The sequence below is a fragment of the Isoptericola chiayiensis genome, assembly GCF_013149805.1.
GTDB lineage: Bacteria > Actinomycetota > Actinomycetes > Actinomycetales > Cellulomonadaceae > Isoptericola > Isoptericola chiayiensis.
In genome coordinates, this window is the sequence record NZ_JABEZT010000004.1 from 226,209 (window position 1) to 274,671 (window position 48,463).

At 73.7% G+C, this 48,463-nt stretch carries 44 protein-coding genes and 2 tRNA genes (1 of these 46 running past the window's edge); 25 read left to right on the forward strand and 21 right to left on the reverse strand.

Features of this window, described 5'->3' with window-relative positions; genetic code table 11:
- The 9 genes from HDG68_RS10360 to HDG68_RS10400 form a co-directional block, all read left to right on the forward strand.
- On the forward strand, window positions 1–280 hold the 3' portion of the coding sequence (locus HDG68_RS10360) for a DUF3467 domain-containing protein (protein ID WP_172151770.1). It extends 41 nt beyond the left edge of the window; only the last 280 of its 321 coding nucleotides appear in the window; the start codon falls outside the window, past its left edge; it ends in the stop codon at window positions 278–280.
- An 87-nt stretch (window positions 281–367) separates the two neighbouring features.
- Complete coding sequence (locus HDG68_RS10365; protein ID WP_172151772.1) at window positions 368–2,020, forward strand: GTPase; 1,653 nt, start codon at window positions 368–370, stop codon at window positions 2,018–2,020.
- On the forward strand, window positions 2,017–3,600 hold the full coding sequence (locus HDG68_RS10370; RefSeq protein WP_172151774.1) for a GTPase: 1,584 nt from the start codon (window positions 2,017–2,019) through the stop codon (window positions 3,598–3,600). Before HDG68_RS10365 ends, HDG68_RS10370 begins: the two co-directional genes overlap by 4 nt.
- Before the next feature lie 53 nt (window positions 3,601–3,653).
- The gene (locus tag HDG68_RS10375; protein WP_172151776.1) at window positions 3,654–4,235 is read left to right on the forward strand and encodes a single-stranded DNA-binding protein; all 582 of its coding nucleotides are present in this window, start codon (window positions 3,654–3,656) and stop codon (window positions 4,233–4,235) included.
- Window positions 4,236–4,337: 102 nt separating this feature from the next.
- On the forward strand, window positions 4,338–6,020 hold the full coding sequence (gene ettA, locus HDG68_RS10380) for an energy-dependent translational throttle protein EttA (protein ID WP_172151778.1): 1,683 nt from the start codon (window positions 4,338–4,340) through the stop codon (window positions 6,018–6,020).
- A gap of 159 nt (window positions 6,021–6,179) precedes the next feature.
- Window positions 6,180–7,130, forward strand: a complete 951-nt coding sequence (locus tag HDG68_RS10385; RefSeq protein WP_172151780.1) for a phosphotransferase family protein — start codon at window positions 6,180–6,182, stop codon at window positions 7,128–7,130.
- 152 nt (window positions 7,131–7,282) lie between these two features.
- A complete protein-coding gene (locus HDG68_RS10390) occupies window positions 7,283–9,373 on the forward strand; it encodes a dynamin family protein (protein ID WP_172151782.1) in 2,091 nt (696 codons plus the stop codon).
- On the forward strand, window positions 9,370–11,052 hold the full coding sequence (locus HDG68_RS10395) for a P-loop NTPase family protein (protein ID WP_172151784.1): 1,683 nt from the start codon (window positions 9,370–9,372) through the stop codon (window positions 11,050–11,052). The genes HDG68_RS10390 and HDG68_RS10395 overlap by 4 nt, the downstream gene beginning before the upstream one ends.
- A gap of 43 nt (window positions 11,053–11,095) precedes the next feature.
- A complete protein-coding gene (locus tag HDG68_RS10400; RefSeq protein ID WP_172151786.1) occupies window positions 11,096–11,593 on the forward strand; it encodes an acyl-CoA thioesterase in 498 nt (165 codons plus the stop codon).
- A 6-nt stretch (window positions 11,594–11,599) separates the two neighbouring features.
- Here HDG68_RS10400 and HDG68_RS10405 read toward each other — a convergent pair whose 3' ends face one another.
- The 3 genes from HDG68_RS10405 to HDG68_RS10415 all read right to left on the reverse strand — a co-directional run bounded on the left by HDG68_RS10405 (window position 11,600) and on the right by HDG68_RS10415 (window position 14,669).
- The gene (locus HDG68_RS10405) at window positions 11,600–13,138 is read right to left on the reverse strand and encodes a DUF2867 domain-containing protein (RefSeq protein ID WP_172151788.1); all 1,539 of its coding nucleotides are present in this window, start codon (window positions 13,136–13,138) and stop codon (window positions 11,600–11,602) included.
- 48 nt (window positions 13,139–13,186) lie between these two features.
- A complete protein-coding gene (locus tag HDG68_RS10410) occupies window positions 13,187–14,083 on the reverse strand; it encodes an acyl-CoA thioesterase domain-containing protein (RefSeq protein WP_172151790.1) in 897 nt (298 codons plus the stop codon).
- Between the two features lie 202 nt (window positions 14,084–14,285).
- Window positions 14,286–14,669, reverse strand: a complete 384-nt coding sequence (locus HDG68_RS10415) for a globin (RefSeq protein WP_172151792.1) — start codon at window positions 14,667–14,669, stop codon at window positions 14,286–14,288.
- A 158-nt stretch (window positions 14,670–14,827) separates the two neighbouring features.
- On the opposite strand from HDG68_RS10415, the gene HDG68_RS10420 reads away from it, so the two are divergent.
- Window positions 14,828–15,067: a PTS sugar transporter subunit IIB gene (locus HDG68_RS10420; RefSeq protein ID WP_172151794.1), complete on the forward strand. Its 240-nt coding sequence runs from the start codon at window positions 14,828–14,830 to the stop codon at window positions 15,065–15,067.
- 67 nt (window positions 15,068–15,134) lie between these two features.
- Here the strand turns inward: HDG68_RS10420 and HDG68_RS10425 are convergent, their stop codons facing one another.
- On the reverse strand, window positions 15,135–16,151 hold the full coding sequence (locus HDG68_RS10425; protein ID WP_343037530.1) for a mechanosensitive ion channel family protein: 1,017 nt from the start codon (window positions 16,149–16,151) through the stop codon (window positions 15,135–15,137).
- 105 nt (window positions 16,152–16,256) lie between these two features.
- Here HDG68_RS10425 and malQ point away from each other — a divergent pair, with 105 nt between their 5' ends.
- Window positions 16,257–18,431, forward strand: coding sequence for a 4-alpha-glucanotransferase (malQ, locus tag HDG68_RS10430; protein ID WP_343037531.1), 2,175 nt, complete (start codon window positions 16,257–16,259; stop codon window positions 18,429–18,431).
- A 244-nt stretch (window positions 18,432–18,675) separates the two neighbouring features.
- Here the strand turns inward: malQ and pepN are convergent, their stop codons facing one another.
- Window positions 18,676–21,243 carry an aminopeptidase N gene (gene pepN, locus HDG68_RS10435; protein WP_172151800.1) on the reverse strand — a complete coding sequence of 856 codons (2,568 nt, stop codon included), beginning with the start codon at window positions 21,241–21,243 and terminating at the stop codon, window positions 18,676–18,678.
- A 230-nt stretch (window positions 21,244–21,473) separates the two neighbouring features.
- Here pepN and HDG68_RS10440 point away from each other — a divergent pair, with 230 nt between their 5' ends.
- Window positions 21,474–22,406, forward strand: a complete 933-nt coding sequence (locus HDG68_RS10440) for a hypothetical protein (RefSeq protein ID WP_172151802.1) — start codon at window positions 21,474–21,476, stop codon at window positions 22,404–22,406.
- A gap of 61 nt (window positions 22,407–22,467) precedes the next feature.
- Here HDG68_RS10440 and HDG68_RS10445 read toward each other — a convergent pair whose 3' ends face one another.
- The gene (locus tag HDG68_RS10445; RefSeq protein WP_172151804.1) at window positions 22,468–24,480 is read right to left on the reverse strand and encodes a M13 family metallopeptidase; all 2,013 of its coding nucleotides are present in this window, start codon (window positions 24,478–24,480) and stop codon (window positions 22,468–22,470) included.
- A 76-nt stretch (window positions 24,481–24,556) separates the two neighbouring features.
- Between HDG68_RS10445 and HDG68_RS10450 the strand changes: the two genes are divergently transcribed.
- Both HDG68_RS10450 and HDG68_RS10455 read left to right on the forward strand, forming a co-directional pair.
- Window positions 24,557–25,018: a ribose-5-phosphate isomerase gene (locus HDG68_RS10450; RefSeq protein WP_172151806.1), complete on the forward strand. Its 462-nt coding sequence runs from the start codon at window positions 24,557–24,559 to the stop codon at window positions 25,016–25,018.
- Between the two features lies 1 nt (window position 25,019).
- Window positions 25,020–26,057, forward strand: a complete 1,038-nt coding sequence (locus HDG68_RS10455) for a DNA-formamidopyrimidine glycosylase family protein (RefSeq protein WP_172151808.1) — start codon at window positions 25,020–25,022, stop codon at window positions 26,055–26,057.
- A 6-nt stretch (window positions 26,058–26,063) separates the two neighbouring features.
- Here the strand turns inward: HDG68_RS10455 and HDG68_RS10460 are convergent, their stop codons facing one another.
- The gene (locus HDG68_RS10460; protein ID WP_172151810.1) at window positions 26,064–27,368 is read right to left on the reverse strand and encodes a GNAT family N-acetyltransferase; all 1,305 of its coding nucleotides are present in this window, start codon (window positions 27,366–27,368) and stop codon (window positions 26,064–26,066) included.
- Between the two features lie 141 nt (window positions 27,369–27,509).
- On the opposite strand from HDG68_RS10460, the gene HDG68_RS10465 reads away from it, so the two are divergent.
- Complete coding sequence (locus tag HDG68_RS10465) at window positions 27,510–27,839, forward strand: MGMT family protein (protein WP_172151812.1); 330 nt, start codon at window positions 27,510–27,512, stop codon at window positions 27,837–27,839.
- Window positions 27,840–27,915: 76 nt separating this feature from the next.
- Here the strand turns inward: HDG68_RS10465 and HDG68_RS10470 are convergent, their stop codons facing one another.
- From HDG68_RS10470 to HDG68_RS10495, 6 genes are all read right to left on the reverse strand, one after another.
- Window positions 27,916–28,947: an LLM class F420-dependent oxidoreductase gene (locus tag HDG68_RS10470; RefSeq protein ID WP_172151880.1), complete on the reverse strand. Its 1,032-nt coding sequence runs from the start codon at window positions 28,945–28,947 to the stop codon at window positions 27,916–27,918.
- 98 nt (window positions 28,948–29,045) lie between these two features.
- Window positions 29,046–30,056: a DUF1648 domain-containing protein gene (locus tag HDG68_RS10475; RefSeq protein WP_172151814.1), complete on the reverse strand. Its 1,011-nt coding sequence runs from the start codon at window positions 30,054–30,056 to the stop codon at window positions 29,046–29,048.
- Window positions 30,053–30,406: a GntR family transcriptional regulator gene (locus HDG68_RS10480; RefSeq protein ID WP_172151816.1), complete on the reverse strand. Its 354-nt coding sequence runs from the start codon at window positions 30,404–30,406 to the stop codon at window positions 30,053–30,055. The genes HDG68_RS10475 and HDG68_RS10480 overlap by 4 nt, the downstream gene beginning before the upstream one ends.
- Before the next feature lie 172 nt (window positions 30,407–30,578).
- Window positions 30,579–31,181: a serine O-acetyltransferase gene (cysE, locus tag HDG68_RS10485; RefSeq protein WP_172151818.1), complete on the reverse strand. Its 603-nt coding sequence runs from the start codon at window positions 31,179–31,181 to the stop codon at window positions 30,579–30,581.
- Window positions 31,181–32,116, reverse strand: coding sequence for a cysteine synthase A (gene cysK / locus HDG68_RS10490; protein WP_172151820.1), 936 nt, complete (start codon window positions 32,114–32,116; stop codon window positions 31,181–31,183). The genes cysE and cysK overlap by 1 nt, the downstream gene beginning before the upstream one ends.
- Window positions 32,117–32,597: 481 nt before the next feature.
- Window positions 32,598–32,668, reverse strand: a tRNA-Gly gene (locus tag HDG68_RS10495).
- Between the two features lie 137 nt (window positions 32,669–32,805).
- Here HDG68_RS10495 and HDG68_RS10500 point away from each other — a divergent pair.
- Window positions 32,806–32,879 (forward strand) — tRNA-Pro (locus HDG68_RS10500).
- A 128-nt stretch (window positions 32,880–33,007) separates the two neighbouring features.
- On the opposite strand, the gene HDG68_RS10505 is transcribed toward HDG68_RS10500, so the two are convergent.
- Together HDG68_RS10505 and HDG68_RS10510 are read right to left on the reverse strand one after the other, a co-directional pair.
- Complete coding sequence (locus tag HDG68_RS10505; RefSeq protein ID WP_172151822.1) at window positions 33,008–33,538, reverse strand: hypothetical protein; 531 nt, start codon at window positions 33,536–33,538, stop codon at window positions 33,008–33,010.
- A 159-nt stretch (window positions 33,539–33,697) separates the two neighbouring features.
- Window positions 33,698–34,825: a lycopene cyclase family protein gene (locus tag HDG68_RS10510; RefSeq protein WP_172151824.1), complete on the reverse strand. Its 1,128-nt coding sequence runs from the start codon at window positions 34,823–34,825 to the stop codon at window positions 33,698–33,700.
- A gap of 40 nt (window positions 34,826–34,865) precedes the next feature.
- Between HDG68_RS10510 and HDG68_RS10515 the strand changes: the two genes are divergently transcribed.
- Window positions 34,866–35,309 (forward strand): hypothetical protein, encoded by a 444-nt coding sequence (locus HDG68_RS10515; protein ID WP_172151826.1) that lies wholly within the window; start codon window positions 34,866–34,868, stop codon window positions 35,307–35,309.
- Here HDG68_RS10515 and HDG68_RS10520 read toward each other — a convergent pair.
- The 5 genes from HDG68_RS10520 to HDG68_RS10540 all read right to left on the reverse strand — a co-directional run bounded on the left by HDG68_RS10520 (window position 35,264) and on the right by HDG68_RS10540 (window position 39,766).
- Window positions 35,264–36,481 (reverse strand): cytochrome P450, encoded by a 1,218-nt coding sequence (locus tag HDG68_RS10520; protein ID WP_172151828.1) that lies wholly within the window; start codon window positions 36,479–36,481, stop codon window positions 35,264–35,266. The genes HDG68_RS10515 and HDG68_RS10520 overlap by 46 nt on opposite strands.
- The gene (locus tag HDG68_RS10525; protein ID WP_172151830.1) at window positions 36,478–38,148 is read right to left on the reverse strand and encodes an FAD-dependent oxidoreductase; all 1,671 of its coding nucleotides are present in this window, start codon (window positions 38,146–38,148) and stop codon (window positions 36,478–36,480) included. The genes HDG68_RS10520 and HDG68_RS10525 overlap by 4 nt, the downstream gene beginning before the upstream one ends.
- Window positions 38,145–38,930 (reverse strand): methyltransferase domain-containing protein, encoded by a 786-nt coding sequence (locus HDG68_RS10530; RefSeq protein ID WP_216648260.1) that lies wholly within the window; start codon window positions 38,928–38,930, stop codon window positions 38,145–38,147. The genes HDG68_RS10525 and HDG68_RS10530 overlap by 4 nt, the downstream gene beginning before the upstream one ends.
- Before the next feature lie 87 nt (window positions 38,931–39,017).
- The gene (locus HDG68_RS10535; RefSeq protein ID WP_172151832.1) at window positions 39,018–39,377 is read right to left on the reverse strand and encodes a DUF202 domain-containing protein; all 360 of its coding nucleotides are present in this window, start codon (window positions 39,375–39,377) and stop codon (window positions 39,018–39,020) included.
- Entirely contained in the window at window positions 39,374–39,766 is a 393-nt protein-coding gene (locus HDG68_RS10540; protein WP_172151834.1) for a YidH family protein, read from the reverse strand. Before HDG68_RS10540 ends, HDG68_RS10535 begins: the two co-directional genes overlap by 4 nt.
- A 154-nt stretch (window positions 39,767–39,920) precedes the next feature.
- Between HDG68_RS10540 and HDG68_RS10545 the strand changes: the two genes are divergently transcribed.
- Both HDG68_RS10545 and HDG68_RS10550 read left to right on the forward strand, forming a co-directional pair.
- Window positions 39,921–40,901 (forward strand): cation diffusion facilitator family transporter, encoded by a 981-nt coding sequence (locus tag HDG68_RS10545; RefSeq protein WP_172151836.1) that lies wholly within the window; start codon window positions 39,921–39,923, stop codon window positions 40,899–40,901.
- A 40-nt stretch (window positions 40,902–40,941) separates the two neighbouring features.
- Window positions 40,942–41,541: a DUF4190 domain-containing protein gene (locus tag HDG68_RS10550; RefSeq protein WP_172151838.1), complete on the forward strand. Its 600-nt coding sequence runs from the start codon at window positions 40,942–40,944 to the stop codon at window positions 41,539–41,541.
- A 9-nt stretch (window positions 41,542–41,550) separates the two neighbouring features.
- Here HDG68_RS10550 and HDG68_RS10555 read toward each other — a convergent pair whose 3' ends face one another.
- Window positions 41,551–42,516: an NAD(P)/FAD-dependent oxidoreductase gene (locus HDG68_RS10555; RefSeq protein ID WP_172151840.1), complete on the reverse strand. Its 966-nt coding sequence runs from the start codon at window positions 42,514–42,516 to the stop codon at window positions 41,551–41,553.
- A 66-nt stretch (window positions 42,517–42,582) separates the two neighbouring features.
- On the opposite strand from HDG68_RS10555, the gene HDG68_RS10560 reads away from it, so the two are divergent.
- From HDG68_RS10560 to HDG68_RS10585, 6 genes are all read left to right on the forward strand, one after another.
- Complete coding sequence (locus tag HDG68_RS10560; RefSeq protein ID WP_172151842.1) at window positions 42,583–43,197, forward strand: helix-turn-helix domain-containing protein; 615 nt, start codon at window positions 42,583–42,585, stop codon at window positions 43,195–43,197.
- Window positions 43,198–43,403: 206 nt separating this feature from the next.
- The gene (gene tig, locus HDG68_RS10565) at window positions 43,404–44,828 is read left to right on the forward strand and encodes a trigger factor (protein WP_172151884.1); all 1,425 of its coding nucleotides are present in this window, start codon (window positions 43,404–43,406) and stop codon (window positions 44,826–44,828) included.
- 204 nt (window positions 44,829–45,032) lie between these two features.
- Window positions 45,033–45,653 carry an ATP-dependent Clp protease proteolytic subunit gene (locus HDG68_RS10570; RefSeq protein WP_172151886.1) on the forward strand — a complete coding sequence of 207 codons (621 nt, stop codon included), beginning with the start codon at window positions 45,033–45,035 and terminating at the stop codon, window positions 45,651–45,653.
- A 47-nt stretch (window positions 45,654–45,700) separates the two neighbouring features.
- Complete coding sequence (locus HDG68_RS10575; protein WP_246253800.1) at window positions 45,701–46,414, forward strand: ATP-dependent Clp protease proteolytic subunit; 714 nt, start codon at window positions 45,701–45,703, stop codon at window positions 46,412–46,414.
- Between the two features lie 144 nt (window positions 46,415–46,558).
- Window positions 46,559–47,824, forward strand: coding sequence for an ATP-dependent Clp protease ATP-binding subunit ClpX (clpX, locus tag HDG68_RS10580; RefSeq protein ID WP_172151844.1), 1,266 nt, complete (start codon window positions 46,559–46,561; stop codon window positions 47,822–47,824).
- Window positions 47,825–47,914: 90 nt separating this feature from the next.
- A complete protein-coding gene (locus HDG68_RS10585) occupies window positions 47,915–48,292 on the forward strand; it encodes a chorismate mutase (protein ID WP_172151846.1) in 378 nt (125 codons plus the stop codon).
- Window positions 48,293–48,463: the final 171 nt, after the last annotated feature.

Below are 48,463 nucleotides of genomic sequence, written 5' to 3' on the forward strand. Positions count from 1 at the left end.
GGAGCACGAGACGGGGGTGCCGGCGGACTTCGCCTCGGTCTGGCACACCTCCACGTCGTTCGTGCTCGACTTCGTGGCGGCCAAGTCGCCGGCCAAGCCCGCCGTCGACCAGGCGACCGGCGCCCAGACCGGGGGGCGGGTCATGCCGGCCCGGGTGGTCTCCCGGGTGCGGATCCCCCCGCAGCAGGTGTTCGAGCTCGCCCGCGCCCTGACGCAGCAGCTGGACGCCTGGGAGCGGGAGACCGGGCACAAGGCCGACGGGTCGGGGCCGAAGGACTGACCTGGCGCGTCGTCGCGGGGCCACGAGGTGCGAGGTCGCCCGGCGCGCGCGTTTGGCACCGACCGCCGGGCACGCCAGGATGAGCCCGTGACTTCTCCCACGCGCGCCAACCGCTTCCTGAGCGGGCGGCCGGACGCCGAGGCGGCCGAGGAGCTCGGCCTGACCGTGCACGACGTCGCCCGGGACCTGCGCCGGGACGTCGCCGCGGTCGAGCTGCCGCTGCCCGTCGACGGCGCCGAGGAGGCCCGCGGGTCGCGCGACCGGCTCGTCGCCCAGCTCGACGAGCACCTGCTGCCGCGGCTCGCCGAGCTCAGCTCGCCCGCCGTCGTCGTCGTCGCCGGGTCCACCGGGGCCGGGAAGTCCACCCTGTACAACTCGCTGCTCGGCGAGGAGGTCTCCCTGGCCGGGGTGCTGCGCCCCACGACCCGGGAGCCCGTGCTCGCCTTCAACCCCGCGGACGCCGACGTCATCGCCGACGGACCCGCGACCGAGCTCTCCCGCGTCATCCACCATCCCGGCGTGCCGCGCGGCACGGCGCTCCTCGACGCCCCGGACCTCGACTCGTTCGTCCAGGAGAACCGCACCACCGCCCAGCAGCTCCTCGAGGGCGCCGACCTGTGGCTGTTCGTCACCACCGCGTCGCGGTACGGCGACGCGCTGCCCTGGCAGGCGCTGGCCCGCGCCACCGAGCGGGGGGCGTCGGTGGCGATGGTGCTCAACCGGGTCCCGCAGGAGGACCTGGCCACCATCCGCGGCGACCTCATGGCCCGCCTGCGCGCCCACGGCATGACCGACACGCCCCTGTTCGTGGTACCCGACGTCGGCCCGCACGAGGGCCTGCTCGCCGAGAAGGTGGTCCAGCCGGTCAAGCGGTGGCTGCACCTGCTGGCCGGGCCGGAACGCTCGCGCGCCGTCGTCGTGCGGACCCTCAAGGGTTCCCTCGGCGCGCTGCCCGGCTGGGTCACCTCCCTGGCCGACGCTGTCGAGAACCAGGCCGCCGCGGCCACCACGCTGCGCCGCGCCGTCGAGGCCGAGGTCCCGGCGGCGCGGCAGCTCGCCCGCGAGGCCGTCGCCGCGGGCGTCGTGGCCGGGGCGTCCGTCGACGCCCGCTGGCGCGAGCTGTCCGGCACCGCCGGCATCGACCGCGTCAAGGTCAAGGACGGCCGGGCCCGCAGCACCCGGCGGTCCGGGCGGGCCCGCTCCCGGGCGCTCGAGAGCCTGCGCGACGACGTCGACGGCGCCGCCGTGCGCACCCTCACCGCCGCCGGCGCCCGGGTCGCCGACCGGCTGCAGGCCGTGCTCGCCGGCCCGGCCGCACCGCCGGGCGGCGCCCACGTCGCGCCCGACCCGGACGAGCGGGTCGCCGCCCGGGAGGCGGCCGTGCCCGGGACGGTGGCCGAGTGGGCCGAGACGGCCGATCGTCGCGTCGCCGAGCTGCTCGCCGGCGGCGACGACCGGGCGACGGCGGCGGGCAAGGCGTTCGGCGACCGCGGCGTCGCCACGCTCCTCCTCGCCGGCGCGGCCGGCAGCGGCGACGCGAACCGGCTGCTCGACCGCGTGCTCGGCGCGAGCGCCGCCGAGGAGGTCGACGCGCTGCGCACCGACCTCGCCGACCGGGCCGCCGCCGTCGTCGACGCCGAGGTCGACGCGGTCCTCGCCCGGCTGGACTCACCCGACCTGGCGGACGACGCGGCCACCGCCCTGCGCCTGCGTCTCGCCGAGCTCAGGAGGCTCACGTGACCACCTCGCACGACGCGACCGTCCGGTCCCGCACCGACGACCTCGCCGAGGCGCTGAGCCTCGCCGGCACCCGCCTCGACGGCGCCACCGCGCAGCGGGTCGGCACCGCCGTCGAGGGCGTCCGGCAGCGCATCGCGCTGGGCGTGGACCACACCGTCGTGGCGCTCGCGGGCGGCACGGGGTCCGGCAAGTCCAGCCTGTTCAACAAGATCTCCCGTCTCACTTTCGCGGACGTGGGCGTCAAGCGTCCGACGACGGCCCGCGTCACGGCGTGCTCGTGGTCCGACGTCGCGGACCCGCTGCTGGACTGGATCGGCGTCGACCGCGAGCGCAGGATCGCCCACAGCGAGGACCTGGAGGGCGACGGCGCGGGGGCGCTGCAGGGACTGGTGCTCCTGGACCTGCCGGACCACGACTCGGTGGAGCCGGCGCACCGTGAGGTCGTGGACCGGGTGCTGCCGCTGGTGGACCTGCTGGTGTGGGTCGTGGACCCGCAGAAGTACGCCGACGACGCGCTGCACTCGGGCTACCTGCGCGAGCAGGTGGGGTCGGAGTCGTCGATGGTGGTGCTGCTCAACCAGGTCGACGCGGTGCCGGACTCGCAGCGGGACAACCTCATCGAGGACCTGGGTCGACTGCTGGCCGACGACGGCCTGACGGGCGTGCACGTGCAGCCGGTCTCGGCGCGGACGGGCGAGGGCGTCGCGGCGGTGCGCGAGATCCTCGAGGAGGCCTGCGGTCGCCGGTCGGTGGCGGCGGGCCGCGCGGCCGCCGAGCTGGACTCGGCGGCGCGGGCCCTGCTGGCGCAGACGCCGGGTGACGTGCCGTGGCAGATGGACGCGGCGGTGGACCGCGAGCTGGAGCCGATGGTGCAGGCCACCGGCCTGGACGCGGTGGCCAGCCAGGTGGGTGCGGCGGTGCGCAACGGTTACGGCATGCCGGAGGTGCCGGCCCCGGACCGGGACGCGATCGCGTTGTCCCGGGCGCGCTGGCTCACGCGGGCGGGTGCGGTGCTGCGTCCGGGCTGGCAGCGGTCGTTGGCGGAGTCGGCGGCCGGGGCAGACCAGCTGCGGGCGGCGGTGACGGCGGCGTTGCGGGACCTGGACCTGGACGTGCGGGGGCCGCGGTCCTCACGGGCGCTGTGGCGCGCGGCGTGGGGGTGCCTGGGTCTGGGCGTGGTCCTGGTCGTCCTGGGGGTGCTGGCGCTGACGGGCGTGCTGCCGGTCGCGGCGCCGTGGGACGTGACGCTGGCGGCGGGCGGTGGCGTGCTGCTGGTGGTCGCCGCGGTGCTCGCGGTCGTGCGGTCCGTGGCGCGGCGGCGCCAGGCGGCGAGGCGGCGGGCGGAGGTCGCCTCGCAGGGGCGTGCCGCGGTGCGCGGGGTGCTCGTCGAGCTGCTGGGCGAGCCGACCGGAAAGGTGCTGGGGGAGCACCGACGGGTGCGCGAGCTGGCGACGGGGGCGCGGGACCTGCCGTCGTCGGCACCGGTGACGGGGGCCGTCCGGCTACCCACCGACGGTGATCTGGAGGCGGCGTCCACAGGCTCGGCGGGCGGGGCGGACAGGGCCACGGCCGGCGCGTGAACCTGGGTCCGAGCGGCCGGCACGGTGCCGGCCACCGGACCTCAGGAGGACGCATGAGCCAGGCCACCGTGACCTTGACGGGATACGTGGGGACCATGCCGCCGCTGCACCTGTCGGCGAACCAGGTGCCGTGGACCAGCTTCCGGGTGGCGAGCACCCGGCGGGTGCGGGACGGCGTCACCGGCGAGTGGCAGGACGGGCGGACCACCTGGTTCACCGTCAAGGCGTTCGGGCGGGCGGCCCGCACCGTGACGGCGTCGCTGGTGCAGGGCCAGCCGGTGGTGGTCACCGGGCGGCTGTCGAGCGAGGAGTGGGTCGACAAGGAGGGCAGGGAGCGGTACGCGCTGATCGTCGAGGCGGACGCCGTCGGCCCGGACGCGACCCGCGGCCTGACGAGCTACACGAAGGTGGTGCTCGACGAGCTGCCCGGGCAGCCCGGTCCGGGTGGCGGCCAGGGGCAGCGTCCGGACCCGTGGCAGACGGGTCTGGCCACGCAGTCGTCCGGCGGGGCGGGCGAGGTGCCCCCGGGCGCGGTGCCCTCGGCGTCGGACGACGGCTCGGCGGACGAGGACGACGTCGAGGAGTCCCTGACGGGCGCGGCGCGGCCGGCGGACGTCGAGCCCGTCGGCGCCTGACCGGACGGCGTCGCGTAGGCTGGGGGACCGGTCGCACGCCGGTCCGCCGGCCTGCCTGCCGCAATCCCTGACGAAGCGCGATCGAACGGTGGAAACGAGCCCGTGGCTGAGTTCATCTACTCCATGTACAAGGCGCGCAAGGCGCACGGCGACAAGGTCATCCTCGACGACGTGTCGCTGAACTTCCTTCCCGGCGCGAAGATCGGCGTCGTCGGTCCGAACGGGGCCGGGAAGTCGACGATCCTGAAGATCATGGCCGGTCTGGACGAGCCGTCCAACGGCGAGGCCCGCCTGTCGCCGGGCTACACGGTGGGCATCCTGCAGCAGGAGCCTCCGCTGAACGACGAGAAGACGGTCCTCGGCAACGTCGAGGAGGCGGTGGGCCCGATCAAGGCGAAGGTCGACCGGTTCAACGAGATCTCGGCGCTGATGGCCGAGCCCGACGCCGACTTCGACGCGCTGATGGCCGAGATGGGCGAGCTGCAGGAGGCCATCGACGCCGCCGACGCCTGGGACCTCGACAACCAGCTCGAGCAGGCGATGGACGCCCTGCGGTGCCCGCCGCCGGACGCCGACGTCAACGTGCTCTCCGGTGGTGAGCGCCGCCGCGTGGCGCTGTGCAAGCTGCTGCTGGAGAAGCCGGACCTGCTGCTGCTCGACGAGCCCACCAACCACCTGGACGCCGAGTCGGTGCTGTGGCTCGAGCAGCACCTGGCGACCTACCCGGGCGCCGTCCTGGCCGTGACCCACGACCGGTACTTCCTCGACCACGTCGCCGAGTGGATCTGCGAGGTGGACCGCGGTCGCCTCTACCCCTACGAGGGCAACTATTCGACGTACCTGGAGAAGAAGCAGGCCCGCCTCGAGGTGCAGGGCAAGAAGGACGCCAAGCTGTCCAAGCGCCTCAAGGACGAGCTCGAGTGGGTGCGCCAGAACGCCAAGGGACGCCAGACCAAGTCCAAGGCGCGTCTGGCCCGCTACGAGGAGATGGCGGCCGAGGCCGAGCGCACCAAGAAGCTCGACTTCGAGGAGATCCAGATCCCGGCTGGCCCCCGTCTGGGCAGCCTGGTGCTGGAGGCCGACAAGCTGCAGAAGGGCTTCGGCGACCGCCAGCTCATCGACGGGCTCAGCTTCACGCTGCCGCGCAACGGCATCGTGGGCGTCATCGGCCCGAACGGCGTCGGCAAGACCACGCTGTTCAAGACGATCGTCGGCATGGAGCCGCTCGACGGCGGTGACCTCAAGGTCGGCGACTCGGTGAAGATCTCCTACGTGGACCAGTCCCGTGGGGGGATCGACCCGGACAAGTCGCTGTGGGAGGTCGTCTCGGACGGTCTGGACTTCATTCAGGTCGGCAACGTCGAGATCCCCTCGCGCGCCTACGTCGCCTCGTTCGGCTTCAAGGGTGCCGACCAGCAGAAGAAGGCCGGTGTGCTCTCCGGTGGTGAGCGCAACCGCCTCAACCTGGCGCTGACGCTTAAGCAGGGCGGCAACCTGCTCCTGCTCGACGAGCCCACCAACGACCTCGACGTCGAGACCCTGGGCTCGCTGGAGAACGCGCTGCTGGAGTTCCCGGGCTGTGCCGTCGTGGTCTCCCACGACCGCTGGTTCCTCGACCGCGTGGCCACGCACATCCTGGCCTACGAGGGCACCGAGGAGGACCCGGCGAACTGGTACTGGTTCGAGGGCAACTTCGCCTCGTACGAGGAGAACAAGGTCGAGCGCCTCGGCGCCGAGGCCGCGCGCCCGCACCGCGTGACCTACCGCCGCCTGACCCGCGGCTGACCCCGCGCACCCTGCGCACCCTGCGCACCCCGCGCTGTGGGCGTGATTTCTGGCCCGACATGTCCGGATTGCCGGTCTCTCGTCTGCAGGAATCACGCCCACAGCACGTCCCGGTGAAAACGAGTTGAGTCGCCGAGCGTCGCGCGACAGGGTCGGCGCATGGCATCGGTGACCACGCGACGTCGTCCCACCTGGGACCAGATCCCCCCGGAGGTGCGCGCCGCCGTCGAGCAGCGACTCGGTGCGCGCGTGACCGGATGGACCAGCCACGACGGCGGACACTCGCCCGGCCTGGCGTCCACGCTGCGCACGGACGACGGCACCGTGTTCGTCAAGGCCGTGCCGGTGTCCCACGGGTACTCGGCGCGAGCGAACCGGCAGGAGGCGGCGCGGATGAGCGCGCTGCCGACGGGGGTGCCCGCGCCGCGTGCCCACTGGCTCCAGGAGATCGACGCCGACGGCGGCTGGGTCGCGGTCGCCTTCGAGGCGATCGACGGCCGTGCGCCGACGACGCCCCTGGCCGGGGACGACCTCGACGCGCTGGCCCGGCTGGCTCGCGAGATCGGGTCGTACCAGATCGCCTCCGGAGAGCTGCCGGAGCTCGCCGACCAGCTGCCCTTCACCGAGACCTCCGGCCTCGCCGCAGACCGACCTGCCGGCCTCGCGACCTACGACCCGTGGTTCGTGCAGAACGTGGAGCGGGTGGCCGACCTCGAGGAGCAGGCTCCCGAAGCCGTCCGCGGGAACGCCGTGGTGCACGGCGACCTGCGCGGCGACAACGCCGTGCTCGTCGGCGACGGGGGCAGCGTGCGGGCCCTGGCAGTCGACTGGGCGCAGGCCGGCCGCGGCTGCGCGTTCCACGACCTGTGCGGGCTGCTCCCCTCCGTCCACGCTGGGGGAGGCCCGCCGCCCGAGGACGTCCTGGCCCGCCACCCGCTGCCGCCCGGCACCGACGACGACGCCGTCGACGCGTGGCTGGCCGCGCTCACCGGCTACTTCGTCTCCCAGTCCCTGGAACCGGCGCCGCCCGGGGTACCGCACCTGCGCGGCAACCAGCGCGCGAACGCCGAGGTCTGCATCGCCTGGCTGCGCCGCCGCCTGCGCTCCTGACCCCGACCCCCTCCCGGCGCCCGCTGTGGGCATGAAACCTGCAGGTCGCGAGCGATGATCGCCGGCAGATCTCATGCCCACAGCGGTGACCGGGCGACACGACGACGGCCGAGGTGACCGGACCCGACGTCCGATGTGTGCAGACTGGGCACATGACCGAGACCGGCGCTCCCGAGGACCCGCCCGCGTCGTCGAGCGACCACGCGGGTGGCCCTGCCGACGACCGCGACGGCGCCGCCCCCGCCGAGGCGGTCACGGCCAGCTCCGCCCTGACCCCGGACTCCGGCACGGCGGCGCTGCTCGACGCCCTCGACACGCTGCGCGCCCGGCTGGGTGCCCTGCGGCTCCCGCTCGAGGCGCCCGGGGTCCACCACGCCCGCACCGACCTGGCGCGTGCGACCGACCAGCTCGACGACTACCTGCTGCCCCGGCTGCGCGCCGAGCGGGCGCCGCTGCTCGTCGTCGTCGGCGGGTCCACGGGGGCCGGCAAGTCCACGCTGGTCAACTCGCTGCTCGGCGAGCAGGCCACCACCCCAGGGGTGCTGCGGCCGACCACCCGGTCACCCGTGCTGATCCACCACCCGATGGACGGGCGCTGGTTCTCCTCCGACCGTGTGCTGCCCGGGCTCGCGCGCACCACCGAGCACGGGTCGGCGGGCACACCCGCGTCCGCGGAGTCGGGTGCCGCCGCAGGGGCCCGTGTCCTGCGGCTGGTGGCCTCCAGCAGCCTGCCCCAGGGGCTCGCGCTGCTGGACGCCCCGGACGTCGACTCCGTGGAGGAGGCGAACCGCGAGCTCGCCACCCAGCTCCTGGGTGCCGCCGACCTGTGGCTGTTCGTCACGACGGCGGCCCGCTACGCGGACGCGGTGCCGTGGGAGCTGCTCGCCACGGCGGCCGGCCGGCGGGCGCAGGTGGCGCTGGTGCTGGACCGCGTCGACCCGGGGACCGAGGAGGTCGCGACCGACCTGCGCAGGCTCATGCGCGAGCACGGCCTGGCGGACGCGGCGCTGTTCGTCGTGCCCGAGGCCACGGGTGCGGACACGATGGTCGACGGGCTGCTGCCGGAGTCGGCCGTCGGCGAGCTCGCCACGTGGCTGTCCGGGCTCGGCGGCGACCCGGACTCGCGCGCGCGCGTCATCGCGGCCACCCGCGACGGCGTCGTCGAGGACCTGGTGCGGCGCAGCAACGACCTCGCTGCGGCCGCAGACGACCAGCACGCCGCCGACGCCCGTCTGCGGGAGGCCGTCGAGCGTCATCACGCCGAGGCGCTGCGCCAGGTGGAGGTGGCCACGTCCGACGGCGCGCTGCTGCGCGGCGAGGTGCTGGCCCGCTGGCAGGACTTCGTCGGCACGGGGGAGTTCTTCCGGGCGGTCGAGGCCGGTGTCGGCAAGGTCCGGGACGCCGTCGGCCGGTTCTTCCGCGGGCGTCCCAAGGAGGCGCCGCAGGTGGAGCAGGCGATCGCGCACGGCCTGGAGTCGGTGGTGCTCGACGCCGCCGAGCAGGCGGCCGAGCAGACCTACGCGGACTGGCGGGGCGACGCCGCCGGTGCGGGGCTGCTCGACGGGCTGGAGCTGTCCCGCACGGCCTCGGGCCTGCGCCCGGAGGTCGCCGAGTCCATCCGCGCGTGGCAGGGCGACGTGCTCGCCCTCGTGCGCGAGCAGGGCGAGTCGCGTCGCGGGACCGCCCGCGCCCTGTCCTTCGGCGTCAACGCGCTCGGCGTCAGCCTGATGGTCGTCGTGTTCGCCTCGACGGCGGGTCTGTCGGGCCTCGAGGTCGGGATCGCGGGCGGTACCGCGGTCGCCGCGCAGAAGCTCCTGGAGGCCGTGTTCGGGGACGACGCCGTGCGCCGGCTGGCCGCGCAGGCCAAGGACCGGCTGAGCGCCCGCGTCGACGCGGTGCTGCGCGGCCAGGCCGCCCGGTACACCTCCCAGCTCGACGCGCTCGGCACCGACGACGTGCGTGGCGACCGGCTGCGCGAGGCGGCCCGCGCCGTCTCGGACGCGGCGCGCGCCGAGCATGCCGCTCGTCCGCAGCCCGCGGACGGGCTCACGCGGCCGTGGAGCGGCGGGCTGCTGCGTGGTGCCGGCACGTTCCGCCCTCCGACGAGCCCCGACGGCGTGCCCGTCGCACCGGGTACGACGGCGGGCACCGGCACCGGCGCCGCGTCGCCGGGGGACGACGGCGAGCCCGCACCGGTGCACCGGCCGTTCTGGCGCCGTTGGCGACGCAAGGAGCAGGGATGAAGCCGGATCTGGCCACGCGGACCGACGCGTTGGAGCGCGCCGCGGCGGCGGGGCGGGGTCGGCTCGACCGCGAGCTCGCGGACGCGGCGCGCGGCGTCGTCGACCGTGCCCGCGAGCGCGGGGGCCTCGGCCCGGAGCACACCGTGGCCGCCCTGGCCGGGGCGACCGGGTCGGGCAAGTCGAGCGTGCTCAACGCCGTCGCGGACGCCGAGCTGGCGGCACCCGGCATCCACCGGCCGACGACGTCGCACGCCCTGGCCGCGGTGTGGGGCGAGGGTGCGGACGACCTGCTCGACTGGCTGGACGTGCCCCGGCGGCACGCGATGGACCCGGCCCCGGAACCTGCCGCGGGGACCGGTGGCGGGCTGCTGCGGCGTGTGCGCCCGCCGGCGGGGATCAGCTCCGGTCTGGTGCTGCTAGACCTGCCGGACCACGACTCGGTCGTCGTGGAGCACCGGGTGCGCGCCGAGCGACTGGTCGAGCGCGCCGACCTGCTGGTGTGGGTCGTGGACCCGCAGAAGTATGCGGACGCGGCGCTGCACGAACGCTACCTGCGGCCGCTGGCCGGCCGTTCCGACGTCGTCGTGGTGGCGCTGAACCAGGTGGACCGGCTCGGCAGGGACGAGCGGGAGGCCGTCCTGGCCGACCTGCGGCGCCTGGTCGCCGCCGACGGGCTGTCCGGCGCCCGCGTGCTGCCCGTCTCGGCGCGGACCGGAGAGGGTGTCGACGCGCTGCGGAGCCTGCTGGCCGAGGCGGCCCGACGTCGTGAGGCGGCGACCGCGCGCCTGACCGCCGACACCCGTGCGGTGGCCGCCCGCGTCGTGGACGCCTGCGGACAGGCGCCCCCGGCGAAGGCGGCCGACCGTGCGGAGGGCCCGCTGGTCGACGCGCTCGAGGAGGCCGCGGGGGTCACCACCGTGGTGGAAGCGGTCCGCACGTCGGTGCGCCGCGACGCCCGGCTGGCTACCGGCTGGCCGGTGACGCGCTGGCTGTCGCGCCTGCGCAAGGACCCGCTGCAGCGCCTGGGGCTGCGCAGCGACCAGCTGCGCGTCCCGGCCGACCGTCCGGACCTGGCGCGCACCTCCCTGCCGCAGACGCGTCCGGGCGTGCAGGCGGCGACGGGCACGGCCGTGCGCTCGTACGTGGACCGGGTGACCGCCGGGGCACCGGACGCCTGGGTCCTGGCCGCGCGGGAGCGGGCGAGCGGCGCCGTGGACCGGCTCCCCGACGCCCTCGACCAGGCGGTGGTGTCGACCGGACTGGAGGCCGAGCGTCGGCCGCGGTGGTGGCGCCTGGTCGGCGTGCTGCAGTGGCTGCTGCTGGCCGCGGCCGTGGTGGGGCTCGCCTGGCTGGGCGCCTCGGCCCTGCTGTCGTACTTCCAGCTGCCGCCGCTGCTGATGCCGGTGCTCACGCTGGACCTCACCGGCTGGGGCGGTGGCACGTTCGACGTGCCCTGGCCGACGCTCCTGGCGCTCGGCGGCGTCGCGGCCGGGCTGCTGCTGGCGCTGCTCGCCCGGTGGTGGGGTGCCTGGGGTGCCCGACGCCGGTCCCGGCGGGTGCGCCGTCGGTTGCGCGAGTCGGTGCTCGCCGTGGCCCGCACGGAGCTGCGCGAACCGGTCGCCGAGGAGCTCGCCGCCCTGGAGACGTGCCGGCAGGCGGCCCGCACGGCCGCGGCCTGACGCCGTCGTCGGCGTCGTGGCGCCGTCGTGCGACGATGCGGGCATGACTCGTCTGCACGTGCCCGTCTCGCTGCGCTGGTCGGATCTCGACGCCTATCAGCACGTCAACAACGTCGCGATGTTCCGGCTCCTGGAGGACGCCCGCATCACCGCGTTCTGGCGGCACCCCGAGGCCGAGGACCCGTGGCCGACCGCCATCCTGGACACCGGTCCGCACGCGACGTCGCACACGCTGGTCGCGGGCCAGCAGATCGAGTACCTGCGTCCCCTGGAGTTCACGCGCGACCCCGTGCGGGTGGAGATGTGGATCGGGTCGATCGGCGGCGCCTCCCTGGAGGTGTGCTACGAGGTGCACGACGGCGGACCGGGCGGGTTCGCGCGCACGGGTCCGGCGTCCGGCACCTCGCCCTACACCCGCGCGGTCACGACGATCGTGGTGATCGACGCCGCCACCGGTAGCCCGCGGCGGATCAGCCCCGAGGAGCGGGCCGTGTTCGCGGAGTTCGCCGGCGACCCGATCGAGTTCCGCCGCCGTCGCTGACGCCGCTCAGGCGCCGCCGTCGTGCGCGCGGCGCTGCGCCTCCTGGGCGACGTTGCGCTGCATCCCGCCGAACACCACCCCGTGGAACGGGGCCACGGACCACCAGTAGAGCTGACCGAGCAGCCCGTGCGGCGCGAACAGGGCCCGCTGGGCGAAGTAGGTGCGGCCCGGGCCCGCCGCGTCCTGCGGCTCGGGGGCGTCGTCGTCGGCGTCGGACAGCTCCTCGGCGGACTCGTCGACGCGCAGCTCCAGCCAGGCCAGGCCCGGCAGCCGCATCTCGGCACGCAGCAGCAGCCGCTTGCCCGGCTCGAGCGCCTCCACCCGCCAGAAGTCCAGGGCGTCGTCGACGCGCAGACTGTGCTCGTCGCGCCGGCCCCGGCGCAGTCCTGGTCCGCCCACGAGCCGGTCCAGCAGGCCGCGCGCGTGCCACGCCAGCGACCACGAGTACCAGCCGCCCTGCCCGCCGATCTCCTCGATCACCTGCCACAGCACGTCGCGCGGCGCCTCCACCACGGTGCGGCGCTCGTCGACGTAGAGCGAGCCGCCCGCCCAGTCCGGGTCCGTCGGCAGGGGGTCCGACGGCGCACCGGGCACCGAGGACGCCGACGTCCAGCGGGTCGTGACCTCGCCGTCGTGGATGCGCGTCAGGGCCAGCTCGATCGCGCCCCCGACGCCCGTGAGGCCCTCCTCGGGGTCCGGGACCAGATCCTTGACGTCCTCGTCCTTGCAGACCACCTCGTGCACCAGCGACTCCACCAGCGGCCGGGCGATCCCGGAGGGCACCGGCGTGACCAGACCGACCCAGTGGCTCGACAGCCGCGGCGTCAGCACGGGCACGGAGACCACGACGCGCCGCGGCAGACCCGCCACCCGGGCGTACGTCTGCATCATCTGCCGGTACGTGACCACGTCCGGCCCGCCGATGTCGAAACCCCGCGAGACGTCGGCCGGCATCGTCGCCGAGCCGACCAGGTAGTGCAGCACGTCCCGGATCGCGATCGGCTGGATCCGGTTGTCCACCCACCGCGGCGTCGTCATCGCCGGCAGCCGCTCGGTCAGGTAGCGCATCATCTCGAACGACGCCGAACCCGAACCCAGGATCACCGCGGCGCGCAGCACCGTCGTCGGCACCCCCGACGCCAGCAGCACCTCCTCGACCTCCTTGCGGGAGGCCAGGTGGGGCGACAGGTCGCCCTCGGCCACGTCCGGGTACAGGCCGCCCAGGTAGACGATGCGCCCGACGCCCGCCTCCCGGGCGGCGCGCGCGAACGTCAGGGCGTTGCGGCGGTCACGGGCCTCGAAGGTGCGCCCCGTGCCCAGCGAGTGCACGAGGTAGTAGGCGACGTCCGCGCCGGTCAGGGCCTCGCGGACGGCGTCCAGGTCGCCGACGTCCGCCGCCACCGACTCGACGTCGTCCACCCACGGCCGCCCCGCCAGCCGCGCCGGGTCGCGCGACAGCGCCCGCACCTCGTGACCCGCCGCCAGCAGCTCGGGCACCAAACGCCCGCCGACATATCCCGTGACTCCCGTGACCGCAGCTTTCACCCGGCCAGTCTGCGATCCGTCGCCCCCGAGCGCCTCCCGAGACCCGGATCAGGCGGGCAGCCGCACCATGCCCTCCTGGGCGATCGTCGCGACCAGCGCGCCGGCGCGGTCGTACACGCGCGCCAGGCCCAGACCGCGACCGCCCTGCGCCCCCGGCGACTCCTGCACGTACAGCAGCCACTCGTCCGCCCGGGCGTCCCGGTGGAACCACATCGCGTGGTCCAGCGACGCCATCGGCACCGAGCTGCCGACGTCGAGCCACGACCTGCCCGCGCCGCGCAGCACCGGCTCCAGCATCACCTGGTCGCAGCCGAACGCCAGCAGCGCCCGGTGCAGCAGCCGGTCGTCCGAGTCGACCCCGTGCCGGGTGCGCATCCACACCATCTGCTCCGGGCGTGGGTCGTCACCCGCCCCCAGGTACACCGACCCGCCGACGTGCGCCAGCTCGAACGCCGACCCGTCCGTCCAGTACCGCGCCGCCGGATGATCCACGCCCGCGAGCGACTCGAACACCGACGTCACGTCCTCCGGGGCCGGCACGCCGTCGGGCATCGGCACGTGCGCCTCGTACCCCGGCTGGTCGACCTGGAACGACGCCGTCAACGACAGGATCGGCCGCCCCGCCTGGATCGCGTGCGTACGACGGGCGCTGAAGGACCGACCGTCGCGCAGCCGCTCGACGGCGAAGTCGATCGGGGAGTCCAGCGCCCCCTCCCGCAGGAAGTACGCGTGCAACGAGTGCGGCAACCGGTCGTCCTCCACCGTGCGCCCGCACGCCAGCAGCGCCTGGGCCAGCACCTGACCCCCGTACACGCGCCGCGCCGGCCCCGGGACCGAGTCCCCGCGCCAGACGTCGTCCTCGCCGCGCGGACCCCACCCCTCGATCTCGTGCAGGTCCAGTGCAGCCAGCAGTCGTTCCAGAGGGCCGTCGGGAAGGTCGGTCACGCGGGATACTCGCTTCCTGGGAGAGAGGCAGGGTGCTCGTCGGTCGGAATGCTGCTGCGCCCGGTTCGGGACGGGTCCTCGTTCCTCGGCCCCACCCTCGCCGTGCTCCGCATCATTCCTCGTGCTCAACGCTCGGAATGCTGCTGCGGTGTGCTGCGGCGAGTGCCTCGTTCCTCGGCCCTCACCTGCGCACACCTCCGCATCATTCCTCGAAAGTATTGATCATGCTGAAGGCCGCCCGCTCCAGGTAGTCCCACAGCTGGGACTCGTGGGCCGGTGCCAGGTCCAGGGAGTCCACGGCGGTGCGCATGTGCGCCAGCCAGCGGTCCCGGGCGTCGGGGTTGACCTTGAACGGCGCGTGCCGCATCCGCAGCCGGGGATGCCCGCGCTGCTGGCTGTACGTCGTGGGACCACCCCAGTACTGCTCCAGGAACAGCGTGAGGCGCTCCTTCGCCGGCCCGAGATCCTCCTCGGGATACATGGGACGCAGGACCTCGTCGGTGGCCACGCCCTCGTAGAACACGTCCACGAGGCGCACGAACGTCGCATGGCCACCGGCGTCGTCGTAGAAGCTGGGGGTCGTCACCGGCACATCCTCCCAGACGCCCTGGCCAGGCGTCCGTGGCGCCCGTCACGCCCCCGCTCCCGCACCACTTCCGCCTCCCGGCCCGGCCGGGGACGGGTTAGGGTGGTCACGGAACTGCAACGACGCACTCCGACACACTCACCCTGGGGAGACAGCGAATGAGCAAGGCGGAAGACATCCTCGCGGCCCTCGGCGGCACCACCAACGTCCTCGAGCTCGAGCCGTGCATCACCCGGCTGCGCGTCCAGGTCACCGACCCGCAGCTCGTCGACGAGCCGGCGCTGAAGCACTCCGGTGCGTTCGGCGTCGTGCGCTCCGGCCGCATCATCCAGGTCATCGTCGGCCCCGAGGCGGACAACCTCGCCGCCGAGCTCGACGGGCGGCTCGCCTCGGCCTGACCCGTCCCCGACACGAGAACGCCCGCCGGACCCGTAGGTCCGGCGGGCGTCGACGTCCGCTGCGGGGTCAGCCCTCGTCCGACGGCGCGGCCACCGGCACGGCCCGCCGGACCCCCACCGAGCGCAGCTCCGACTGGGCGGCGCGCAGCAGCGCACGCGAGACGTCCCACTGGATGCCCGGCTTGACCTGGGCCATCATCGAGAACGTCATCGAGAAGTCGTCCACGGCGTCCACACCGGAGCGCACGGCCGGCGGCTCGAGGAACTCGCCGCCGAGCTCGGCGTCCGCCGCCACCGTCTCGCAGGCCCGGTCGAGCGCCGCCCGCACCACCTCGACGTCGGCGTCCACCGGCACCCGCACCTGGGCCATCGCCCGCGACCAGCGCTGCGTGCGGTTGCCGGCCCGCAGGATCTCGCCGTTGCGCACCCACCACAGGGTGCCGTCCAGGGCGCGCACCTGCGTGGTGCGCAGCTGGACCTGCTCGATGACGCCCTCCGCGCCGCCGCCGAGGTCGACCACGTCGCCCACGCCGTACTGGTCCTCGATGAGGATGAAGATGCCGGAGATGAAGTCGGTGACCAGCGACTGCGCACCGAAACCGATGGCGACACCTACGAGACCGGCGGAGGCCAGCAGCGGGCCGACGTCGAGGCCGACCTGGGCCAGGATGCTCAGCAGGATCATCACGCCGATGACGATGTTGGCGGTCGAGTTCAGCACCGAGCCGACCGTGCGGGCGCGCTGGGCGCGGCGTTCGGAGGTCAGCGGGTTCGCCACCGCGATCGCGTCCTCCATGAGGGGCGCCCGGCGGAACCAGTCCTTCCACGACTTCTCGGCAGACGCCTGACCGCCCACGGCGATCCGCTCGGTCACGTGGGAGATGACCCGGCGCAGCAGCACCAGCAGGACGATGCCCACCACGAGGATGACGATGACGTGCAGGGGCCACCCGAGGAACCAGTCCCAGAAGGACTGCCCGGCCTCGGAGACGCCTTCCACGGTGTTCTCGAGGACACCCTCGGAGGGACTGGGGCTCGGGTCGGTGTCGAACGGCAGGAGATAGGTCACGTTTGCATCACGCACGCCGTCCACCGTAACGGGCGTCGCCGACGGCCGAAACCGGCCGACCTGGACCGTCGGTGCGTGGGGATACTGCCTGCCTGCGGCGAAGATGGCAGGATCGTGCCTGTGAGCGAGACGGAGAACACCCAGGCCGTGCCCGACGGCGATGCGCGTTCCGAGCTGCAACAGCTCGCCGCCGCGCACGGCGTGCTCACCGAGTACCAGCGGTTCGGAGGGGACACCGTGGCGGTGTCCGACGCGACGCTGCGCGCGGTGCTGTCCGCGCTCGGCGTCGACGTCGGCGGGCCCCAGCAGGTCTCCCACGCGCTGCGTCGTGCACGGGACGCCGCCTGGCGCGACGTGCTGCCGCCCACGGTCGTGACCCGTCACGGCCACGAGCACCGGATCGGCGTGCACGTCACCGACGGCGCCTCGGTGCATGTCTGGCTGGAGCTCGACGGCGCCGAGCCCGCCTCGCGCGCGCACGCCGTGCGGCCGCGACGCGACCTGCAGCAGGTCGACGAGTACGTCGAGCCCCGCGACGTCGACGGGCGCCGCGTGGGGCGGGCCACGTTCGCGGTCCCCGCCGACGTCCCGCTGGGGTGGCACACCCTGCACGCGCTGTCCGAGGGGCACGAGTCCACCTCCACCCTCGTGGTCACCCCGGCGCGCCTCGATCTCGGGGACGACCTGGAACGTCACCAGGCCTGGGGCGTGCTGGTCCAGCTGTACTCGGTGCGGTCGCACACCTCGTGGGGGCTCGGCGACCTCGCCGACCTGGCCGACCTCGCGTGGCTGACGTCGCACCGGGCCGGCGCGGACTTCGTCGCGGTCAACCCGTTGGCCGCCGCCGAACCGATCACCCCGATGACGCCGTCGCCCTACCTGCCGACCTCGCGCCGGTTCGGCAACCCCCTGTACGTCCGCGTCGAGGACATCCTCGAGACCGCCTACCTCTCGGCCGCCGACCGGTCTCTCGTCGAGTGGGCGGCCGACCCCGTCCGCGACCTGGACGCCTCCGACGGCCCGATCGACCGCGACGCCGTCTGGTCGGCCAAGAAGGCCGCGCTCGAGGTGGTGCACACCGCTCCGCGACGCGCCGCCCGGCAGGCCGCCTACGAGGAGTTCCTGGCGGTCCAGGGGGGCGGGCTGCAGGACTTCGCCACCTGGTGCGCCGTCACCGAGGAGCTCGCCGGACGCCCGTGGCCGGCTGAGCTCGCCGACCCCGCCGGACCCGGCGTCACGGCAGCACGCGAGCGGCTCGCCGACCGCGTCGACTTCTACTGCTGGCTGCAGTGGGTGTTCGACGAGCAGAAGCGCTCCGCGCAACGCACCGCCGTCGAGTCCGGGATGCGCGTCGGCATCATGCACGACCTCGCCGTCGGGGTGCACCCCGAGGGTGCGGACGCGTGGGCGCACGCCGACGTCCTCGCCACCGGCGTCGGCGTCGGCGCACCGCCGGACATGTACAACCAGCAGGGTCAGAACTGGTCCCAGCCGCCGTGGAACCCCGAGGCGCTCGCCCGCGCCGGCTACGTCCCGTACCGGGACATGCTGCGCACCGCGCTGCGTCACGCCGGGGCGTTGCGCGTCGACCACATCCTCGGTCTGTTCCGGCTCTGGTGGGTGCCGGACGGCATGGCCCCGACCGACGGCGCGTACGTCCGCTACGACCACGACGCGTTGATCGGCATCCTGTGCCTCGAGGCGCAGCGGGCCGGGGCGCACGTCATCGGCGAGGACCTCGGCGTCTTCGAACCCTGGGTGCGCGACTACCTCGCCGACCGCGGCGTGCTCGGCACCTCCGTGCTCTGGTTCGAGAAGACCGACGGCCGCCTCACCGCGCCGCAGGAGTACCGCCACCTGACGCTCGCCACCGTCGGCACCCACGACATGCCGCCGACGGCGGGGTACCTGGCGGGCGAGCACGTCGACCTGCGCGACCGGCTCGGGCTGCTCACCGAGGACGCGCAGGTGCTGCGCTCGCAGGCGCGCGCCGAGCGTGACGTCGCCGTGCGGGCGCTCGCCGAGCAGGGTCTCCTCGCCGACAACCCCTCCGAGCGGGAGGTCGTCGAGGCCCTGCACCGGTACCTGCGTCGCTCGCGGGCGGCCCTGGTCGGGGTACAGCTCGTCGACGCGGTGGGGGAGCGGCGGTCGCAGAACCAGCCCGGTACCGACACCGAGTACCCGAACTGGAAGGTGCCGCTGGGCGACTCGGCGGGCAACGTGGTGCTGGTGGAGGACCTGTTCGACAACGCCCGCCTGCGCTCGCTGTTCGCCGCCGTCGCCTCCGGCCGCTGAGCGCAACCGTCGAGGTAGGCAACCTTCCCGCGAGGTAGGCAACTCTTCGCTGAGGTAGGCGACCTCCCGCCGAGGTAGGCGACCCCCCGCCGAGGTAGGCAACGATCCGCGAGGTAGCACACATTCGGTGTGCTACCTCGCGGAGTTCTTGCCTACGTCGCGGGTCCCTTGCCTACGTCGGCGGGAGTTGGCCTACCTCGCGGGGAGGTTGCCTGCCTCGCGAGGAGGGGGAGCGGGAGGCAGATCAGGCGTCGACGGCCTGCGCCGCCAGCGCCCGCTCCGTGCCGGCCAGCCCCTCGACCACCATCCGGCGCAGCGCCGGGGCGACGTCGGGGTGCGCCTCGAGCCAGCCGCGCACGGTGTCCCGCAGCTCGACGGAGGCCAGCGGCGCCGGGTAGAGCCCTTCGACGAGCTCCTCGGCGATGTGGTAGCTGCGCGACTCCCAGATCGGCAGCAGCGCGTCGACGTACCGCTGGGCGAACGGCGCCAGCACGGCTGGGTCGGTCACCTGGACGAACCCTGCCGCGGTGGCGCGGATGATGGCGTTCGGGGCGTCCGCGTCGTCGACGACGGAGGCGAAGGCCCGCTCCTTGCCCTCGCGGGTCGGGATCGCGGCCCGGGCCTTGGCGGCCGCCTGGCGGCCGGTGGCGGTGTCGTCGGCGGCCAGCGCGGCGTCGATCTCGGCCTCGTCGGCGGCACCGAGCAGTACCAGACCCTGAAGCAGCTCCCAGCGCAGGTCCGTGTCCACCGACAGGCCGTCGAGCACCACGGAGCCGTCGAGCAGCCCGCGCAACGGCGCGGCGTGGGACGACGTCGAGGCGAGCGTCGCGAAGTACTTGACGAGCTGCAGCTGCAGGTCGGAGCCGGCCTGGGCCTGCTGGGCCAGCGACCACAGCGCGTCACCGACCCGCTCCAGCGTCTCGGCCCGGCGCGACGGCGCCACATAGGTTCGCGTGGCCAGCCCGAGCTGGGCGAGCGTGGTGCGGACCGTGGTGGACTCGGTCTCGGCGGCGATGTTGCCGAGCACGAGGTCGACGTACGACGACGCCGGGGTCTCGCCGTCGCGCACCGCGTCCCACACCGAACCCCACACGAGGGAGCGCGCCAGCGGGTCGGAGATCCGCGACAGGTTCTCGACCGCGAAGGCCAGCGAGTCCTCGTCGAGACGCACCTTGGCGTAGGCGAGGTCGTCGTCGTTGACCAGCACGAGCGCGGGCTTGTCGAGCTCGATGAGCTCGGGGACCTCGGTCCGCTCGCCGTCGACGTCCACGTGCACCGACCGCGTGCGCACGACGTCACCGGCGGAGTCGAAGTCGTAGAAGCCGATGCCCAGACGGTGCGGTCGGATCGTCGGGTAGTCGGCCACCGCCGTCTGCTCGACGACGAACGAGGTGATCCGGCCGTGCGAGTCCAGCTCGATCGTCGGGCGGAGGGTGTTGACGCCGGCGGTCTCGAGCCAGAGCTTCGACCATGCGGACAGGTCGCGGCCGCTGGTGGCCTCGAGCTCGACGAGCAGGTCGGACAGCTCGGTGTTGCCCCAGGCGTGCTTGCGGAAGTACGCCGAGACGCCGGCGACGAACTCGTCGCGCCCCACCCAGGCGACGAGCTGCTTGAGCACCGACGCGCCCTTGGCGTACGTGATGCCGTCGAAGTTGACCTGCACGTCCTCCAGGTCGTTGATGGCCGCGACGATCGGGTGGGTCGAGGGCAGCTGGTCCTGGCGGTAGGCCCAGGTCTTCTCCATCGCGTTGAACGTGGTCCACGCCGCGTCCCACTCGGTCGCCTCGGCGGTGGCGAGCGTGGAGACGTACTCGGCGAACGACTCGTTGAGCCACAGGTCGTTCCACCACTTCATGGTCACCAGGTCGCCGAACCACATGTGCGCCAGCTCGTGCAGCACCGTGACCACCCGGCGCTCGCGGATGGCGTCGGTGACCTGGGAGCGGAAGACGTAGGCCTCCGTGAACGTCACGCAGCCCGGGTTCTCCATCGCGCCCATGTTGTACTCGGGCACGAACAGCTGGTCGTACTTGTCGAACGGGTACGGGACGTCGAACGTCTTCTCGTAGAAGTCGAACCCCTGGCGGGTGGTCTCCATGATCGCCTCGGCGTCCAGGTGCTCCGACAGCGAGGCGCGGCAGTACACGCCCAGCGGGATCACGCGCCCGTCCGACGACGTCACCTCACCGCGCTCGACGGCGTACGGCCCGGCGACCAGGGCCACCAGGTAGGTGGAGATGCGCGGCGTCGCACCGAACTCCCAGCGCGCGGCCTCGACGTCGCCGTCGGTCGCGTGTGTCGCGGCGACCGGCTCCGGCGTCGGCTGGTTGGCGACGACCTGCCAGCGCGCGGGGGCCGTCACGGACAGCTGGAAGGGCGCCTTGAGGTCGGGCTGCTCGAACGTGGCGAACACGCGGCGGGCGTCCGGCACCTCGAACTGGGTGTAGAGGTACACCTCGCCGTCGACCGGGTCGACGAAGCGGTGCAGGCCCTCGCCGGTGTTCATGTAGGCGCAGTCGGCGACGACGCGCACCTCGTTGTCGGCGGCGAGGTCCGACAGCGCGATGCGGGAGTCCGCGAAGACCTCGGCGACGTCGAGGGTGCGGCCGTTCAGCACGATCTCGTGCACGGTGGGCGCCACGAGGTCGAGGAAGGTGCTGGCGCCCGCGGTCGCGGAGAACCGGATGGTCGTGGTCGAGGAGAACACCTCGGGGCCGGTGGTCAGGTCGAGGTCGATCGTGTAGCCCTCGACGGCGGTGACGACGTCGGCGCGCTCGATCGCTTCGACGCGGGTCAGGTTCTCTCCGGGCACGGGTGCTCCCTCGGACGGTGGCAGTCGGCAGTCGCGAGGTTGTCGCGACACGCCGCCGATCATGCCATTCTTCGGCGCGCGGACCGAACCGTCCGACGTCGGCGCCGCGGGCCGGCGGCGCGGGCCGGCGTCGGGCGCGCGGTTCGACCGTCGCCGCGGATCGTGACATCCTGCGCTGTGCGTGTTTGACGCGGCGGCGTGCGGAACGCCGGCCGCGGGAGGGAGCGCAGATGTCCGGCACCGTGCCGCCACCACCGCCGCCGCCGGGTGGGCCGCAGGGCCCCGGTGGGGAGTCCGCACGCCCCGCAGCAGCCCGGAACGTGCACGCCCCGATCCCGCCGGCACCGACCGAGCGCAGCGCGCCGGTGCAGTCGCCCGCCCCGGCGCCCGCCCCGGTGCGGGCGCCGTCGTACCCGGCCGGGACGCAGCAGTGGGCCCCGCAGGCGCCACCGCCCGCTCCGGCGCCCCACGGCCACCAGCAGCCGAGCGCGCCGCCGCAGTCCCCGCAGCAGTACGGCTACACCCCGCAGCAGTACGCCTACCAGCAGGCGGGCGGGCCGCCGCCCACGACGCAGAGCCCTGCCGTGGGCGACGACGACCGGCGCCGCCGGCTGACGCCCGGTTGGATCGCGTTCATCCTGCTGGACGTGGTCCTCGTCGTGGTGATGGTGGTGCTCGCCTTCGACCTGCTGGGCGGCCCGGACGACTCCGGCGAGCAGGACCCGGTCGCGGGCGCCTCGCAGGACGCCGGCACCGACACCTCGGGCGAGGACGGCACCGGCGACGAGGCCGCCCAGGACGCGGCCGGGGAGCAGGTGGCGGAGTTCGCCTCGCCGTCGCGCAACATCACCTGCCAGGTGTACGAGAACGAGGTCTCCTGCGGGCTCGCGGAGCTGGACCAGCAGCCGGCGCCGGTCGAGGGCTGCGACGGCACGACCGGCTACGTGGTGACGCTGGACTCCGAGGGCAAGGTCGCGCTGCCGTGCGTGGCCAAGGGTGACAAGCCGAAGACCGCGCCGAAGAAGACCAGTCAGCTGGCCTACGGCGACTCGCGCACCGACGGCGACTTCACGTGCACGAGCGAGCAGGACGGCATGTACTGCGAGCACGACCCGACCGGGAACGGCTTCTCCCTGGCCCGCGCGGGCGTCGGGACGTACTGAGCAGGTCGCGCTCGCCGGTCCCGCCCGGCCTGCCACGGACGGCGGGCCGGGCGGGATCCGGTCACCAGATGCTGACCCGCTCGTCGGGTGCCAGGTAGAGCGCGTCGTCCGCGCCGACGTCGAACGCCGCGTAGAACTCGTCGACGTTACGCACCACGCCGTTGCAGCGGAACTCGTTGGGCGAGTGCGGGTCGGTGGCCAGGCGGCGCAGCACCTCCTCGTCGCGGCCCTTGGCCTGCCACACCTGGGCCCAGGAGAGGAACACGCGCTGCAGCCCGGTCAGGCCGTCGATGACGGGGGCGTCGTCGAGGTCTCCGCCCAGCGCCAGGCGGTAGGCCTTGATCGCGATGGACAGTCCGCCGAGGTCGCCGATGTTCTCGCCGATGGTGAGCGACCCGTTGACGGTGGGGGCGTCGTCGGGCAGCTGTTCGGGCCGGAACGCGTCGTACTGGGCGATCAGCGCCGAGGTGCGGCGCTCGAACTCGGTGCGGTCGGTCTCGGTCCACCAGTCCTCGAGCCGGCCGTCGCCGTCGTACTTGGATCCCTGGTCGTCGAACCCGTGGCCGATCTCGTGTCCGATGACCGCGCCGATGCCGCCGTAGTTGACGGCGTCGTCGGCGTCCGGGTCGAAGAACGGCGGGTGCAGGATCGCCGCCGGGAACACGATCTCGTTCATCCCGGGGTTGAAGTAGGCGTTGACGGTCTGCGGGGTCATGAACCACTCGTCGCGGTCGAGCGGCTTGCCGATCTTGGCGAGCTCGTGGTCCTGCTCGAACGCGTGGGCGCGCCGGACGTCGCCGACCAGGTCCTCGGCGGACAGCTCGAGCCCGGAGTAGTCGCGCCACTTCGCCGGGTAGCCCACCTTCGGGGTGAACTTCGACAGCTTGGTCAGGGCCCGCTGCTTCGTCTCGGGGGTCATCCAGTCGAGCTGCTCGATGGACTCGCGGTAGGCGGCGATGAGGTTCGCCACGAGCGTGTCCATGCGGTCCTTGTGCGACGGCGGGAAGTGGCGGGACACGTACTCACGGCCGACGGCCTCCCCGAGCGCACCCTGGACCACGGTGACGCCGCGCTTCCACCGGTCGCGCAGCTCCTGGGCGCCGGACAGGGTTCGCCCGTAGAAGTCGAAGTTGGCCTGCACGACGTCGTCGCTCAGGTAGGGGGCGCGTGCGGTGACCAGGTGGAACGCGGCCCAGAGCTTCCAGTCGAGCAGGTCGGCGCTCGACCACAGCTCGGCGAAGCCCGTGAGGAACGACGGCTCGTGCACGACGAGCGCGTCGAGCGACCCGCTCGGTGCCTCGAGCGCCTCGGCCCACGCCTCCCAGTCGAACCCGGGCGCGGAGCCGGTCAGCTCGGCGAACGTCATCGGGTTGTACGTCAGCGTCGCGTCACGGTCCTTGACGACGTCCCAGTGGTGTGCGGCCAGACGCGTCTCGAGCGCCACGACGCGCTCGGCCGCCACCTCGGGCGTGACGCCCCAGGCCTCGGTGCCGACGCCGGCGATCGAGAGCATGCGGGCGACGTGCGGCGTGTACGCGGCGCGGACCGGGGCGTACTGGTCCTCGCGGTAGTAGGCCTCGTCGGGCAGGCCGAGGCCCCCCTGGACGACGACCGTGACGTATCGCTCGGGGTCCTTGGCGTCGTTGTCGACGCCGAACGCGACGGCACCGCCGGCGCCGGTGCGCTGCAGGCGGCCCAGCACGCGGGTGAGCTCGGCGCGGTCGGCGACGTCGCGGACCGCGGTGAGCTCCGGGGCGATGGGTGTGGTGCCGAGCTCCTCGATGCGCGCGGTGTCCATGAACGCGGCGTACAGGGCGCCGATCTGCGCCTGGGACCCGGTGGCGGTGCCCGCCTCGACGGCGGCGCCGGCGTCGGTGATGATCTCGCGGACCTGCTCCTCGGCGGTGTCGTGCAGGTCGCGGAACGCGCCGTCCATGGCGCGGTCGGCGGGGATCTCGTGCGAGGCGAGCCAGCGGCCGTTGACGTGGCGGAACAGGTCGTCCTGCGGGCGCACGGACTCGTCGAGTGCTTCGGTGTCGATACCGGATCGCAGCCCGGTCGCGTCGGTCGTCATGGCGCCACCCTACGCGCGCGTGCCGGTCTCCGAGACGGCGCGCCGGTCCCGCCGCCGGTGGGTGACAATGGGTCCCATGCGTCTGCACATCGCCGCCGATCACGCCGGATACGAGCTCAAGTCCCACCTCGTCGAGCACCTGCGCGCCGCCGGGCACGACGTCGTCGACCACGGCGCCCACACCTACGACGCCCTCGACGACTACCCGGCGTTCTGCTTCGCCGCGGGCGAGGCGGTCGTGGCCGAGCCCGGTTCGCTGGGGATCGTCATCGGAGGGTCGGGCAACGGCGAGCAGATCGCCGCGAACAAGGTTCCCGGCGTGCGCGCCGTCCTGGCGTGGTCGACCGAGACCGCGCAGCTGGGCCGCCAGCACAACGACGCCAACGTGATCGCCGTGGGCGGGCGGATGCACTCGGTGCAGGAGGCCACGGCCCTGGTCGAGACGTTCGTGGCCGAGCCCTTCTCCGGCGACGCCCGCCACCAGCGCCGCATCGACCAGCTCGCCGCCTACGAGGCGGCCCGGCCGACCGCCTCCTGAGGTGCCGGAGGGTCACACCGTCCACCGGCTGGCCCGGACCCTGACGGGACTGTTCGCCGGTGAGCCGCTCGCCGTGCGCAGCCCGCAGGGACGGTTCGACGCCGGTGCCGCGCTGCTCGACGGCGCCACGTTGGTCGGTGCCGAGGCGTGGGGCAAGCAGCTCTTCTGCCGGTTCGACGCCCGCGGCGCCGAGGAGCGGTGGCTGCGGGTGCACCTGGGCCTCTACGGCGCCTGGACGTTCGCCGGTGACGGCAGTGCCGACGTCGTGCACGCCATCGGTGCGCCGCGTCGGCGGATCGGGGAGCGCGAGACCGCCGCCCCTCCCAGGCCACCGGTGTCGGGAGCGGCCGTTCCCGGCCCGGGCACCGGCTCGGGGGAGTGGGAGGTGCCGGAGCCGCGCGGCGCGGTGCGGGTGCGGCTGCTGGGCGAGCACGCCGTCGCCGACCTGACCGGCCCGACCGCCTGCGAGGTGCTCACGCCCGCCGAGAAGGCCGCCGTCGAGGACCGCCTGGGACCGGACCCGATCCGGCCCGACGGCGGTCGCGGCTCGCTGCAGGCGGCCCGCGCCGCGTTCGTCGCCCGGGTGGGCCGCTCCCGCGTCACCGTCGGCCAGCAGCTCATGGACCAGGCCGTGGTGGCCGGGGTCGGCAACATCTACCGCGCCGAGGTGCTGTTCCGCGCCGGCGTCGACCCGCTGCTCCCCGGCCGCGACGTGCCCGCCGAGGACCTCGAGCGGATCTGGGACGACCTCGTCGTGCTGATGCGCGACGGCGCCGCCACCGGTCGCATCGTCACCACCCGTCCGGAGCACCGGGACGACGGCGGCGCACCGGACGCGCGGGACGGCACCGCGTCGCTCGGCCCGGACCGCCGTCGGACCCGCCAGAACACCGACGACGACCCGGACGCCGTGCCCGCGCACGAGGCGTTCTACGTCTACCACCGCGACGGGCTGCCCTGCCGCGTGTGCGGCACCCCGGTGCTGCTCAAGGAGCTGGCGGGACGCAACCTGTTCTGGTGCGGCGCCTGCCAGAGCTGACCGGGCTCAGAACACCCAGCCGCACACCGGGGCGACGGGCCAGCCGAACGCCGTCGACGCCCGGGCGAGAGCGCCCGGCGAACGCTGCTCGACCAGACCCGCGGCGGCGAGCTCGGCCAGCGACGTCCCACCGAGGTAGGCGGCACCGAGCTCGCGCACGTCGAGGGCCAGGTCCGCGTCGGCGGCCGCCAGGTCCGAGGGTTCGCAGGTCGCCGCACCGAACGCGGTCGCGCTCAGCCGCCACACGCCGTCGTTCGCGGGTAGGCGGGCGTCCGTCACCGCGAGCGTGACGTCGACGTCGGCGGCGTACCGCCGGCCCGCCAGCGCCGTGGGCAGGTCGACCAGCCGGACCCAGACGTTGTCGGCGACCCGCAGGTCGGCGCCCCGCCGGTCCACGAGCAGGCCGAGCAGCGGGTCGTCCGGAGCGAGGATGAACGGCGTCGTCTCGCTCATCAGGTCCAGGTCCACCAGCACGCCCCACAGGGCGCGGGCCGCGGGGGCGTCGAGCGCCACCGCCTCGCCGACGTTGACCGTGCCGCGCGGTCCCGTGGTCTCCCAGTCCAGCTTGCGGCGCAGCAGCGCGTAGCCGCGGGGCTCGCCGTCTCGCTCGACGACGACGATCCGTCGCGACTCGAACCCCCGCCGGAACGGGGCCGCGTCGTGCCAGCGATGGGCCTGCAGCTCGGGGGTCTGCGGGCTCGCCCAGCCCGGACGGTTCACCCCGAGCCCGCCCGCGTCCTGCCCGGCCGCGCGGTGCACGGCGGTCACGAGGTCGCCGTGACGCTCCCGCGCGGCGTGCTCGATCCGGACGGTGTGCTCCGCCGCACCCGGCACGTCGCGCAGCGCAGCACCGCGGGCGAGCGTGACACGGACGTCGTCGGCAGCACGGCCGTACCCGAATCGCCCGTAGATCGGGTACTCGGCGGCGAACAGCGCCGACAGCGGCTCGCCGCGCTCGCGGCACCGGACCAGGTGCAGGTCGATCATCGCCGACGCGACACCGCGCCGCCGGTGCTGCGGGTGGACGCCTACCCAGGTCAGCCCGGCGGTCGGCAGCGTGCCGCCCGGCACCGGGAACTCCGTGAACGGGTACGAGGCGTGCATGGCCGCCAGGGGCGACCCCGCTGGCGCGTCGTCGACCTCGACGCCGACCGCGCGGTCCCAGGTGAGGGGGGAGGGGATCTTGACCATCTCGTCCGGGTCGACCGGGATCGGGAAGGCCCACGAGTCGACGTCGATCACGGCGCGGGCGTCGTCGGCGGTCAGCTGGCGGAACCGGTAGCCGGCGGGCGCGGGGGAGTCGAGGGTCATGACTCGATCCTGCAGTCCGGGGCGACCGCACGCCAGGAGATATCCGCGACCCGGTCGGTGATGCCACGATGACCTCATGACGACGACCCGGTCCGCGGACCCCGAGGGATTCCGGCACCGTCCGCTGCACGGGGTGGACGGGTGAGCGCCGACACGACCGTCCCGCCCGCCGAGGAGTACCTCGCCGAGGTGCTCGCCGTCGTCGAACGCGTGCCGGCCGGGCGCGCCACCACCTACGGGCTGGTCGCCGAGGCGGTCGCCGAGGTGCTCGGACGCGGCGGACCGCGCCAGGTCGGCCAGGTGATGGCGCGGGCCGGCGCGGGAGTCGCCTGGTGGCGGGTCGTCAACGCGGCCGGGTCCCTGCCGGCCCATCACCTCGACGAGGCGCTCGCCGAGCTGCGGGCCGAGGGCTGCCCGCTGACGCGCGACGGACGCCGCGTCGACCTGCGGCGGGCGGTCTGGCTGCCCTGAGCTCCGGCTGGCCTGAGCTCAGGCTGGCCTGAGACCTGGTAGTCCTGGGCGCGCGGCCCCGTCCCGCCCGCCTGCCTCAGCCGAGCAGAGCCGCGACCGACGCCGGGTCGCCCTGGGCGAGCAGCGTGGTCAGCGCCGTGCCCTCCCAGCGGGCCAGGTCCGTGCGGACCTTCTGCGCCGGGCCGACCAGGGCGATCTCCTCGACGAGCTCGGTGGGGATCGCCCGTGCGGCATCCTCCTTGCGCCCGTCCAGGTAGAGCCGCTGGACCTCGTCGGTGACCTCGGCGTACCCCAGCCGGTCCAACGAGTCCTTGTGGAAGTTCGCGCCCTTGGCGCCCATGCCACCCACGTACAGCGCGACGTGCGGGCGGACCAGGTCGGCGGCGGACTCGACGTCGTCGCGCACCACCACCGGCACCATCGCCGCGACCTCGAAGCCGTCCGTGGCCGAGCGCTCGTCGGCGCGGCGCGCGAACCCGGCAGCGAGCTGCTCGCGGTGCTCGGCGTCGGCGGTGGGTGCGTAGAAACCGGCGAGCCATCCGTCGGCGATCTCGGCGGCCAGCGCCACGTTCTTCGGCCCTTGCGCGGCCAGCACGATGGGGATCTCGGGCCGCAGAGGATGCACCGTCGGCTTCAGGGCCTTGCCCAGGCCGGTCGCCCCGGGGGCGTCGGCGCCGACCGGGAGGCTGAAGAACTCGCCGTCGTACGCCACGGGTCGTTCGCGGGCGATCACCTCACGCACGATGTCGACGTACTCGCGGGTGCGGGCCAGCGGGCGGCGGTAGGGCTGGCCGTACCAGCCCTCGACGACCTGGGGGCCCGAGGCCCCGAGCCCGAGCACGAAACGTCCGCCCGAGAGGTGGTCCAGGGTGAGGGCCTGCATGGCGGTCGCGGTGGGGGTGCGGGCGGCCATCTGTGCGATGCCGGTGCCGAGCCGCAGGCGAGAGGTGTGCGAGCCCCACCAGGCCAGCGGGGTGAAGGCGTCGGAACCGTACGCCTCGGCGGTCCAGACCGAGTCGAGCCCTGCGGCCTCGCCCTGCTGCAACGCCTCGACGATGCCGGTCGGTGGCTTGCGGGACCAGTAGCCGGTCTGGATGCCGATGCGCAGCGCGGTCATGGGGCTCCTCGTCGAGTCAGTGTCTAGGACGTGCGGTCGCAGGTAGTCACTGTAGTCGACGTCTGTCCTGGGACGGTGTCTCCGGCGCCCTACGACGCTGCGTCGGAGCGGGCCCGGTCGGCCATCGTGTTGAGCAGGGCAGCGGCCTCGGCGGCACCGTCGACGGTGACGACGAACCCGCGTCCCCCGGAGCGCTCGACGAGCAACGCCTCGCCGGAGCGCAGCACGATGCCGACGCGGCCGCCCTGGAAGCCCACGCGCCATCCCCAACCACCGAAGTCGCCGAGCGGGTTGACCTGGATCACCGAGGCGGACAGCACCTCGTCGGCGGGGATGCGTGCGCGTGGCCAGCCGAGCGCCGACCGTGCCACGAGGCCCGCGGAGTCGACCTGCACGACGAAGGCGAACATCGCCGCGAACAGCGCCGCCATCGCCGCTGCCAGGACCAGCATCACCCACAGCTGGGTGAGGAGGGACATCAGGACGATGCCGGCGACCGCGACCACGCCGATCCACACTCCCGGGCCGCCGGTGACGCGACGGATCCAGACGGCGCGCTCGCTGTCGGACAGGGTGGCGCGCGGCGCCGCGGGGTCCACGGGCTCCTCGGCGGGTTGGTGCGGATCCCCGGGGACGAGGAACGCGGCCACCCCGGCCGGGACCAACGGGGCCAGCAGCACCACGGCCAGCGCCCAGCCGGGCAGGGTGGCCGTGTCGGGTGTGTCGCTGCCGCGCTGGAACCCCGCGGTGACCAGCAGGAGGGAGGCGCCCAGGGCCCCCGACCAGACGGCGGCGGCCGCGGTGGTACGGCGGGTCGAGGCGCTGGAGCCCCAGGCCAGGCCGATCGCCGCGAACAGGATCAGCAGGCCGACCGTCGTCGCCGTCGCCACGACGATCATGCCCGTGACCGACATCGTGTCGTCCGGGACGCCGCCGGCTCCCCAGTGGGTGGCGACCTGGTCGGGCAGCTGGTCGCGCCAGCTCCACACCACCGCGGCGGCGGCGCCCGTCAGGCCGAGCCCGACGAGGGTGGACCAGAGCGTGGACCGGCGGGCTCGCCGTCGCCAGGTGGGGGCGGGGGAGTCGTGGTGAGCGTTCATCGCTTGAGCTCCTCCTGGAGCAGGGTGGTCGTGGCTTCGGGGGAGAGTCGTGCCTGGCGGGCGGCAGCGACGAAGCGGGCGAGGGCTTCCTCGACCGCGGTGAGGTCGGCCGGGGTGCCGGTGACGACGGCGCCGCGGGAACGTCGAAGATCGACGAGTCCCTCGTCCCGGAGCTGTTGGTAGGCGCGCAGGACCGTGTGCACGTTGAGGTCCAGGGACGTGGCGAGCTCTCGGGCTGCGGGCAGCCGCTCGCCGGGGGTCAGGTCGCCGCGCGTGACGGCGAGGCGGGCCTGGGTGACGAGCTGTGCATACAGCGGCTCGTCGCTCGCAGGGTCGACGGTCCAGAGCATGGCGCTAATCTACTAGTTCTATCTCATGTAGAACAAGTAGCCCACGGGTCTCCCGAGGAGCTGAGCTCTCAGCGGGCTGCCCAGGGAAGTGGTGCGGCGCGCCGTTGCGCCGCACCGCCATCCTGTCTAGTGCCCCGGGTCACACCCGACAAGGGGTGTTGCCGAATCGCAATCAGATGACGTACTCGATGAGCTGGGAGGGGTCCTCGAAGCTCCGGCCCCCGGTGCGTGCCGGCGCCGGGTGGCGCAGTCGTGCCGGCACGCCGACGGCGACGGCACCGGCGGGGACGTCCTTGGTGACCACGGCGTTCGCCCCGATCTTGGCGTCGTGGCCGATCCAGAGCGGTCCCAGCACCTTGGCCCCGGAACCGACCATCACGCGGTCGCCCAGGGTGGGGTGCCGCTTGCCGGGGTTCATGGTGCGACCGCCGAGGGTGACGCCGTGGAACAGCAGGCAGTCGTCGCCGACCTCGGCGGTGGCCCCGATGACGACGCCCATCCCGTGGTCGATGAACAGCCGACGACCGATCTTGGCGCCCGGATGGATCTCGACGCCGGTGAAGAGGCGCGAGACCAGGGAGATGACGCGTGCCGGCAGTCTCAGCCCGGGGGCCTGCCACAGTGCGTGCGCGACGCGGTAGTGCCAGACGGCGTGCACGCCGGGGTAGGTCAGGGCGACGGCGACGAGAGAGTCGGCCGCCGGGTCCTGGGCGCGCGCGACCTCCGCGTCCTCGCGCAGGAGGCGGAGGAACGCGCGCGCCGAGGAGTCAGCCATCAGTCCAGCAGGTCCGAGAAGAGCACGGTGGACAGGTAGCGCTCGCCGAAGCTCGGGATGATGACGACGATCGTCTTGCCGGCGTTCTCCGGGCGGGCGGCCACGTCGGCGGCGGCCTTGAGCGCGGCACCCGAGGAGATGCCCACGAGCAGGCCCTCCTCGCGGGCGGCGCGCTTGGCCCACTCGACAGCGGTCTCGGCGTTGACGTCGATGACCTCGTCGTAGATCTCGGTGTCGAGGATCTCCGGGACGAAGTTCGCGCCGATGCCCTGGATCTTGTGGGGGCCGGGCTGGCCGCCGTTGAGGATCGGGGACTCCTCCGGCTCGACGGCGATGATCTGGACCTCGGGCTTGCGCTCCTTGAGGACCTGCCCGACGCCGGTGATGGTCCCGCCGGTGCCGATGCCCGCCACGACGATGTCGACACCGCCGTCGGTGTCGGCCCAGATCTCCTCCGCGGTGGTCTCGCGGTGGATCTTCGGGTTGGCCTCGTTGGCGAACTGGCGGGCGAGGACGGCGCCGGGCCGCTCGGCCGCGATCTTCTCCGCGGCGGCGACGGCGCCCTTCATGCCCTCCGAGCCGGGCGTGAGGACGAGCTCGGCCCCGTAGGCCCGCAGCAGCGCGCGGCGCTCCTTGGACATGGTCTCCGGCATGGCGAGAACCACGTTGTAGCCACGTGCGGCGCCGACGAACGCGAGCGCGATGCCGGTGTTGCCGGAGGTGCCCTCGACGATCGTGCCGCCGGGCTGGAGCTCGCCGGAGGCCTCGGCCGCGTCGATGATGGAGACGCCGATGCGGTCCTTGACGGAGCTCGCGGGGTTGTAGAACTCGAGCTTGGCGGCGACGGTCGCGTCCGAGCCCTCCGTGAGGCGGTTGATGCGGACCAGCGGGGTGCGGCCGATGAGCTTCGTCGCGTCGTCGTAGATGGTGACCATGGGTGATCGATCCTTCGGTGGTGTGGGTTCGGGCTGGGCTGGAGCGCCGGGGACGGTGTCCGACGGCGGCACGTGGCAGTGTCGGACGCCGGCGTGGCGTGTCGGTGGGTGGGCGTCGGGGGGAGCGTCGCGCGGTCGCCACGACCCGAGGAGGGTCAGGCGTGACGCGGACGCTCTAGCGACAGCAGCAGGCGCGCGCCGGGGCGGTGCACATCGAGGGGTGCACGCCGACAGGGAGCGAGGCCGCGGCGCGGGGGAGCGTCGTGGTGCTCAACTGTCCTCCCGGGTCGTGGCGGGCGTGCCGGGTGGCACGCGGCGTTCGTCGGGCGCGCGCAGCGTCCGCGAGCCCGAGCCTAGCCAGTGGGCGAACGATCGACAAGATGTCGCTGACTCATCGATGAAGTCTATGAGTTGTCGAGCGGTGGGGAGACGCCGAGGGCCCCGGCGGCTGAGGCAGCTGCCGGGGCCCTCGGCCCGCGGGAGCGGGCGACGGGAATCGAACCCGCGTAATCAGTTTGGAAGACTGAGGCTCTACCATTGAGCTACGCCCGCACGTGCCGGATCCTCGGACCCGAACGCGGGCGTCAGCCTAGCAAAGCCCGGTGCCCGTCTGCGACGCGGCCCGGGGCACGCCCGGGCGCGCACTAGACTTGCGCCGGACCTGCCGTCCCCGGGGCGGACAGGGACCACGGGGTGTGGCGCAGCTTGGTAGCGCATCTGCTTTGGGAGCAGAGGGTCGCAGGTTCAAATCCTGTCACCCCGACCGCCGCCCACCTGCGCCGATACGTCTCGGGGCAGGTGGGTGAGCCTCGGCGAGGGGCCGATGTGGTTCGCCGTTCAGCCACCCGCCGTGAGCATGCGAGACCTGGCCCGGTGCCGCAGAACGCCGCGCTACGGGATCCGGGCGTCCTGGAGCCGATCAGCCACGGCCGGTGTGCAGCTCGGCCCGCCCCTCGGCATGACGGCGTTCGCCCCGGGGTAGGTCGCGCGGTAGGTCAGCGGGCCGATCCTGTACTCCACGAGGCTGTACGGATACGAGCCGCCAGCGGTGTCGGCTTCGACGATGTACGCGAGTCGGCTCACGACGTCGGGTGCGATCGTGATTCCCTCAGGGCCCACTCTCTCGGTACCGGCCCAGCCAGGGTCCGCCGGGTCGTACGCGGCACCGAAGACCACGTCCGAAGACGTCGAGACGGTCCGGATCTCGTGGAGACGGATCCCCTCCGCGTCCGGGACGTCGACGTCGGAGACGTGAACGGTGTGCCCGGTCCGATTCGAGAGCACGGGTCCGTCGATCACCATCAGCGGGCCCTTCCACGTCACGCAGCCCACTCCTGCAGGGTGCGGGTCGCCGTCGCCCGGGACCAGGGATGCGCCGACCGCTCGGTACCCGATCCAGCACACGGCGGCGAGCACCAACACGCCGACGATGCTCGGCGACGGAACCACCTTGCACGACCGGCGTCCTCGGCACTGCCCGGAGTCACGGGCGCAATGTACATCGCGGCCCCTGCACCGGCCGCCGACATCCGGTCGGCACCGCCCACGTCGAGGGTCCCCGTGACGTCGACAGCGCGGTGGTCAGGCGGCCCGCCGCGCCGGTCCGAGCGCGGCCCGGACCAGGTCCGCCTTGGCGGCCACCGGCATCGACGCGAACATCCCCCACATGGCGAGCGCCAGGCCTCTCGCGTCGGAGTCGCGGGACAGGAGGTCGTGCCGACGGGCGGCGGGCAGCCGGCCGAACCCCTCGAACAGCTCCAGGGTGCCATGCGTGCCGAGCCGCAGCAGCGCGCGCAGGCCCACCTCCCGGAGCCGTTCGGCGGCGTCCCGCGGATCGGCCTGATCCGGGACGTCACCCTCCGCGAGGGAGCGTGCGAGCGCGTCGGCGCGGCGCAACGCGTGCGCGACGGAGTACCCGGTGATCAGGTGGCCGCCGCGCCCCGCGGTGCCGACGGCGAGCACGCCCGGGGGCGGGGGAGCGTCCCGGCCGCGCATGGGGATCCGCACGACCTCGCGATCGACGGGACGGTCCACCACGTCCGGGTCGACCCCGCGCGCCAGCAGTCGCCGGCGTAGCCGCGCCCGCAGCTCCGCCACGGGCAGTCCCGGTGCCGCGGCCAGGCAGGTCTCCTCGAGCAGCATCCGGTCGTCACCCACGGGGATCGCGTACAGGAACGTCGGGGTCGACGTCGGCCGGTCCTGGTCCGACCAGTCCGTGCGCCAGTCCATCAGCAGCGACTCGGCACCCTGGAGGGCGGGCGGGGCCGCCGCGGCCGGCACGACGACGCCGTAGGCCGTCTGCAGCGGCGACGGGTCGTCGGGGCGCAGGCCCTCGGGTCGTGCGCCGCGGGCGTCGACGACCACCGCGGCCTCGCGGCGCAGGGCCGCGACCTGGGCGTCGTCGAGCCGTCCGGTGCGGACCTCGACGCCGTCCAGCGGCAGGGCCTGCTGCAGCGCCGCGTTGTCGAGGACGAGGTAGGCGCGCTCGAGCGGGTGCTCGCCGACGGCGCGCAGCTCGGGGGCCGTCGCCCGCGCTCGGACGACGGAGACGGGCAGGTCACCGAGCTCGTCGGCCCACAGGCCGTAGGTCGGGGTCCACGTCGCGGTGGGCCGCGGGTCGACCGCGATCACCGACAGGCCGTGGGCCGCGCACCGCGAGGCCAGCGCACGCCCGGCAGGGCCGAGCCCGACCACCGCCACGTCAGCCATCGCCACCTCCAGGACATACCCTAGGTGCACGGAGGAACCCATGAGCCCAGGTCGACGGCCACGCCCGTCCGCGATGCCCCACCCGCACCTGATCTGGCTGCGCAGCGCCGCGACGGTGCTGCTGAGCTGCGTCGTCGGGCAGGCAGGCTGGGCGGCGGCCGTCCTCGGCGGCGACCCGCGCTACGTCGTCTACCACCAGGTCGGTGCCTGGGTGACGCTGGTGGTCGCCGTCGCCACGGCCGTCGTCTATCTCGTCCTGCGGCGTTCCGCAGGTCCGGTCAACGTGACCCTCGCCGTCGCGGCGGCGGTCGTGGTGACCGTGCAGTTCTCTCTCGGCGAGCTCGGTGTCGAATTCCGGGCGGTGCACATCTTCACCGGCGTGCTCCTGGCGATGCTCGTGACCGCCCTGACGTCGTGGACGTACCGCCATCGGATGCCTCAGGACGCGGCTGACAGCTCCAGCTCGAGCCCCCGCAGCGTGTAGCCCTCGATGAGGTCGTCCCAGCCGATCTCGGGCTCGGACACCAGCCGCGGTGAGCGCGCCAGGAGCCGGGTGAGCAGCACGTCGGACTCCAGGATCGCCAGGGGCTTGCCGGGGCACCTGTGGGCGCCGTCGCCGAAGGTGAGGCCGGCGGCGTTGACGCCCCGCGGCAGGGTGCGGCCGGGGCACAGGTCCAGGCCGTCCTCGTCGAGCGCCCGCGGGTCGGCGTTGGCGGACCGGACGCTGACGTCCACCAGGTCGCCGGCCTCGATCGTCCACGACTCGTCGCCGTCCGTGACGTCGATCGACTCCTGCGCGCGCCGGTACAGGTGCCCGACGACGGGCTCCAGCCGGATGATCTCGTGCAGGATCGCGAAGCGCTCCTCCTGGCCGGCGACGGCGTACCGCTCGCGCAGGGCGTCGTCGCGCAGCAGGTGCCAGGCAGCCATCGTCACGAACTCGCGCGTGGTCACCATGCCGGCCGTGCCGTAGGTGACGCACTCGACGAGGATGTCGACGTCGGTGTACCCCTCGTCGACCAGGTGGCTGATGATGTCCTCGCGGCGTTGCCTGCGGCGCTCGCGGACGGCCGGGCGCACGTCCGCCAGGTAGAACCGCGCGACCGGCAGGAGCCCGTTGAAGGCCGCCCGCATCCACTGGCTTCGGGTGCGTCCCAGGTCGCGCCGGGTGATGTCGAAGGGCGGCTGGCGGAAGAAGCTCACGAGCCGGCGTGACATGCGCGGCACGGACGACGCGGTCAGCCCGACCGCTTCGGCGGTGACCTCGACGGTGTAGTGCAGCGCGAGCTCGTCGAGCACCAGCCGGCCACCCGGCGGCGTCCCGCCGAGCAGGCGGTCGGCGCACTCCTCCATCGGCGCCGTGTAGCGCTCGGCCACGACCACGGGGGCGAAGAAGCGGGCCACCTTGCGACGCTGCTCGTCGTGCTGCGGTCCGTCGGAGATGAGGATCGGGTGGTGCTTGAGCCGCTGGGGGATCGCCTCGGCGGTGAAGCCGGCCTGCGTCGTGGCGTGCCGCGCGCGCAGCACCTGTCGTGCGGCCTCCAGCGACCGGATGCGCCACACGGTGCTGACCCCGCGGCGCCCGTCGGCGCCCTGCCGCTCGACGCGAGGCGTGCTCGGCTCGCCCGGGCGCACCGCCCGTCGTCGCCCCGTCATCGCCGTCCGACGGGAAGGCGGTCCCGCACGGACCGTGCGGTCCGGGCCACGGCGTCTCCCGCCGCCGACAGGTCGGGACGGCGCCGGAGCACACCCTGCAGCGGCACGGTCCAGACGTCCTCGCCCCGCACGCCCCAGCCCTGCAGCAGGTGGTTGGCGGCGAGCACGCCGGTGACGGCGGCGCGCTCCATGAGCGCGATCGGCCAGTCGACCCGGAGCCCGTCGCCCGCCAGGGCGAGGCCCGGGTACGGGGTGTCGACGGTGAGACGGTCGCGCCACGGGCCGGTGCCGACGAGCCCGCAGTCGTCCTCGACGAGCAGCTCGGAGTGGACCGCCCGCAGCCCGCGGGTCTCGGGGTAGACCTCGTGCAGGGCGTCGAGGAGCCGCGCGCGCAGACGTGCCGTGTCGAGCCCGCGCGGCCCGTCGCCGGCCAGGTCGGCGTCCCGCTCGGGGTCGACGGCGTAGCCGTGCAGCTCCACGACCGAGCCGCCGTGCTCGGCGGTCCAGTCGCCCGCTCCCTGCTCGAACCGCTCCAGGACCGTGACGTTGTCGAGCAGGTCGTAGCCGGACGTGCCCAGGAAGGCCTCCCGCTCCGGCGCGACCGTGCCGTCGAGCCAGAGCCGCAGCACGGCGAAGGGCGGGGCGTTGCGGCCGGCGGCGACGCGGCGGTGCCACTGCTGCCGCTCCGCGGGGTCGAGGCCGTGGTCCGGCTCGTCGGCGAGCGGTGCGAGCAGGCTGCGAGCCGCCCGGGGGTCGGTGGCGACCACGACGGCGTCCGCGACGAGCTCCTCGGACGAGGTGCCCACGTGCCAGGTCCCGTCCTCCTCCCGCGTGAGCGAACCGGCCCGCGTGCCGGTCCGCACGTCGACGCCCAGCCCGGCGAGGTAGCGGCCCAGCGGTGCCCACAGCGCGGTGTCGTAGTCGTCGTCGGGCACGTCGAAGAGCAGACCCTCCGACGATCCGGCGAAGTAGGTGTGGAACATGCCCACCAGCTCGCCGGCGCCGAACTCGGTGGGGTGGGCGAAGAAGGACCGGGCGAAGACCTCGAGCGCCAGGTGCCGGGCGCCCTCGGGGAAGCGCAGCCGGTCCAGGAAGTCCTGGGCGGACTCGCCGTCGTAGCGTTCGTGGCTCGCGGGGTAGGAGACCGAGACGAGCTCGATCGCGCTGGGCAGGTGCACCTGGGGCAGCGCGGTGATCGGGAAGGTGGGGCTGCGCACGACGAACGCCGCGAGGTTGACCGGCGGCGTCAGCGGCAGCGCCGCGAAGCTGTCGGTGAGGCCGTCGCCGCGGCGCAGCGGGTAGTCCGGCACGGGGACGAGGCGGTCGAGCCCCGGGTCGGCGCGGCGCAGCAGCGCGCGCAGCGTGTAGTACTGACGGAAGAAGGCGTGGAAGCCGCGGCTCATCGTGCGGCCCTCGGCCGCGTTCGTCCCGGAGTCCTCGACCGGCTCCTCGACGGGCCACGCGCGGACCCGGCCGCCGAGCTGGTCGCAGGCCTCGAGCACCGTCACCCGCACGCCTCGTTCGGCGAGGATCGTCGCCGCGGCCAGGCCGGCGATGCCGCCGCCGACGACGACCACGTGCTGGTCCTGCGCGGCCCGTCCGGTGCCCGGGGCCGCGCGGTGGAGCACGGCCGCCCGGTCACGCCCGGGCGGCACGGTGCGGGTCATGCCTCGTCGTCCGCAGGACGGCGGGCCAGCACCGTGTGCAGGACGCCGCGCTGCCAGCCGGTACCGGTGCGCCAGCTGACGTCCGTGAGACCCGCGCGCTCCAGGCGCGCCTGGAGCTGGGTGGTGCTGTCGTTGTCGAGGACGCTGCGCCACAGGTAGCGGTAGATCGCCGGGTTGCCGCGCACGAGGACGGACAGGGGCATCACGATGCCCCAGCAGACGACGGTCCACACGGCGGTGGCCGCGCGACGGCCCTTGACGTGGTAGTCCTGCAACGTGATCCATCCGCCCGGGCGGACCTGGTCGCGGATCGCCGTCACGACCTCGTCGCGCTGCTCCGCGGGGACGTTGCGCAGCAGGTAGGCGGCGAACGCGCCGTCGGCCTCGGTCTTCCCGTGCTCGTGCGCCACGGCGGGCAGGTCCTGGGCGTAGGCCTGCACGAACCGGACCCCGGACGGCCAGTCCTTGGCCCGGGCCTGGTCCAGCATGCCCGGCGAGGCGTCCAGCCCGACGATGCGGGCGTCGTCGCCCGCGGCGTCGACGAGCGCCCGCGTGGACAGGCCGGATCCGCACCCCAGGTCCCACAGGACGAGCGGCTCGCCTCCGACGCGCCCGCGCAGCCGCGAGACCAGCGCGCGGGCCGCGGCGCTCAGGGCGTCGTGGTAGCCGGGGTTGAGCCGGGTCAGCAGGTCGTAGCGGCCCGCGGCACGGTCGAACTCGTCGGAGAGCACCTCTCCCCGCGACTCGTCGGGACGCGCGGCGGCGGAGCGTTTCCTGAGCACGGGCCCACCCTACGGTCTCGGGACGTCGGACCCGCGGCTCGGCGCGTCGTCCGGGCCGGTGGGCGTGGCTGCCCGTCCGGGCGCCGGTCAGGGGACGAGGACGAGCGTCAGCCCGCCGACCCCCAGCGCGCTCGTCGCACCGCAGATGATCGCGATGCGTCGTCCGTGCCGGAGCCGGGGGACCGGTGTCCGCAGGTGCCGTTCGGTGTGCCGGGCGTGGCTGCGGGCGAACCACCAGCCGGGGGGCGTCAGGACCAGCGCCACCGCCGCGGCCAGCGCCAGCGTGCGGAAGCCGTCCGCCCCGGGGAGCGTCTGTCCCGCCACGAGGCAGGCGGCCGTGAACGACAGCAGGGTGCGGCGCCAGGCGAGGGCCGTGCGTTCGGCGGCCAGGCCCGGGACCTCGGGCGGGGTGGCGGGCGCGCGGGACGCGGCGGACGGCTCCGTCATCGCAGCAGCAGCGCGAGCAGCAGGAGGACGCCCACGGTCGTCACGGTGCACACGAGCAGCAGCCCGGTCAGTGCCCCCGGCAGCGGCCTGCTCTCGCGCATCGCCCGCTCGGTGCGCGCCCACTCCAGGGCGGCCAGGACCGGGACGGCGGCACCGGCCAGGAGCAGCAGCACCGCCGAGGCCAGCCGCAGGTGCGGCTCCATCGGCAGGTCGAGGGTCTCGAGCGCCGTCCCGCCGGCGATGAGCCCGAGCGAGGTGCGGACCCACGCCAGGATCGTGCGCTCGTTGGCGAGCGAGAACCGGGCGTCCGGTTCGGTCCCGTGACCGTACACCCACCGGGGGAACCGGTCCGCGCGGACCGCGGTGCGTGCGCTGTCGGCTGGTGGCATCGTCGAGCTCCTTCGCAGGAGGTGGCGGCTGCGCCCATCGTGGCACCTGTTCTTCCGGGCCGCGCGCCACCGGCCGTGCGCCAGCGGCCGTGCGCTCCGGACCGAGCGCCCCTACGTTGGTGCCGGGCAGGGCCGGTGCGGACGAGGAGCGGCGATGGCGGGAACGGACGACGGGCCACGGGTGGTGCGGGAGCCGGACGGCGGCGAGAGCACGGGCACCGTCGTCGTGGCCTTCGTGGCGAACGCCGTCGTGGCTCTCGCCAAGACCGGCGCGGCGATGATCACGGGGTCGGCCTCCATGCTGGCCGAGGCGGTGCACTCCTGGGCGGACACCGGCAACGAGGTGTTCCTGCTGGTCGCGGACCGCCGCTCGCGCCGCCCCGCGGACCGGGACCACCCCGTCGGGTTCGGTCGCGAGGCCTACGTCTGGGCCATGTTCGCGGCGATCGGGCTGTTCGCCGTCGGAGCCGGGGTGTCGGTGGCGCACGGGATCCAGGAGCTCGTCCACCCCGAGCCGGCGGAGAACCTGGGCATCGCCTACGCGGTGCTGGCGGTGGCGTTCGTGCTCGAGGGCGTCTCGTTCGTCAAGGCGGTGCGCCAGGCACGCGGCGAGGCGCGGCTCGCGCGGCAGGACGTCGTCGCGCACGTCGCGGAGACCTCGGACCCGACGCTGCGCGCGGTGGTGGCGGAGGACGCCGCCGCGCTGGTCGGGATCGTCATCGCCTTCCTCGGCGTGCTGCTGCACCAGCTCACCGGTTCGGCGGTGCCCGACGCCGTCGGCTCCATCGTCATCGGTCTGCTGCTGGCGGTGGTGTCGATCCTGCTCGTGGACCGCAACCGCCGGTTCCTCGTGGGTGAGGTGGCCCGGCCCGAGGTGCGCGACGCGATCCTGGACCGGCTGCTGGCCATGCCGCAGGTCGACCGTGTGACGTACCTGCGGCTCGAGTTCGTCGGACCGCGTGCGCTCTACCTGGTCGCGAGCGTCGACCTCGTGGGCGACGCGCGGGAGGCCGCCGTCGGGCGCCGCCTGGACGAGATCGAGCGGGCCGTGGTCGCCCACCCGCGCATCGCCGGGGCGGTGCTCACCGTCTCGGCGCCCGAGGACGTCTCGTTGCGGCCGTCCCCGCGCAGGTAGGCTCGCCGAGCACACGCCCTGCCCACCGCCGGAGACCGCCGTGACCGACCCCCACGACCCGTACGCCGCGCCGCGCGGCGAGCACCCGCAGCAGGAGCCGACGCAGCCCTTCGCGGTGCCGCCCCCGGCGTCGTCGGCCAGCACCCCGTTCGACGCGCCGCGCCCGCCGGACGGCTACGCGGCGCCGGGCGCCGGGCAGCCGACGACGCACCCGTACGCGGCCCCCGCGCCGCCGAGGATGCCGCAGCCCTACGAGGTGCCGGGCGCGTACCGGGGCGCTCCGGCGTACCAGGCCGGCGGGTACCCGCCGGGCCCGTACCAGGGCGGCGGACCGCAGGGCGGCGGGTATCCCGGGGCCCCGGCGCCGTACCCGTACGCCCCGCGGCGCACGAACGGGCTCGCGGTCGCGTCCCTGGTGGTCGGCATCCTGTGGCTGTACTGGGTGGGCAGCGTCCTGGCCCTGATCTTCGGGTACGTCGCGCTCGCCCAGATCCGCAAGGCGCCGGCGACCGCCCCGCAGGACGGGCGTGCGCTGGCGATCGCCGGCGTCGTGCTCGGCTGGGTCGGGGTGTCGACGCTGCTGCTGGTCGTCGCGCTGGGCGCCTTCCTCTTCTCCGCCCCGGGTCCGCAGTACTACTGAGGCCCGCCGCTACGGTGCCGGCACGGATTCCGCCACGGCCGCGGCGGTGTCCTCCTCGACCAGGTCGGCCGTGATCTGGGCGGCGGCCCAGGTGCCCTCGGAGGCGGCAGTGGTCACCTGGGCGTGCAGCGACGTGGCGTTGCCCGCCACCCACACACCCGGCACGGCGGTCCGGCCTGCCTCGGCGACCACGTGCTCGCCGAGGCCGCCGGGCAGCGTCGCGGTCTCGAGCCCGAGGTGCGTCAGGGCGTCGGTGCGGGCGCGCATGGTGGTCGCCACGACGAGGGCGTCGAGGGCGACGACGGTGCCGTCCGTCAGCACGACGCCGGTCAACCGGTCGTGGTGGACGTCCAGCGCGCGCACGACGCCGGTGACGACGTCGACCCCGCGGGCCGCGAGCCGCACCGCGTCCTCTCCCGTCGGCTCGCCGCCGGTGTGAGCGAGCAGCGTCACGTGCGGGCTCCACTGGCGGAACAGCAGGGCCTGACGGACGGCGTGCGGCCCGGTGGCCAGGACGCCGAGGCGGCGGTCGCGGACCTCGTGGCCGTGGCAGAAGGGGCAGTGCAGCACGTCGCGACCGAACCGTGCCGCGAGGCCGGGGAGGTCGGGGAGGTCGTCGCGCAGCCCGGTCGCCACCAGCAGGCGGCGCGACCGGGCCACCCGACCGTCCTCGAGCGTGATCGTGAAGGGGTGGGTGCCGCCGTCGTCCCGGGTGACCTGGCGGACCAGGCCCTGGACGACCCGCCCGCCGACGGCGCGCACCTCGCGCCGCCCGGTCGCGAGGAGGGCAGCGGGGGAGACGCCCTCGCGGCCGAGCAGGCCGTGCACGGCACCGGCCGGGGCGTTGCGGGGCGAGCCGGCGTCGACGACGGCGACGCGCCATCGGGCGCGCGCCAGGGTGAGGGCTCCGCTGAGGCCGGCGGCACCGCCGCCGATCACCAGCACGTCGTAGGTCGTGTCCAGGGGATCGCTCATGGGTCCAGAGTGGGAGCCGTCCGCTCGGGTTGCAACGAGCGTTGCCGGATCGGCAACATGGGGGGCATGGCCCACCGGCACGACGACGGACCGTCCGCCCGCACGACGCTCGACGCCGCGCTCGGCACGGTCGGGCCGCGGCTGCGCAGTCTGCGGCAGGCCCGCGGGGCGACGCTCGCCGAGCTCTCCGCCACCACCGGGATCTCCACCAGCACCCTGTCGCGGCTCGAGTCCGGTGCGCGGCGCCCGACCCTCGAGCTGCTGCTCCCGCTCGCCCGGGCGCACGGCGTGACGCTCGACGAGCTCGTGGACGCCCCGACCACCGGCGACCCGCGCGTGCACCTCAAGCCCGTGACCACCGACGGCGCCACGACGATCCCGCTCACCCCGGGCGCCCCCGACGTCGGCGCCTACAAGATGATCCTGGAGGCGGGGTCGCGACCGACCGTCGACCCGCGCACGCACGAGGGGTACGAGTGGCTCTACGTGCTCGCCGGGCGGCTGCGGCTCGTCCTCGGCCACCACGACGTCGTCATGGGGCCGGGGGAGGCCGCCGAGTTCGACACCCGCGTGCCGCACTGGTTCGGTCCCGCCGACGACGAGGCGGTCGAGCTGCTCAGCCTGTTCGGCAAGCAGGGGCAGCGGATGCACACCCGGGTGCGGCCCAAGCGGCAGGAGTAGCGCACCGCCGCGCCGATCCGTGGCATATCCCACCACGGGAGCATGGCCGTGGGGAGTGGCGCGTGGCGTATGATCGACGGGTTGCCCGTACGCCTGCCGTCCGGGCGGTTCACACCCTGCAAGCATCCAGCGCCGCAGCTACGAAGGCCGGCACCGCTCCGGCACGACGCGCGCGCACGCACCCGACACCGTTGGAGACCATCGAAGTGAAGAGCGCCGTCGAGACCCTGGAGCCCACCAAGGTCAAGCTGACCGTCGAGGTGGAGTACGACGAGCTCAAGCCGAGCATCGACCACGCCTACAAGCACATCGCGGAGCAGGTGAACATCCCCGGCTTCCGCAAGGGCAAGGTCCCCCCGCGCATCGTCGACCAGCGCATCGGCTGGGGTGCCGTCGTCGAGCACGCCGTCAACGAGGGCCTGTCCGGCTTCTACCGCGACGCCATCGGTGCCGAGGAGCTGCGCCCGCTGGGCCAGCCCGAGGTCGAGGTCACCCAGATCCCCGAGAAGGCCGGCGAGGGCCAGCTCTCGTTCGTCGCCGAGGTCGAGGTCCGCCCCGAGCTCGAGCTGCCGGAGCTGTCCGGCATCGACCTGACCGTCGAGACCACCGAGGTCTCGGACGAGGACGTGGCCGAGCGCCTCGAGTCCCTGCGCGAGCGCTTCGGCACGCTGGTCGGCATCGACCGCCCGGCCGCCGAGGGCGACTACGTGGTCATCGACCTCAAGGCCGTCATCGGCGACGAGGAGATCGACTCGGTCTCCGGCGTCTCCTACCAGATCGGGTCGGGCAACATGCTCGACGGTCTGGACGAGGCCCTTACCGGTCTGTCCGCCGAGGAGACCACCACCTTCACCACGAAGCTGGCCGGCGGCGAGCACGAGGGCGAGGAGGCGACCGTCACCGTCACCGCCACCTCCGTCAAGGAGCGCGAGCTGCCCGAGGCGGACGACGACTTCGCCCAGATGGCCTCCGAGTTCGACACGATCGACGAGCTCAAGGCCGACCTGCGCGAGCAGGCCGCCTCCACCAAGACCAACGACCAGGCCGTCGCCGCCCGCGACGCCCTGCTCGAGAAGCTGCTCGAGGCCGTCGACGTCCCGGTGCCGTCCGGCGTCGTCGAGGCCGAGGTGCACCGTCACCTCGAGCAGGAGGGACGCCTCGAGGACGACGAGCACCGCGCCGAGGTGACGGTCGACGCCACCAAGGCGATCACGAACCAGATCCTGCTCGACACCCTCGCCGAGAAGCTCGAGGTCCAGGTCGGCCAGGGTGAGCTCATCGAGTACCTGGTGCAGGCCTCCCAGCAGTACGGCATGGAGCCGCAGCAGTTCATCCAGACCCTCGACCAGTCCGGCCAGATCCCGGCCATGGTCGGCGAGGTCGCCCGGTCCAAGGCCCTGGCCGTCGCCCTGCGCGACATCGAGGTCAAGGACTCCGAGGGCAACGTGGTGGACCTGACCGAGTTCATCGGGTCGGCCGAGGACGACGAGGCCGCCGCGGCCGCCACCGAGGCGGCGCAGTCCGCCATCGCCGACTCGGACGAGTCCGCGGACTCCTCGCCCGAGTCCGCCGAGTCGGCCGACTCCTCGCCGGAGTCGGCGGACTCCGCCGACGAGGCCACCAAGGCCTGACGGCCTCCCGCCGCACGACGACGGCCCGCACCTTCCGCGTGAAGGTGCGGGCCGTCGTCGTGCAGCGTCCCGGGGGAACGGGACCCGACCTGCTGTGCGCCAGCAGCGAAACCGCGCCGATCCGGGACTCTTCGGCACGCTCGTGCACGTTAGGGTCGATCGACGGCGAAACCGAAGGAGACGGACGTGACTGACCTGCTGCAGATGGACGACGCCGGGCCGCAGGCCCGTGGCGAGGGACAGGGCTTCGGCCTCAACGACTCCATCTACAACCGACTCCTCAGGGAGCGCATCATCTGGCTCGGCTCGGAGGTGCGCGACGAGAACGCGAACGCCATCTGCGCCCAGATGATGCTGCTCGCGGCGGAGGACCCCGACAAGGACATCTACCTCTACATCAACTCCCCGGGCGGCTCGATCACCGCCGGCATGGCGATCTACGACACCATGCAATTCATCCAGCCCGACGTCGCCACGGTCGCGATGGGCATGGCGGCCTCGATGGGGCAGTTCCTGCTCTCCTCGGGCGCCAAGGGCAAGCGCTACATCACGCCGCACGCGCGCGTGCTCATGCACCAGCCCTCCGGCGGTGTCGGGGGCACGGCCACCGACGTGCGCATCGGCGCCCAGCTGATCATGCACATGAAGAAGGTGCTCGCGGAGCTGACCGCGGAGCAGACCGGCCAGCCACTCGAGAAGATCCTCAAGGACAACGACCGTGACAGCTGGTTCACGGCGGACGAGGCCCTCGAGTACGGCTTCGTCGACCGCGTCGTCGCCAGCGCCTCCTCGGTGTCCGGGGGCGGCGGGACGACCGCCGACTGACCCGACCCGGTCGACACACCCCCGACGACTTCCCACCGAGGAGAACCATGAGCCACTCCGCCGAGTACCAGTTCGCGATGACCGCCGAGCGCCTCGCCGGCGGCGCCGCCCGCCCGGGTGGCGTCGCGCTGCCCCACGGTGCGCCGACCTCTCGGTACGTCCTGCCGCAGTTCGAGGAGCGCACCCCCTACGGGTTCAAGCGCCAGGACCCGTACACCAAGCTGTTCGAGGACCGCATCATCTTCATGGGCGTGCAGGTCGACGACGCGTCGGCCGACGACATCATGGCCCAGCTGCTGGTCCTGGAGTCCCAGGACCCCGACCGCGACGTGATGATCTACATCAACTCGCCCGGCGGCTCCTTCACCGCGATGACGGCGCTGTACGACACGATGCAGTTCATCAAGCCGCAGATCCAGACCGTCTGCCTCGGGCAGGCGGCGTCGGCGGCGTCGGTGCTGCTCGCGGCCGGCCAGCCCGGCAAGCGCCTCGCGCTGCCGAACGCCCGCGTGCTGATCCACCAGCCGGCGATGGAGGGCGGCGGCTACGCCCAGGCGTCCGACATCGAGATCCACGCCAACGAGCTCATCCGCATGCGCGAGTGGCTCGAGGAGACGCTGGCCCGGCACACCGGCAAGCCGGTCGAGGAGATCCGCGACGACATCGAGCGCGACAAGATCCTCACGGCCGCCGACGCCAAGGACTACGGCCTGGTCGACCAGGTGCTCGAGTCCCGCAAGCCCGCCGCGCTGCCGCGCTGACGGACGCCGCCGGCCGGTCGCGACCCGGGTCCCTCGCACCTCGCGAAGGGCCCGGGTCGCGCCACACCGGGGGAACTCTGCTGACAGAACGGCCCGCGTGGTGTGGAATGGGTCGAGGACCTGCACGAGACAAGGAGGCCCGCGGTGGCTCGAATCGGTGACGGCGCAGACCTGTTGAAGTGTTCCTTCTGCGGGAAGTCCCAGAAGCAGGTCAAGAAGCTCATCGCCGGGCCCGGCGTGTACATCTGCGACGAGTGCATCGACCTGTGCAACGAGATCATCGAGGAGGAGCTCGGCGAGGCCACCGAGCTCGGCATGACGGAGCTGCCCAAGCCCCGCGAGATCTTCGACTTCCTCGAGCAGTACGTGATCGGGCAGGAACCCGCCAAGCGGGCGCTCGCCGTCGCGGTGTACAACCACTACAAGCGGGTGCAGGCGCCGCCGGTCGTCAAGGACGACGACGACGCGGTCGAGATCGCCAAGTCCAACATCCTGCTGATCGGCCCGACCGGCACGGGCAAGACGTACCTGGCCCAGACGCTGGCCAAGATGCTCAACGTGCCGTTCGCCATCGCGGACGCCACCGCGCTGACCGAGGCGGGCTACGTCGGCGAGGACGTCGAGAACATCCTGCTCAAGCTCATCCAGGCCGCCGACTACGACGTCAAGAAGGCCGAGACCGGCATCATCTACATCGACGAGGTCGATAAGGTGGCCCGCAAGGCCGAGAACCCGTCGATCACGCGCGACGTCTCCGGCGAGGGCGTGCAGCAGGCGCTGCTGAAGATCATCGAGGGCACCAGCGCCTCGGTGCCGCCTCAGGGCGGGCGCAAGCACCCGCACCAGGAGTTCATCCAGATCGACACCTCGAACGTGCTGTTCATCGTCGCCGGCGCGTTCGCCGGGCTGGACGACATCATCGCCGCCCGCGCGCGCAAGCGCGGCATCGGGTTCTCCGCGCCGATGGAGTCCGCGGCCGACGAGGACCTCTTCTCCGAGGTGCGTCCGGAGGACCTGCACAAGTACGGGCTCATCCCCGAGTTCATCGGGCGGCTGCCCGTCATCGCCTCGGTCTCGCCGCTGGACCGCGACGCGCTCGTGCGCATCCTCACCGAGCCGCGCAACGCGCTCGTCAAGCAGTACCAGCGCATGTTCGAGATCGACGGCGTGCGCCTCGAGTTCGCCGACGACGCCGTGGACGCCATCGCCGAGCAGGCGCTGCTGCGGGGGACCGGCGCACGCGGGCTGCGCGCCATCATGGAGGAGGTCCTCCAGCAGGTGATGTTCGACGTCCCGAGCCGCGACGACGTCGAGGGCGTCGTGGTCACGCGCGAGGTCGTCGAGGAGAACGTCAACCCGACCATCGTGCCGCGCAGCTCCGGGCCCGTGCGCAACCGCAAGTCCGCCTGAGCCCGGGGCGTACCGCCGTCGGACACCACCGTGACGATCCGCATGGCGGTCGGTCGCCCCGCGACGATGCGGCGACCGTAGGATCGAGTCATGGCTGAGCCCTTCGACGAAGCACCCGTGCCCGAGACCGGGCGTGCGCTGCCGGCAGAGATCCTGGCCCTGCGGGGAACGATCGACAACATCGACGCCGCGCTGGTGCACCTGCTCGCCGAACGGTTCCGGGCCACCCACCGCGTGGGCGAGCTCAAGGCGACCCACGGGATGCCGCCCGCGGACCCGCAGCGCGACCGCCAGCAGATCGAGCGGCTCAAGACCATCGCCTCCGGCGCCGGGCTGGACCCGCAGTTCGCCGAGGAGTTCCGCCACTTCATCGTCTCCGAGGTGATCCGCCACCACGAGCGCATCGCCGCCGAGCACGCCGCCGGCCGGCGCGCCGGCGAGGCGCCGCCCCTGGACACCTACAGTTGAAGAGCGCCGAACGCTCCCTCGACGTAGGCAACTCCTCCGCGAGGTAGGCAGCTCTCCCGCCAGGTAGGCAACATCTCCGCGAGAGGCTTCTATGGGTTGTCAAGGGGTCTGTGAGAGGTCGGCTCGTTTGAGGGCTCGGTAGAGGTTGCGGGCGATGTAGTTCTTCAGGCA

Bases quoted from the DNA above. Each gene is read 5' to 3' on its own strand.
- HDG68_RS10475 (WP_172151814.1), bottom strand. From the start codon at position 30,056: ATGAACGCTCACCACGACTCCCCCGCCCCCACCTGGCGACGGCGAGCC.
- HDG68_RS10440 (WP_172151802.1), top strand. From the start codon at position 21,474: ATGTCCGGCACCGTGCCGCCACCACCGCCGCCGCCGGGTGGGCCGCAG.
- HDG68_RS10545 (WP_172151836.1), top strand. From the start codon at position 39,921: ATGGCGGGAACGGACGACGGGCCACGGGTGGTGCGGGAGCCGGACGGC.
- HDG68_RS10555 (WP_172151840.1), bottom strand. From the start codon at position 42,516: ATGAGCGATCCCCTGGACACGACCTACGACGTGCTGGTGATCGGCGGC.
- HDG68_RS10480 (WP_172151816.1), bottom strand. From the start codon at position 30,406: ATGCTCTGGACCGTCGACCCTGCGAGCGACGAGCCGCTGTATGCACAG.
- HDG68_RS10390 (WP_172151782.1), top strand. From the start codon at position 7,283: ATGACCGAGACCGGCGCTCCCGAGGACCCGCCCGCGTCGTCGAGCGAC.
- HDG68_RS10540 (WP_172151834.1), bottom strand. From the start codon at position 39,766: ATGCCACCAGCCGACAGCGCACGCACCGCGGTCCGCGCGGACCGGTTC.
- HDG68_RS10575 (WP_246253800.1), top strand. From the start codon at position 45,701: ATGAGCCACTCCGCCGAGTACCAGTTCGCGATGACCGCCGAGCGCCTC.
- HDG68_RS10445 (WP_172151804.1), bottom strand. From the start codon at position 24,480: ATGACGACCGACGCGACCGGGCTGCGATCCGGTATCGACACCGAAGCA.
- HDG68_RS10560 (WP_172151842.1), top strand. From the start codon at position 42,583: ATGGCCCACCGGCACGACGACGGACCGTCCGCCCGCACGACGCTCGAC.
- HDG68_RS10420 (WP_172151794.1), top strand. From the start codon at position 14,828: ATGAGCAAGGCGGAAGACATCCTCGCGGCCCTCGGCGGCACCACCAAC.
- HDG68_RS10520 (WP_172151828.1), bottom strand. From the start codon at position 36,481: ATGACGGGGCGACGACGGGCGGTGCGCCCGGGCGAGCCGAGCACGCCT.
- HDG68_RS10510 (WP_172151824.1), bottom strand. From the start codon at position 34,825: ATGGCTGACGTGGCGGTGGTCGGGCTCGGCCCTGCCGGGCGTGCGCTG.
- HDG68_RS10395 (WP_172151784.1), top strand. From the start codon at position 9,370: ATGAAGCCGGATCTGGCCACGCGGACCGACGCGTTGGAGCGCGCCGCG.
- HDG68_RS10585 (WP_172151846.1), top strand. From the start codon at position 47,915: ATGGCTGAGCCCTTCGACGAAGCACCCGTGCCCGAGACCGGGCGTGCG.
- HDG68_RS10450 (WP_172151806.1), top strand. From the start codon at position 24,557: ATGCGTCTGCACATCGCCGCCGATCACGCCGGATACGAGCTCAAGTCC.
- HDG68_RS10535 (WP_172151832.1), bottom strand. From the start codon at position 39,377: ATGACGGAGCCGTCCGCCGCGTCCCGCGCGCCCGCCACCCCGCCCGAG.
- cysK (WP_172151820.1), bottom strand. From the start codon at position 32,116: ATGGTCACCATCTACGACGACGCGACGAAGCTCATCGGCCGCACCCCG.
- HDG68_RS10515 (WP_172151826.1), top strand. From the start codon at position 34,866: ATGAGCCCAGGTCGACGGCCACGCCCGTCCGCGATGCCCCACCCGCAC.
- HDG68_RS10460 (WP_172151810.1), bottom strand. From the start codon at position 27,368: ATGACCCTCGACTCCCCCGCGCCCGCCGGCTACCGGTTCCGCCAGCTG.
- HDG68_RS10570 (WP_172151886.1), top strand. From the start codon at position 45,033: ATGGACGACGCCGGGCCGCAGGCCCGTGGCGAGGGACAGGGCTTCGGC.
- HDG68_RS10375 (WP_172151776.1), top strand. From the start codon at position 3,654: ATGAGCCAGGCCACCGTGACCTTGACGGGATACGTGGGGACCATGCCG.
- cysE (WP_172151818.1), bottom strand. From the start codon at position 31,181: ATGGCTGACTCCTCGGCGCGCGCGTTCCTCCGCCTCCTGCGCGAGGAC.
- HDG68_RS10385 (WP_172151780.1), top strand. From the start codon at position 6,180: ATGGCATCGGTGACCACGCGACGTCGTCCCACCTGGGACCAGATCCCC.
- HDG68_RS10525 (WP_172151830.1), bottom strand. From the start codon at position 38,148: ATGACCCGCACCGTGCCGCCCGGGCGTGACCGGGCGGCCGTGCTCCAC.
- HDG68_RS10400 (WP_172151786.1), top strand. From the start codon at position 11,096: ATGACTCGTCTGCACGTGCCCGTCTCGCTGCGCTGGTCGGATCTCGAC.